Source organism: Aliiglaciecola sp. CAU 1673, assembly GCF_029223185.1.
Lineage (GTDB): Bacteria > Pseudomonadota > Gammaproteobacteria > Enterobacterales > Alteromonadaceae > Bowmanella.
Genome location: NZ_JARHUG010000008.1, coordinates 115,344 through 173,014, shown reverse-complemented (window position 1 = coordinate 173,014; position 57,671 = coordinate 115,344). Strand labels below are relative to the sequence as shown.

The window sequence follows — 57,671 nt, the reverse complement described above, 5'->3', positions numbered from 1 at the left end:
TCGTAAGCAAGCCCGTTCTAAGTACGGCGCGAAAAGGCCCAAATCCTAACGGTTCTCCGTTTAGTAAGGCCAAACTGAAGTTTTAATAGAGTTTTGGGTAATCCCTGAAATCCACGGAGAATTGAAATGCCTAGAAGAAGAGTCGTAGGTCAACGTAAGATCCTACCTGATCCTAAGTTCGGATCACTGCTGCTTGCCAAGTTCATGAACGTTGTCATGCTTGACGGCAAAAAATCAACTGCTGAAAAAATCGTATACGGCGCTCTGGATATCGTTGCTGAGAAAACCGGCAAAGCACACCTGGATGTTTTCGAAGATGCGCTGGACAATATCCGTCCTTCCGTAGAAGTTAAATCACGCCGCGTTGGTGGCTCTACTTACCAAGTACCAGTAGAAGTACGTCCTGTGCGTCGTAATGCACTGGGTATGCGCTGGATGGTAGAAGCTGCACGTAAGCGTGGTGAGAAGTCCATGGCTCAGCGTCTGGCTGCAGAAATGCTGGATGCCTCTGAGAACAAAGGCTCCGCGGTTAAGAAACGTGAAGACGTGCACCGTATGGCCGAAGCCAACAAGGCCTTCGCTCACTACCGCTGGTAATCAAAGGCGTAAGAGGAATCTATGGCTCGTAAAACCCCTATTGAGCGTTACCGCAATATTGGTATCTGCGCTCACGTGGATGCAGGGAAAACCACGACCACAGAACGGGTGCTCTTCTACACCGGTCTTTCGCATAAGATTGGTGAAGTCCATGATGGCGCTGCCACCATGGACTGGATGGAGCAGGAGCAAGAGCGTGGTATCACTATCACCTCGGCTGCTACTACCTGTTTCTGGGCGGGGATGAACCAGCAATTCGAGCAACATCGCATCAACATCATCGACACCCCCGGACACGTTGACTTCACTATCGAAGTTGAACGCTCATTGCGGGTGCTCGATGGTGCTGTCGTTGTTTTCTGTGGCGCTTCTGGTGTTGAGCCTCAGTCAGAAACGGTATGGCGTCAGGCGAACAAATATCATGTTCCACGCCTGGTGTTCGTCAATAAGATGGACCGGGCCGGTGCCGATTTCGACCGCGTAGTGAAGCAGATTCGCAACCGCTTGGGAGCGAGTTGTGTGCCAATCCAAATGAATATCGGTGCGGAAGAAAACTTTCGTGGCGTTATCGACCTCATCAAGATGAAGGCCATCAACTGGAATGAAGAAGACCAGGGGATGACCTTTTCCTATGAGGACGTGCCAACCGAATTGTTGGAAAGAGCACAGACCCTGCGTATGGAAATGGTTGAGGCCGCAGCTGAAGCAACCGAAGAGTTGATGGATAAATATTTGGAAGGCGCCGAGCTTTCTGAAGATGAAATCAAACAAGGTCTGCGCAAGCGTACCCTGAACAACGAAATTGTGCTGGCAACCTGTGGCTCCGCGTTTAAAAACAAGGGCGTACAGGCGGTGCTGGATGCGGTGGTTGAATTTCTGCCTGCGCCAATTGATGTTCCCGCCATTAAGGGCGTGAAAGACGATGCCGCAGAGACAGAAGACGAGCGCCATGCCGATGATGCCGAGCCGTTCTCTGCCTTGGCGTTTAAAATCGCTACCGATCCCTTTGTAGGAACATTGACCTTCTTCCGCTGCTATTCTGGTGTGGTGAACACCGGTGATACGGTGTACAACCCGATTAAGTCAAAGCGCGAGCGCTTCGGTCGAATCGTACAGATGCACGCCAACAGCCGTGAAGAAATCAAAGAAGTTCGTGCTGGGGACATAGCCGCTGCCATTGGCTTGAAGGATGTGACCACGGGGGACACACTTTGTGATCCTAATCACATCATCACGCTTGAGCGTATGGATTTCCCTGAGCCCGTTATTTCCGTCGCTGTAGAGCCTCGCTCTTTAGCCGATCAGGAGAAAATGGGCATTGCACTTAGCAAGCTTGCTGCCGAAGACCCTTCTTTCCGTGTGAAAACTGACGAAGAAACCGGGCAGACGATTATCTCTGGTATGGGCGAACTGCACCTGGATATTATCGTCGATCGTATGAAGCGTGAGTTTAAAGTGGAATGTAGCGTGGGTAAGCCACAAGTGGCTTATCGCGAAACAATTCGCAAAGCGGTGGAAGTGGAAGGCAAGTTTGTGCGCCAGTCTGGTGGTCGCGGTCAGTTCGGTCATGTATGGCTGAAGATCGAACCTCAGGAAGAGGGCAAGGGCTATGAATTTGTTAACGCAATTGTCGGTGGTGTAATTCCTAAAGAATTCATCCCTGCCGTTGACAAAGGCTGCCAGGATCAGATGCAAAACGGTGTACTCGCCGGCTATCCGGTTCTGGATGTTAAAGTCACCCTGTTTGATGGTTCATACCACGATGTTGACTCCTCTGAAATGGCGTTTAAGATCGCGGGTTCAATGGGCTTCAAAAAAGGGGCGGCTGCAGCCAATCCTGTGCTGCTTGAACCCCTCATGAAGGTGGAAGTCACCACGCCTGAAGATTGGATGGGTGACGTTGTAGGCGATATTAACCGTCGCCGCGGTATCATCGAAGGAATGGAAGACGGTCTTGCCGGTATCAAGATAGTGCGCGCAAAAGTGCCATTATCTGAGATGTTCGGTTATGCTACCGACCTGCGTAGCGCTACCCAAGGCCGTGCATCCTATTCTATGGAGTTCTTCAACTATGCGGAGGCGCCAAACAACGTCGCCAAAGCTATTATTGAAGCTAGAACATCTTAATGAAGGTCTGGTCCGGTAATCTGTTTTAGCAGGGGGCCGGACTTTTAACTTAGGAAACTTAGTAAAATGGCAAAAGAAAAGTTTGAACGTAAAAAGCCGCACGTAAACGTAGGCACCATCGGTCACGTAGACCACGGTAAGACTACTCTGACTGCGGCAATCACAACAGTATTGGCGAAGACCTACGGTGGTTCAGCTCGTGCGTTTGACCAGATTGACAACGCGCCAGAAGAAAAAGCTCGTGGTATCACCATCTCTACATCGCACGTAGAATACGACACACCAACCCGTCACTACGCCCACGTAGACTGCCCTGGACACGCTGACTATGTTAAGAACATGATCACCGGTGCGGCGCAGATGGACGGAGCGATTCTGGTAGTAGCAGCGACTGATGGCCCAATGCCACAGACCCGTGAGCACATTCTGCTGGGTCGTCAGGTAGGCGTACCTTACATCATCGTATTCATGAACAAGTGTGACATGGTAGATGACGAAGAGCTGCTGGAACTGGTAGAAATGGAAGTACGTGAACTTCTGTCTACTTACGACTTCCCAGGTGATGACCTGCCGGTAATTCGTGGTTCAGCTCTGAAGGCGCTGGAAGGCGACGCAGAGTGGGAAAAGAAAATCATTGAGCTTGGCGAAGCGCTGGACACATACATCCCAGAGCCAGAGCGTGCGATTGACAAGCCATTCATTCTGCCAATCGAAGACGTATTCTCTATCTCTGGCCGTGGTACCGTAGTAACTGGTCGTGTAGAGCAGGGTATCGTTAAAGTCGGTGAGTCAGTAGAAATCGTAGGTATCAACCCGACTACTACTACCACTTGTACTGGTGTAGAAATGTTCCGTAAGCTGTTGGACGAAGGCCGTGCAGGTGAGAACGTAGGTGTTCTGCTGCGTGGTACTAAGCGTGACGAAGTTGAGCGTGGTCAGGTACTGTGTAAGCCTGGTTCAATCAAGCCACACACTAAGTTCGAAGCAGAAGTATACGTACTGAGCAAAGAAGAAGGTGGTCGTCACACGCCATTCTTCAAAGGCTACCGTCCTCAGTTCTACTTCCGTACCACTGACGTAACTGGCTCAGTACAGCTGCCAGAAGGCGTAGAGATGGTAATGCCAGGCGACAACCTGAAGTTCACGGTTGAGCTGATTTGCCCAATCGCGATGGACGAAGGTCTGCGTTTCGCCATCCGTGAAGGTGGCCGTACAGTAGGTGCGGGCGTAGTATCTAAGATCATCGAGTAATCGAAGCTTAGTGCTAAAAGAAAGGCTCCCTCGGGAGCCTTTTTTGTTTTTAGGCCCGCACCTACTGTATGGCCCCAAGCGGATGTCCCGTGACCAGATTGCCAGGAGTAATCTGGAACAGCCGAAGGCTGGCCCGCAGGGCGAGTATCCCGGCGGCCGGCCCAGGACGATACGAGTACAAATGCCAGGAGCAATCTGGAACATCAGAGGAACGACGATGGCCCCGAAGGGATGTAGGGCAGGTAGAGCCCGGAATAACGTGGCCGGTTAAGTAAAGCCCCAAGCGCTCATCCCCTTTATCAGAGTATTTTCTCCCTTCCGTAACTTGTCATTGCCAAGTAAAGAACTCTGGCAAATTCACATCGAAACACATTCCAGTTAATGCCACGGAGCTTTTGATCTTTTAAGGCGATGCCCACTAAGATAAGCCTCAACCTGATAAACGGATAGATAAGATGCAATATTCCAGATTAGGCAGCACTGACATTAAGGTATCCCGTGTTTGCTTAGGAACAATGACCTGGGGCACTCAGAACGACCAGCAAGACGCCAACAGTCATATAGAGTACGCTCTGGTCCAAGGGGTGAATTTCATCGATACCGCAGAGATGTATTCTATCCCTCCAACGGCAGAGTCCTACGGGGCGACCGAAACCATTATTGGTCATTATCTGGCGTCAAACCCAAATCGTCGTAAAGACATTATTCTGGCGACCAAAATTGCAGGTAGTGGTTTGTCATATATCCGAGGCGGTGGCCCGATTACCGGTGAGGCAGTGATAAGTTCGGTAGATGCGTCGCTTAAGCGCTTGCAAACCGATTATATCGATTTGTATCAGCTTCACTGGCCTAATCGTACAACCCCCCACTTTGGCAAACAGTGGCCTGGGCGCTTTAATTTTACCGACACCAATGGCGCAGAGGAATCTGCACAGATGCTTGAGATATTACAGGCGCTGCAAAGCTGTATTCAGGCCGGCAAGATTCGTTATTGTGGGCTTTCCGATGACACACCCTGGGGTATCAGCGAATATCTGCGGTTAAGTGAAAAACACAGTCTGCCGCGCATGGTATCCATCCAGAATGAATTTAATCTGCTGCATAGCAAAGATTGGCCCTATGTCATTGAACAATGCGTACATGGACAGGTTGCCTATTTACCATGGTCTCCCTTGGGCGGCGGTATGCTTAGTGGTAAGTATCTCAATGGAGCTCGTCCCGCGGGTAGTCGCTGGACGCTGACGCAGCGTATGGGGCTGTTCCGGGATACGACGCAGTCTCAGGCGGCTATTTCCCAGTATGTCAGCTTGGCAAAAGAGCATGGTCTGACCCCGGTACAATTAGCGTTAGCATGGTGTAATCAGGTCAATGGTGTGACCTCAACCATTATAGGGGCGACTTCCATGACGCAGCTGGAAGAAGATATACAGGCCTTTGATATTACTCTTAGTGATGATGTGCTGGATGGCGTGCAAAAGGTGCTAAGGGCTTATCCAATGCCTTTCTGACCCAATGAAAACCCTAAAACGCCAGGGGCGTTTTAAAACATCGGAGTCCACGACGATGGCCCGAAGGGTGAAGGGCAGGAAGCCCGAAATAAAAAAACCGCGGCAAGCCGCGGTTTTTTATTTAGAAAAGCCTTACTTCTTGGCTTCTTTCTTCGCCTTAGTTTCGGCGATTACCTTCTCTGCTACGTTAGCAGGGCAAGGCAGGTAGTGAGCGAATTCCATAGAGAATTGGCCACGACCAGAGGTCATCGTACGCAGGGTACCGATATAGCCGAACATTTCGGCCAGCGGTACTTCGGCTTTAACGCGAACGCCAGTAGCACCAGGCTCTTGATCCTTGATCATGCCGCGACGACGGTTCAGGTCACCGATTACATCACCTACGTGATCTTCAGGGGTGAACACGTCAACCTTCATGATCGGCTCCAGCAGCTGAGGACCAGCCTTAGGAACTGACTGACGGAAGGCGCCTTTGGCAGCGATTTCGAAGGCGATAGCCGAGGAGTCTACTGCGTGGAAGCCACCGTCGAACAGCTCAACTTCGAAGTCCAGCACCGGGAAGCCAGCCAGCGTACCGGTATCGAGCATGCTCTTGAAGCCTTTTTCGATAGCAGGGAAGAATTCCTTCGGTACGTTACCGCCTACAACAGTGGAGGTGAACTTGAAGCCAGAACCTGGCTCTCCGGGACGGATGCGGTAGTCAATCTTACCATACTGACCAGAACCACCAGACTGCTTCTTGTGAGTGTAAGAATCTTCGATGGCCTTAGTGATGGTTTCGCGGTAAGCAACCTGAGGCTTACCAACAATCAGCTCTACGCCGTGAGTACGCTTCAGGATGTCTACTTTGATATCCAGGTGCAATTCACCCATACCCTTAAGGATGGTTTCACCCGAGTCTTCGTCAGTTTCAACGATGAAAGTCGGGTCTTCAGAAACCATCTTAGACAGGGCGTTGCCCAGCTTCTCAGAAGCACCTTTGTCTTTTGGTGCAACGGCAATAGAGATTACCGGCTCAGGGAAGATCATGGGTTCAAGTGTACATGGATGGTTAGGATCGCACAGGGTGTGACCGGTCTTAACGTTCTTCATACCTACGATGGCCAGGATGTCACCGGCTTGGCAAGAAGTCAGTTCGTTACGATCGTTGGCGTGCATTTCCACCATACGGCCAACGCGCTCGGTCTTACCGGTAGCGGAGTTCAGGATGCTGTCACCCTTGTTCAGCTTACCAGAGTAAACACGGATAAAGGTCAGGGCGCCGAAACGGTCGTCCATGATCTTAAATGCCAGGGCGCGGAAAGGCTCGTCAACAGACACGGTAGCCACTTTACCAGTTGGCTCACCAGTTTCTTCGTCAGTGATGTCCTGAGGAATAACTTCGGTTGGGCTTGGCAGGTAGTCAACAACGGCATCCAGCAACAACTGCATACCTTTGTTCTTGAAGGCAGAACCACAGTAGGTTGGGAAGAAGGCCAGATCACGAGTACCCTTACGGATACAACGTTTGATGTCTTCCAGAGACGGCATTTCGCCATCCATGTAAGCCATCATCAGATCGTCGTCTTGCTCAACGGCCGCTTCAATCAATTGCTCATGGTATTCTTCAACCATGTCTACCATGTCAGCTGGTACGTCTTTGATTTCAAAGTTTTCAGGCTGGCCTGAATCGTCCCATACGTAGGCTTTCTTGGTCAGTACGTCTACCACGCCCACGAACTGGTCTTCACGACCGATAGGCAGGGTCATAACCAGTGGGTTAGCGGCCAGTACGTTTTTAATTTGCTTAACAACGCGGAAGAAGTCGGCACCCAGACGGTCCAGCTTGTTTACGAAGATCAAACGAGATACTTCGGCATCGTTAGCATAGCGCCAGTTGGTTTCGGACTGAGGCTCAACGCCGCCGGAACCACAGAATACGCCTACACCGCCGTCCAGAACTTTCAGTGAACGGTAAACTTCTACGGTGAAGTCAACGTGTCCGGGGGTGTCGATTACGTTGAAACGGTGCCCTTTCCAGAAGCAGGTTGTAGCCGCAGACTGGATGGTGATACCGCGCTCGGCTTCCTGTTCCATGAAGTCCATGGTGGATTCACCGTCATGCACTTCACCCAGCTTGTGGATTTTGCCGGTGAGCTTCAGGATACGTTCGGTGGTGGTAGTTTTACCCGCGTCTACGTGGGCGAAAATACCGATATTTCGATAAAGTGATAAATCAGCCATGGTTTCCTTCATTAGAAAGTCTGAAAAAAATCGCGCGCAAGTATACAGCAAAAAGTTGCCGAATACTCTTCTTTGCTAAAAAAACCGCCAGGAAAGGCGTTTTTGTGTCGTTAACCTAGTGGAGGCAGCTTGCTTTCCGTACTGAGGCAAGAATAGCGTTTACAAAACAATTTGGATGTCTAAATTTAAGTCCGATTTGCTAGCTCTCAGATTTATATAGTTATTTTTATCGAGGCGCAATCGGCATCACCCTATTCCTACCTAATTTCTTAGCCTGATAGAGTTGTTTATCGGCTTGTTCGAGCAAATCGCTTCTACGCATGCCTTGTTCAAATATGGCTGCGCCAAAAGAGGCGCTGATGCCATCCAACGTTTGATTGGTTCGTCTGTCGATCACACTGACTTTCTCGATATTGCGTCGCATCACTTCTGCCAAATGCAGCGCCTGAGGTAATTTAACCCCTTTCATCAGCACCGAAAACTCTTCACCACCAAAGCGATAAACCGTTGCTCTTTCTCCGCAAACCTCTTTGAGTCGCTTGGCTACAGCCTTAAGCACTCTATCGCCCATCTGATGTCCGAATCTGTCATTGATGGATTTGAAGTGATCCAGGTCCACCATAATCAGGCAAACCCCTTGCTCCGGTTCCATGACCTCGAGCTCTTCATCCAAGCAACGGCGATTATATACACCTGTCAGGCCATCGTAGAGTGCCTGGCTCTGACTGGCTTTGAGCTGTTGGCGAAGTTCGGTGATTTCTTTTTCTGCGCTGGTCAGGGCTGCAGTAAACTCCTGGGTAGTACGCTTAAAGAGTTGTGTCTCCTTGACCAGAGAACGTACCAACGCCATGGTCTCTTCAATGGACCAGCCTTCCTTCTCTACTTTGTCCAGTTCACTGAGGCTGGTATCGATGGCCTGGCGAAAATGCTGCGTGTCAGTTTTCGTGTCATGCAGTGACTGGGATAACTCAATCAGCATGGCCTCAAGCGATTGGCGCAAACTCCAGGTGTCCACTTCTTGTTGATCGGCCAGATACTGACGTTGTAATTCCAGTGCTCTGCTGGGCGTGATGGTGCTGTTCTGTTCCATCAGTTTGTCCAGTGCCTGATTCAATTCTTCCGATTGATTACTGGCATAGGTGTACCACAGGGCATAATTGGTGGGTACGGCCGGGATCTGGTGTTTCAGCAGTAGTGGTATGGTCTGCTTGAGGATTTGATAAGATTGCTCTTTATCGTCGGTCATTTATTCAGTTCCGCTGATGATTTGCACCTGATTAATGTCAGTATCGCCCTTGAGCACTTTTAAAATGCCGTCCTGAGTCAGGGTGCGCATGCCATCTTTGGTTGCCTGCTCTTTCATGGCTGCTACGGATGCTTCCTTATATACCAATGCGCGCAGTTCTGGCGTCATGGACAATAACTCATGTACACCGGTTCTTCCTTTATAGCCAGTATCGCCACAAACATCGCAACCTTTGGCACGATGTAACATAAGCGGCTGTGTCAGATTCAGCTCATCCAAATGGGCCTCGCCGTATTGACGGCGAATAAAGCCGATGTCTGACTCCGACGCTTCATACTTTTCCTTACAGTTGCCACACAGGGTTCTGATCAATCGTTGTGCCAGAATACCCACGCAGGCGTCGGAGAAGTTTACTGGATCCAGGCCCAGGTCTAACAGACGGGTAATGGTCTCGGGTGCGGAGTTAGTGTGCAAAGTGGAAAGCACCAAGTGGCCTGTGAGTGAGGCCTCAATACCAGCGTGGGCCGTTTCCTTGTCACGCATCTCACCAATGAGGATGACATCGGGGTCGGCACGTAAGAAAGCGCGAAGCGCGTTGGCGAAGGTAAAACCAATTTTGGGGCTGACCTGCACCTGTTGCAGGCCTGCCTGGGTAATTTCCACTGGATCTTCGGCAGTCCAAATCTTCCTGTCTGGAGTGTTAAGCTCACCCAACACGGCATGCAGCGTAGTGGTTTTACCTGAACCTGTCGGCCCCACCACCAGAATAATGCCGTGGGGCTTTTTAATCATATCCTTTAAGATGCGGCTGTTATTGGGGGCGAGATTCAGCTTGTCCCATGGCATGGCGCCACCTGAAGCAAGGATACGCATTACTACGCCTTCGCCGGCTACCGTGGGGATAGTCGCCACCCGCACTTCCACTAATTGCCCACCCATACGCACGGCGAGTTTTCCGTCCTGTGGCACACGCTTTTCGGCAATATTAAGGTTGGCCATTATTTTGATACGGGCAACTACCGCGTTGTGGTGAGAGGCAGGAACCTGAGTAATATCCCGGCATACACCGTCAATACGCATTCTGACCCGAGTGGGGCCACTTTTTTCAGCGTCTACGTGGATATCCGAAGCGTTGAGTTTCTTGGCATCATGTAAGATACGGCTGACCAAACGCACCACCGCAGGGGCGTCGTCTGACATCTCCTCGGTTTGGTCATCCAGTTCTTCAGCGCTGGTACCAATCTCATCGAGGATTTCATCCATTTCGCCAGGTGTTCCAGAACCGCCAGTGCTTTCCCCCAGGTACTGTAATACCGCATTGGGCAGACCGACGAAAATCTCATAACTGGCAATACCCAGCGCACTCTCTACCTCCATCAATAGCGCCGCATTATTGGGCTCTGCCATTAAGATGATGGGATTGTCCGAGGCGTCTGAGATGACGGCGACGTAGTTGCGTTTAAGATAGGAAAGATTGAGCTTACTGTTGCCCTGATAAAGGTGATATTTGTCTGGTTGATAGCCTAAAAAGGGCACCTGATAATGCACAGAAAGAGCATGGCCAAGTTCATCTTCCGCAATACGGTGCTCTGTGGCTAGGCGCTGCACAAGTTGACGCGGGTCTTTGCTACTTTCAAGCAGCTGGTCGAGAGTGGCTTCGGTCAACAGCCCCTTATGCACCAAATATTGGAACGGCTTGCTGGTGCCGCCAAGCTCGTAGCGGAACTTCTTACCGATCATGGCCGCCAGTTCATTGGCCAGATCTAAATCTTCACTGGTGAAATCACCACGATGCTTGTTAATGATCTGCATAACCCCCAGCAACACGCCGGTATTCATAATGGGCACGCAGATAATATTGCGGGTCTTAAAGGAGCTGCTTTTGTCAAACTTGTCTGCAAATCGCAATCGTGGATGTATGGCTTGCAGTTCTTCGGAATTGTAAGGGTCGCTAATTAACAGTGGTAGTTGGCTCAGTGCCACATAGCCGGCAATGGATTGCGGGGTAATGGGCACTTTGATTTCCCGAATCTCTTTACCGGTTTTAAAGCGAGCGACCAAATCCTGATGTTGGCGGCGGCGCTGGAAGATACTCATACGCTCCGCAGAGAACATCTCCAAAATGATGGGCTCGAGCTTATGATAGGCGTCCATCAGCTCCTGTTGGGTTTCCAACAGACTGTTTACCTGCTCTAGCTGACGATCGGACCGGGTTGTAATCATGTTTTGTATTTGAATCATGTACTTACTTTTACAACTTTTACTATAGACGAGCGCAACGGCAAAGCATATCAAGACTGCCTTATTGTGCTAAGAAATAAACCCCAATCGGCGATAATTTTTACAATCATTGCCAGGCCATTAGGTTACTGCACAAAAGACGAGATTTTGCGGACATTTAGGTTGCATAAAAAAACCGACATAGGTATAATTCGCGCCCACTTGCCCAAATGGGCATGCGTTTTTGGTCTGTGTAACAGGCCGAAAATGAACTACAAGGCCCCAATTGGGGGCCAGCGGTTTACACCCATCCTCCCACCAAAATAATTGGTTGGTGAGGGTGAATTTTTTTGTTCTTTTGATTGGAGCTTGGTCGATGCCAAATCAAAGAATTCGTATTCGTTTGAAAGCGTTTGATCACAAGTTGATCGATCAGTCTACGGCTGAGATCGTTGAAACTGCCAAACGCACTGGTGCTCAGGTTAGCGGTCCCATTCCTCTGCCTACCCGTAAAGAACGCTATACGGTACTGATTTCTCCTCACGTCAACAAAGATGCACGTGATCAATACGAAATCCGCACCCACAAGCGTCTGGTAGACATCATCGAACCTACTGATAAAACAGTAGATGCGCTGATGAGATTGGACCTGGCTGCCGGCGTTGATGTTCAAATCAGCCTGGGCTAACAAGAGAGGGTTTTAACAATGGCGATTGGTCTAGTCGGTCGTAAAGTAGGTATGACTCGCATCTTCACTGAAGACGGCGTGTCTATTCCTGTGACTGTTATCGAAGCGACCCCCAACCGTGTTACTCAGTTGCGTACTGAGGAGAAAGACGGCTACAGGGCGCTGCAAGTCACCGCAGGCGAGAAGAAAGCTAACCGCGTAACCAAGGCTGAGGCAGGTCATTTTGCCAAAGCTGGCGTAGAAGCCGGTCGTGGTCTGTGGGAATTCCGTCTGAATGGCAATGAAGGTGAAGGGATTGAAGTCGGCAGTGAAATCACTGTTGAGATCTTCAACGACACCGCCAAGGTTGACGTAGTTGGCACCTCTAAAGGTAAAGGCTATGCAGGTGCAATTAAGCGTTGGAACTTTGCTCACCAGCGCAATTCACACGGTAACTCTTTGTCTCACCGTGCCCCTGGTTCGATTGGTCAAAACCAGTCTCCAGGTAAAGTATTCAAAGGCAAGAAGATGTCCGGTCACCTGGGTGACGAGCGCGTAACTATCCAGTCTCTGGAAGTAGTACGCATCGACGCCGCCAACAACCTGTTGTTGGTTAAAGGTGCAGTACCCGGCGCGACAGGCGGCGATGTTATCGTCAGTCCTGCGGTTAAAGCCTAACGTCTGGGAGATAGGTGATGGAATTAGTATTGAAAGACGCCAACAGCGCTCTTGAAGTATCCGAAGCTACCTTTGGACGTGAGTTTAACGAAGCTCTGGTACACCAGGTAGTAGTAGCTTACGGCGCTGGCGCCCGTCAGGGTACCCGTGCTCAGAAGACTCGTTCTGAAGTCAGCGGCGGCGGTAAGAAGCCTTGGCGTCAGAAGGGTAGCGGCCGTGCTCGTGCCGGTACCATTCGTAGCCCAATCTGGCGTTCAGGTGGCGTTAGCTTCGCAGCTAAGCCTCAGGATCACAGCCAGAAGGTTAACAAGAAAATGTACCGTGGTGCGATCAAGAGCATCCTGTCTGAGCTGGTTCGCCAAGATCGTCTGATCGTGGTTGAAAAGTTTGGTGTTGAAGCACCTAAGACTAAGGAACTGTTGGCCAAACTGAAGGCTCTGGACCTGACTGATGTGCTGATCGTGACTGCCGAGGTTGATGAGAACCTGTTCCTGTCTGCCCGCAACCTGTACAAGGTTGACGTGCGTGATGTGGCCGGTATCGACCCAGTTAGCCTGATTGCATTTGAAAAAGTGTTGATGACTGCTGATGCAGTTAAACAACTTGAGGAGGCGTTGGCATGAACCAAGAACGTCTGCTGAAAGTGGTATTGGCACCACATATTTCTGAGAAATCAACAATGGCTGCTGAGAACAACAACACTGTTGTTCTGAAAGTAGTTAAGGACGCAACCAAGGCTGAAATCAAAGCAGCCGTTGAGATGCTGTTCGAAGTTGAAGTCAACGGTGTTCGCACTGTGAACGTCAAAGGCAAGACTAAGCGTCATGGCATGAGTTTCGGTAAGCGTAGCGACTGGAAAAAGGCCTACGTGGTGCTGAAAGAAGGTCAGGACATCGACTTCGTCGGTGGCGCTGAGTAATAGGGGATTTAGACATGGCATTATTGAAAGCTAATCCAACTTCTCCGGGTCGCCGCCACGTCGTTCAAGTGGTTAACCCTGAGTTGCACAAAGGCGCTCCTTATGCGCCTCTGCTGGAAAAGAACAGCAAGTCTGGTGGCCGTAACAACCGTGGTACTATCACTGTTCGTCACATCGGTGGCGGTCATAAGCACCACTATCGCGTCATCGACTTCAAGCGCAACAAAGATGGCATTCCTGCTGTTGTTGAGCGCTTGGAATACGATCCAAACCGTTCTGCTAACATCGCTCTGGTGCTGTATGCAGACGGCGAGCGTCGCTACATCCTGGCTCCTAAAGGCGTAAAAGCCGGTGACGAGCTGATGTCTGGTTCTGCTGCGCCTATCAAGGCCGGTAACACCATGCCGATGCGTAACATGCCAGTGGGTACCACTGTGCACGCCATCGAAATGAAGCCTGGTAAAGGTGCTCAGATCGCTCGTTCAGCTGGTGCTAACGCGCAGATTCTGGCCCGTGAAGGTGGATATATCACTCTGCGTCTGCGCTCTGGCGAAGTTCGTAAAGTGTTGGCAGATTGCCGTGCCACTATCGGTGAAGTGGGTAACGCAGAGCACATGCTGCGTCAATTGGGTAAAGCCGGTGCCAAACGTTGGCGCGGTGTTCGTCCTACCGTTCGCGGTGTGGCAATGAACCCTGTTGATCACCCACACGGTGGTGGTGAGGGTAAAACCTCTGGTGGTCGTCACCCTGTGTCTCCATGGGGTCTGCCAACTAAGGGTAAGAAAACCCGAAGCAACAAGCGTACCGATAAACTCATCGTACGCCGTCGTAATAAGTAATAGCGAGGATTCACCATGCCACGTTCTCTCAAGAAAGGTCCATTTATCGACCTGCACTTGTTGAAGAAGGTAGAGATTGCGGTGGAAAAGAACGATCGTCGTCCCATAAAGACTTGGTCGCGTCGTTCCATGATCATCCCTTCAATGATTGGGTTGACCATTGCAGTCCATAACGGTCGTCAGCACGTTCCAGTACTGGTTACTGATGAAATGATCGGCCACAAATTGGGCGAATTTGCGCCAACGCGTACTTATCGCGGCCATGTCGCAGATAAGAAGGCCAAGAGATAAGGGGTAGGATAATGGAAGCTTTAGCTAAACACCGTTTTGCCCGCACCTCGGCCCAAAAAGCACGCCTGGTAGCGGATCAAATTCGCGGAATGCACGTTGAGAAAGCACTGGAACTGTTGACCTTCAGCCCCAAGAAAGCGGCTGTATTGGTTAAGAAAGTTCTGGAGTCTGCTATCGCCAACGCCGAGCACAACGAAGGCGCTGATATCGATGAGCTGAAAGTGGCCAAGATCTTCGTAGACGAAGGTCCGACCATGAAGCGCATCAAGCCGCGTGCTAAAGGCCGTGCGGATCGCATTTTCAAGCGTAGCAGTCACATCACAGTCGTTGTGGCTGATCACTAGGAGTAGATAATGGGACAGAAGGTACATCCTACAGGTATACGCCTGGGTATCAGCAAACCATGGACTTCTACCTGGTACGCTAATACTAAAGAATACGCTGACAACCTGTTCAATGACCACCAGGTCCGTCAGTTCCTGACTAAGGAACTGAAGAACGCGTCAGTATCTAAGATTGTTATTGAGCGCCCTGCTAAGAGCATTCGTGTGACTATTCACACTGCTCGCCCAGGTGTGGTTATTGGTAAGAAAGGTGAAGACGTAGAAAAACTGCGTAAGTACGTTTCTAACCTGGCCGGCGTTCCAGCTCAGATCAACATCGCAGAAGTGCGTAAACCTGAGTTGGATGCGCAACTGGTAGCCGACAGCATCTCCAGCCAGCTGGAGCGTCGTGTAATGTTCCGTCGCGCTATGAAGCGTGCGGTACAGAACGCCATGCGTATCGGTGCTAAGGGCATCAAGGTTGAAGTAAACGGTCGTCTTGGCGGCGCTGAAATCGCCCGTACCGAGTGGTATCGTGAAGGTCGCGTGCCCCTGCACACGTTCCGTGCCGATATCGACTACGCCACTTCTGAAGCTCTGACTACCTACGGTATCATCGGTACCAAGGTATGGATCTTCAAGGGCGAGGTTCTGGGTGGTCTGCATGCCGCCACTGAGCAGCAACAGCCGGCTCAGGCGCCTAAGGCGAAGAAAGGCCGTTCTGCCAAGCAAGGGGGCTAAGACATGCTACAACCAAAACGTACGAAATTCCGTAAGCAGCATAAAGGTCGCAACCGCGGTCTGGCCATCGCTGGTGGTTCTGTAAGCTTCGGTACTTTTGGCCTGAAGGCTATCGGCCGTGGTCGTATGACAGCGCGTCAAATCGAAGCTGCTCGTCGTGCCCTGACCCGTCACGTGAAGCGTCAAGGTAAAATCTGGATCCGGGTATTCCCCGACAAGCCAATTACCGAGAAGCCTCTGGAAGTGCGTCAAGGTAAAGGTAAGGGTAACGTGGAATACTGGGTCTGTCAGATCCAGCCAGGCCGCGTCCTGTACGAAATGGAAGGTGTACCTGAGCAGTTGGCCCGCGAAGCTTTCGCACTGGCCGCCGCTAAGCTGCCTTTCAAAACAACCTTTGTAACTCGGACGGTGATGTAATGAAAGCTACTGAACTGAAAGACAAAAGCGTAGAAGAGCTGAACGCAGAGCTGCTGAACCTGCTGCGCGAACAGTTCAACCTGCGCATGCAGCACAGCACAGGTCAGCTGGAAAAATCTCACCAGCTGAGAACAGTGCGTCGTAGCATTGCGCGTGTAAAAACTATCCTGACTCAAAAGGCGGGTGCGTAATGACTGAACAAAATGTACGTACATTGCAAGGCCGTGTGGTCAGCAACAAAATGGACAAGTCCATCACTGTTGCTATTGAGCGTCGTGTAAAACACCCCGTTTACGGTAAGTACATGACTCGCACCACTAAGCTGCACGCTCATGACGAAAACAACGAGTGCAACATCGGTGATGTTGTGACTATCAAAGAGTGCCGCCCTCTGTCTAAGACTAAGGCTTTCACTCTGGTTGCCGTCGTTGAGAAAGCAATCGTAGCTTAATTTCCTCTAAGGAAATGCAAGCACCAAGAAACCCGCCTTTTGGCGGGTTTTTTTATTACAGGCTTCCCTGCCTTCCACTCTCCGGGCCGTCGTCATCCTTCCGACGTTGCGGTTTGCTCCTGGCAAACCTGCTATGTCCATGGATGGACGTGCAGATGGTTGCGTCCTGCACAATCTGCACTTCCGCCTTCCATGGCGGTCGTATGCCGAAACTGCAGGGAGCGTTGTATATTCACCGCTGTCTTGCGGTTCACTTGCTTTTCAAGCCAGCTAAAGCTGTTGATAGTTGCTCCAGGCAACCATGCTCGGGAATGGAGAACTTCCTTGTTTTCCACCCCCGCATCAAGCACGGGGCAGGCTCTGCGGACCCTGGTCGTGTCTTCTACTTTCCCAATCATCCTATCCAGCCCTGTTTCGGTAAGCTGTTTGATTGATGTCGATAACAATATTCAACGCTAAATCAGAGGCATAGACATTCAAACTGGAAGCTGAATGAATGCCGTCGATAATTAGGTATGGATTGCGCTACTTACACTCAAGCTGTGTGGCGCTATGCTGAAATCAGACCGCATCATCGCCATCTTGCCCTGGAGGTCGGTACCATGAGAGCCATATTATTTAGTTTGCTGCTTGCGCCGCTGTATCTCAATGCTCAGCCTGATTGGCGATTAGGTGAAGGCAAAGGCGATGCTCTTTGGGAGGGAGGGTGGCTGGAGTACGACAAACATCGTTTGCAAACCGCAGGCCTCTCAGAGCGACAACGTTATCTGACCCTCCAGCAAGACATGGGCGATGGCTGGGTATTGCTAGCCAGAATAAGCAGTTGCCGGGATGGCATAGTAGAAAGTGCCAATCAGTATCGTCGCTCTTATTGGCGCTATGAGGTGCAACCTATGCTGGAATTGCAAAACGGCGTTGCGGTGGGTGTGGGAACTCAAGCTTACTGGAATAGCCGGGTGGAATTTGCTGATGGTCAGCGACTGCCTTTTTCCCAAGGTCAGTCATTTTACCTGTCTACTAAACTGGGCCACAGCAGAGATGCTCAGCAATGGGAGCTTCGTTTATCTTCCGATCGTTACCAAGCTCATCCGCTTGCAGGTCAATCCAGTGAGTCGTTTCAGCAAAACGGCTTTCAGGTAGCGTACTCTCTAAGCTTCTAATTTTCTTGTGATAGCCCTACGGAAAGGGCTATAAGAGTCTAAACACAAGGAGAGTTCCTTTGAAAAAATATCTTCTGGCCCTGGACCAGGGCACAACCAGCAGCCGTGCCATCTTGTTCTCGCCACGAGGCGAGCTGCTTGCTGTTGAACAGCAGGAATATCCTCAGCATTTTCCTCAGGATGGTTGGGTTGAGCACAATCCTTCAGATATTTGGCAGACCAGTTTGTCGGTTTTAACCAAGGCCTTGGAAAAATCTGACATTAAGCCAGTAGATATCGCGGGCATTGGCATTACCAATCAGCGTGAAACCACCTTGGTTTGGGACAAAAAGACCGGCCAACCGGTATATAACGCCATTGTCTGGCAAGATCGTCGTACCGCGGATATTTGCCAGTCGTTGAAGCTGAAAGGGCTTCAGGACAAGGTGCTGGACAAAACCGGCTTGCTGCTCGACCCCTATTTTTCTGCGACTAAATTGCAATGGATCCTCGATAATGTGCCCGGCGCACGTGCGCGTGCAAATGCAGGCGAATTGCTGTTTGGTACGGTAGACAGTTTCCTGGTTTGGAAATTAAGCGGTGGACAGGTGCATGCCACCGACGCCACCAATGCCTCTCGCACCATGCTGTTTAACATCCACAGCCAACAGTGGGATGAGGAGTTGTTGGAGCTCTTTAATATTCCCAAGGAAATGCTTCCTGATGTACTTGATAGCGCTGATGACTATGGTCAAACAGCAGACACATTATTCGGCACTGGCATTCCGATCGCTGCGGTGGTGGGCGATCAGCAGGCCGCTTTGGTGGGACAGGCCTGCTTTGAACCTGGGATGGGTAAATGCACCTTCGGTACCGGTGCCTTTATGGTGGTCAATACCGGCAAGGTGGCCTTGCAGTCACAACATCAACTGTTAACCACTGTGGCTTACCGGCTTAAAGGGCAAACCCATTACGCCCTGGAAGGTAGTATTTTTGTGGCGGGGGCCGCCGTCAAATGGTTAAGAGACAAGTTGGGCTTGCTGCAAGATGCAGCACAAAGTGAAGAGCTGGCCATTCAGTCAGGGATACAGGACAAGCTTTACCTGGTGCCGGCTTTTACCGGATTGGGTGCGCCTTATTGGCAACCGGATGCCCGAGCGATAGTTGTGGGGATGACATTAGATACCGATGCTGCCGATATAGTGACTGCGACTCTGCAGTCCATCGCCTATCAAACTAAGGATCTGCTAGACGCTATTCAGGCCGATGGTACCGAGCGGATCACCGTGCTTCGGGTGGATGGTGGAATGGTGGTGAACAACTGGGCCATGCAGTTTTTGGCCGATATTCTCGGTATTCAGGTCGACAGGCCAAAAGTGACGGAGACTACGGCATTGGGGGCCGCCATGTTGGCTGCTTTGCAGTTAGGACTGTTTGATTCTATCGAAGACCTGGTGCAGCAATGGCAATTAGAAAAAGCCTTTTCTCCTGCTATGTCACCAAAACGCGCTGCGCTGTTACATCAAGGATGGAAAAAGGCGATACAGGCCAGCATCTCTCTGGCCTAAAAGCTAAACCCATAAAAAAGCCCCGCATTGCGGGGCTTAGTATCAGAACAACGACTTCTTAGTAGAAGGTGTAGTCCAGACGTACTGTCAGGCTGCGGCCTTCCAGGTAATCAATATACTGCTGGGCAGTCGTGTTGCTTTCGCTTCTGCTTCTGGCGCGTCTATATTTCTCTGCTTCCTTATCAAACAGGTTATTGATATGCACGCTTAGCTTCACATCATCAGACACTTCTAAACGACCAGAAAGGTTAACGTAGCTGTAAGAAGGCACAATGTCCTCATCACGTACGTTGAAGTGTGTCTTGTACTCACCGTAGTAGGTAAAGTCCGCACGCACATAGGCTTGCTTACCGAACAGATCGAAGCCCTGATCCAACGCCAGATAAGCGTTCCAATCCGGCACCATGGTCATGTCATCACCTGCTTTGGCGCCAATGGCGTCATTGTCTTTGGTGACTTCAGATTTAGTGTAGGAAGTATTGAAAGTGGCCTTCAGATCGTCAGTCAGGTAAGCCGTTGATTCGAACTCGATACCCTTAGATTCCGCTTCGCCGGCATTGGCTGTGAAACTAAAGCCGCAGGTTGGCATGTAGATATCGGTACGGATATCTGTCCAATCAATCTGATACACAGCGGCGGCAAAGTTGAATTTGCCATCAAATGTGCTGGCCTTAATACCCAACTCATAGTTCTCAATCGCGTCTGAAGTGTAGCGATCTGGGCGATTGGGGGCATTAGGATCGTCCTGACAAGAAGCTTCCAACGGTCCGTTGTTGCCGCCGGGACGATAGCCTTCAGAGTATAAGGCGTAGACCGACAAGTCACTATTTGGACGATAAGAGACGCTGAATTTATAGCGATTACCGTCTTCCTCACCGCCTAAGCTGACGATATCCGGATCCCAAGGTGTATAGTAGGTGGTCCAAATTCCAGAAGTGCTCTCAATACTTTCATCTTTGAGATCAAATCGACGAATACCGCCGTTAACTTCCAGTTCACCGGCATCGCCTAAGTCGAAGGTGTAGGCCACATCGGCGAACAGAGCGAACTCCCTCTGATAGTCCTTAATTATCCCGTAATTCCAGTTCTTTTGTGGATTACCAAAGGTATCCATACCCGCCTGTGTTACGTCGATGCCCCACCAGTTTAAAGCTAAAGCAGAAGCAATATCACCTGCTTCATGATATTGGTTCTGGTTATCCAGCGCATTGTTGGTTTCGAGCTTGTCGTAGAACATACCCACAGTCCAAGACAATGGACTATTGACATCAAGGTTTTGCAAGCGCAGTTCGTGCGTGATTTCGTCGTAGAAATAATCATTGACGATCCAGGTCAGGAACATATCGTCGCCATCCAAACGTGTCCAGTTATCCAATGACTGGGTCTTGTAGCTACGGAAGGAGCCGGCATAGGTAAGGGTGGCAAAATCGAAGAAGTTTTCGTCGTTGATATTTAGAGTAAAGAGGTTATTGGTGCTCTTGTACCAAGGATCCAGTCTTTCCCAGATACGGTATTTTTCCGGTACATCGCTGATAACCTTCGGGGCGCTGCCACCTTTACAAGCAGGACGCTCTGCCGTTGGATCGCAATCCACAGTAAAGAAATCCACATCGTAGCCATAAGGTGCATCGGGGTTAGCGTTTAAGCCGTAATCCCAGTAGTAACCGGGTTTGGAACGATCGCCCAGATCTTCACCTTTGTCGCGATACTCTACACGTGAATAACCAAAGGTTACGTCGATATCGTCGGTAGCTTGCCATAGCAATTGGCTGCGCAAGAAAGCGCGATCGATATCCGACTGCAGGCCGGTATTCATGTTCACGAAAGGCAGTTGGTCATGTTCCATGTTGCCATTAACACGTAAGGCTAACTTGTTTTCGACCAAAGGCACATTAATTCCCAATGAGACGTTACTGTCATAGCCGTCAACATCGGTTTCGCCACCGGCTTGTACCGAGCCAAATAACTCAAACTCATCCAGACGCGGCTTTTTGGTGATAATACGTACAGTACCGCCGATGGCGTTGGAGCCATACAGGGTGCCCTGGGGGCCACGCAGTACTTCCACCCGCTCCACATCTGAAAGGTTAGTAAAAGTAAAAGGCACATCGTCCACAAAGGTCGCGGTAGTTTCTGGAACAGTGGTATTACCGCCACTGAGACCACGCAGAATCAACTGGCCACGGGGCATAGCCGCACCCGCCAAAGTACGGTAGATATCCGTAGCTTGTGTGTAGTTACGATCGGCGATTTCCATCGCCGATACGCTGGATACCGCCATGGGGATTTCAAGCAGGGTTTCCGTTTTGCGACGAGAGGTCACGGTGACTTTCTCGATACCTTGCTCTTCTGCGCCATCGGCAGGGGCTGTGTCTTGTGCGAAAGCCGGAACAGTGCCACTTAATGAGGCAACAACTGCAAGGCTAACAAGGGATTTCCTGGAGGAAAGATGCCAAAATGCGTCCATTTCGTACTCCTGTTAATTTTTATAATGTGTTTCCTGTCCCCTTGTCACGGAATACATCCTCGGGCAAAACCAGTGGCGAAGCCGACGGCATAGCCCCTTCCATGTACATAGTGGTGTACTGACTATGTCAGTTTGTAAACAAATGTGTCAACCCTGGAATTTGTATTTATAACTAATAGCTATTCGTTGTAAGTCTCGGTAATGCATAAGTTTGCAGCCGTTCTGCATTTTCATAACTGCAAAAAAACTAGGCATTTAAGCGGTTTAGTTCTTAAATGCCTTTGGTAACCAGTTTTTGATGGAGGCTTTGGGCTTGTTGGCAATAGATAATTTTTATTTAGAATAAAAATTCACCACTTTCGCAAAGTGAGAAATTCAGCGTTCAGGCAAACACCACCGTCTTATGCTGATGGATAATTACTCGGTCCTCGAGGTGATAGCGCACACCATTGGCCAGCGCCTGCTTTTCGCAATTCTTGCCTTTTCGCACCATATCGGCGGCGGAGTCGCTGTGACTGATACGGATCACTTCTTGTTCAATAATCGGCCCTTCATCCAGATCCTTGGTGACATAGTGGCAGGTTGCACCGATTAGCTTTACGCCGCGATCATAGGCCTGCTGATAAGGCCTGGCACCGGCAAATGAGGGTAAAAAGCTATGATGGATATTAATGGCTTTACCGGCCAGCTCGGTACAGAGGCTATCCGGTAAAATCTGCATAAATCTGGCAAGCACCGTAAGGTCTGCCTGGTAGTGACCCAAGAGTGCCTGGATCTCCTCGAAGGCTTTGTCCTTGCCCATCGCTTCAAAGTCTATCCAGTGAAAGGGCACATCGTACCAATCGGCAAACTGCTGCATATGCGGATGGTTGGCAATAATACAGGCGATATCGCAATAGAGTTCATTGGTATGCCAGCGGTGCAACAGATCGTTAATACAGTGAGACTCATGACTAGCCAGTAGCGCCACTTTTTGTTTTTGATGGGAATCGGTCAGTCGCCAGTTCATCTGGTACTGATCGGCCAGAGGCTTAAACACCGCCCGGAAGGCTTCCAGACTCAGTGGCAAAGAGTCGGCACGGATTTCGTGGCGCATAAAAAAGCGCCCGGTTTGCAGGTCGGTATGGTGGCTGGCTTCTACAATAGTGGCGTTATGGCCAGCTAGAAAATGGCTGACGGCCGCCACCAAACCTACTTGGTCGGGGCAGTCGATAACAAGGCGAAAGGTCTGTTGCATGGCTCTTAGCTTGGTAAATCAAAGACCCTTAGTAGTAACCCGGCAGGCACTTAAGGTAAAGCCTGATTTTCAGTCCAGCGCTCCACCTCGTAGTTGTTCGCGTACGGAGGATTGCGAACGCAGTGGCCAGGAATGCAAAGGATGATAAACCACTCCTTTGTTGGTGGATTTGGATTCGAAAAGATGAAATCGATTGAATGTCAGCTCAAAATCCGGTGCTATTAATGCATTTGGAGGATTCAGTGCCACTTTTCTGACCAGGCTGATATGGGGCATATAGGGACGATTGTCTTTGCGTATACCTAGCCTGGCGCCAGCATTTGCCAACGCTGAGACCAGCTCCTTTAAACTCTCAGGCACTTGTGAGGGACCTATCCATAGAACTCTGGGCTTGGACCAATAGCCCAGTTGGTCTATATGCAGCAAGAAAGAATTTCCATGAAGTTCACCGGCGGCCTCATAGAGTGAAATTAACTGGTTGTTATTTACTTCTCCCAAAAATGCCAAGGTAATATGGAAGTTAGCAGGAGGTATGGCGCTAGAGTATGTCGGCAAATTTCGACTACTCCACTGCTCAATGGCAAGCTTCTCTCTCCCATTCAAGTCCAGACCGAAGAAAACTCTCATCAACTTTACCGGTGACATGCTCCAACTCTAAGCCTATATAAAAATGCCGTTTTTGCATCGCTTGGATTTGATGCAAAGTTAACTTTGCAATTTCGGTGAGTTTCGGGATTTGAGGGACGAACGGTACAAAACATGGGGTAATCCTAGGTTTCCTGGCGCTTTAATGGTTGATAGACTGTTTTAGTATCTGAGAGTCTGCCTCTCACTGCGAACGCCCGCATAACTACTACAAAGGCGAATAAGCCTGATCAATGGAGCCGTTTAAATGGATAGTAAAATCCTTAAGAAGAATCCCTTGTCCTACACCATTAGCTGCCTGCTCGCAGCTTCATCTTTTAATGTCCTTGCCCAGGAACCCGATGCGGATAAAGCCGTTGAGAAAATAGAGATAACAGGAACCCGTATCTTGCGTGAAGGCGCGATTGCGCCCTCGCCGGTAACCGTGATAAGTGGCGAAGACCTGCTTAAGACCGGTGCCATCAGTATCGGTGAAGCATTAAATGATTTGCCTTCTCTGGCCAATACCTTCTCGCTGGCTAACGCCGGTAACACTATAGGTACCGCAGGGCTTAACCTGCTGGATCTGCGTGGTATGGGTACTGCCAGAACCCTGGTGCTGGTGGACGGTAAGCGCCATGTTTCAGCCAATCCCGGCACCGCCTCGGTAGATGTGAATACCATTCCCACTGCTTGGGTAGAGCGGGTAGAGATCATTACCGGTGGTGCCTCGGCGGTATACGGTGCCGACGCCGTAACCGGCGTGGTCAACTTTGTACTGAAAAAAGACATCACCGGCCTGGATGTCAGCGTGACCAAGAGCTATGCCGAGGAAGGTCCGTATGACAATGACAAGGTCACCATCTCTTTTGGTACCGATTTTGATGAGGGCAGAGGCAACATAGGTTTTGCAATCAGCCATGATCGCCAGGACGGTATGAATGCCAAGGACCGCAAACAAACCAGCTTCCCGGTAGCGGAAGTCAGTAACCCTGCAAACGGCGATAGCCGTAATCCGGACGGCACTGTTAACCATGACGGTATCCCGGATAGAATATTTGTTCCCGGCGCTGCCTGGTATGATGATTCCGTAGGGGGGAACTTCTACGCCTATGACTACAACACCAACGAATACAACTGGTACATCTTTAATCCGGATGGTTCGGTGCGTCCCCAGCGCCTGGGAACCACCTATAACTGGGGTCGCTGCTCCGGTGAGTGCGATATCCTCGATCTGACCAGATATAGTGAGCTACAGCCCACTTTCTCTACCCTGAATGTGTCTACCAAGGCCAACTATGACATCACCCCGGATATGAATATCTATGGTGAAGCAAAGTTTGTAAGGACTAAAGCGGATTCCATCGGCCAGCCGTCTTTCTTTGAATACGGCAGCGGCATCACAATCAATCGTGACAACCCCTATGTGGATGAAAGTCTTGGCGGCGTAATGGATTACCTGGGTTTATCCAGTATCAACCTGCACCGCTTTAATGAAGATATCGGCCGTCGCTTTGAGGAAAATACCCGCGAAACCACCCGTTTCGTCGGCGGTATTAAGGGCAGCTTCGGAGATGACTGGAGCTACGATGTCTATGGCCTGTATGGCAAGTCAGAACGTGAGCAGGTAAACCTGGATAATGTGATCACCGACCGTATGCGCCAGTCCGCCGACGCTATCCGCCTGGCAGACGGTAGTATTGGTTGTCGTGATGAGGCGGCCAGGGCCGCTGGCTGTGTGCCCTCTACCTTCTTCGGTGAAGGCAATGTGAACCCCTTGGCTGCGGATTGGTTTACCACCGACTCCTTCTCCCAAAGCAAGATTCAGCAGACCGTCTTTAATGCTTCAGTCTCTAACAGCGGAATATTTGAATTACCTGCTGGCTATGTAGGTGTTGCCGCCGGTTACGAGTTCCGTAAGGAAAAGAGTGACGACTGGCCGGATCCTTTTGCTGCCACTGGCGCTACCTTCCTGACCGCAATTCAGGAAGAGCATGGTGAATTCGATGTTAATGAAGTCTTTGCCGAAGCATCGGTGCCGCTTCTGACCGATTTGCCGTTGGTGCAGGATTTGGTGTTGGATTTGGCCGCCCGTTATGCCGATTACAGCACTATCGGTGGTGCATTAAGCTGGAAAGTGGGTTTCGATTGGACGGTGAATGATGAATTGCGGGTGCGTAGTACTGTATCCGAGGCTATTCGTGCGCCCAATATCAGTGAACTGTTCGCTGCCAAAGGGCAGAATTTTGACCACGTAGATGACCCCTGTGACGTCAACTTCAATCAAAGTGCTACCCGCTTAGCCAACTGCGCTGCTCAGGGAATCCCGTCTGACGCTGTGATTAACCCTGTGTCATCCACAGAGCTATTGACCGGTGGTAACCCGGATCTTAAGGAAGAAGAGTCCACCAGTTACACCCTGGGTTTGGTCTATCAGCCATCCTTTGTTGAGAACCTGGTCTTTACCATTGACTATTGGGATATCACTATCGATGATGCCATCGATTTGGTGGATGCACAGGATATTCTGGATAAGTGTTACGACTCCATAGGAGGCGTTAACAACCAGTTCTGTGCACTGATTACCCGAGGCCCTGACTACAAACTGACATTGGTAGAAAGCACCCAGCAAAACGTGGCCAAGCAGGAAGCAAAGGGTATCGATTTCGAAGTGGGCTATGATTTTGACGCACTGGGTGGAGATTTCACCACCCAGTTGATCGGTACTTATCTGAAGTCCCGTAAGGAATTTCCTTTCCAGATCGAGCCAGAGCAATTTATTGAAAATGCCGGGACTACAGATTCCGCGAAATGGCAGGCCAATATGCTGATCGGCTACACTAATGGCCCCTGGTCTGCCAACTGGCGCACCCGCTATCTGGACAAAGTAAATCGTTTCACCCCACAGGATCTGGAGACCAACCCCGATAGAAGCGATATCATGGGCTATGGCTCCTACTTCCAGACCGATGTAAGGGCCGGTTATCAGTTTGAAAACAATCTGACCCTGGAAGTGGGTGTGGATAACGTGTTTGACCGCGATTTGCCGCACTACACTAATGGTACAGGAGACTTTACCGCCGGTTACGATAACATCGGCCGCTTATACTATATGGCCCTGACCTATAGCTTTAAGTAAGCACTAAGCCAAATGAAAAAGCCCCATAACAATGGGGCTTTTTATTGTCCACCAGGTACAAAACCCTAGAATCTTGCCAGCAATTCCTCCCCCAACGCCTTAGCCATGGGGGCGAGATCCTGCTCGTAATGACGCCACTGATAGAGTCCTTTGTCGTTGATGGGTTGGCGTACCTGTTCGCTGCTGGCAGTTCTGACATAGCGGTTATTCTTATGGGGTGTTAAACAGCCTTGTTCTAAGGGTAGATGGCAGTGGGCTAACAACTTGCCGATTTCCGCCGCGGGATTTTCCACCAGTTTTTCATAGCCAAGTTCATAGATTTTGCCCGGCATCAGGCTATGCCAGTGATCCATCAATTCCACATAGTCCCGGTAGTAACCGGCAATATGCTCCAGGTTGTAGGCGTACTCATGGCCCTTAGCAAAGTACTGCTTGTAAATACCGAATCCGCAGGCCATGGGATGACGTCGTACATCGATAATAATGGCATTGGGCAGGATCAACTGGATCAGGGCGCAGTGCTGGAAATTAGGCGGTAATTTATCGATAAAGAAAGGTTTACCGCTACGGTAGACCTTACTCAGTTCCAGATACAGATCGCCAAAACCGGCAAATTCTTCCGGCGTAATTGCGGACAGATCACCGCTGTTGTTACGGTTTTTAATGCAGGTTAATTGATACAGACGCCTGGCGATGGTGGGCAGGGTTTTAAGTTCCATGGTGGCTTCCACCTGGCTATGTGAAGCCAGGATCTGCTCTACTAAAGTTGAACCTGCCCTGGGCATCCCCACGACAAAGATAGGGGTACAGTCTCTTGTCTTTGTGGTGGATTGCCGGCTCATTATCTCGGGACTGAAAGCCTGTTTCACCGCCTGCAACTTGGTTTTATGCTTAGCGGGGTCAAAGGCAATTTCCGTTTTATTCAGATTTCCGGTGCGATAGGCTTTGAAAGATCCCTTGAAATCTTTCTTCTGCTCCAATATCCGTCCCAATGCAAACGCCAGCTGGCAAGCCTGCTCCTGGGGAATATCCGGGTCGGTTATGCCCGCCGTGATAGCCTGAACCTGTTGCTTACTGAATTGGTAACTGCTGACCGCCGCCAGGCCCCAGTAAGCCGCGCCCTTGTATTCCCTGGCCTGCAAAGCCTTTTCATAATGTTCGATGGCCTTGGCTGTCTCTCCCAGGGTCTTGTAGTTGTGACCCAGTTGCAGGTGGGCAAAATCGCTATATTCATGGGTTGTTAATAGTTGCAGATATTGCTCTTCAGCCTCTGCAAACAAACCGGCGTTGACCAAAATGCCGGCCAGCATCACTCTGTGGTTCAGATTGTCTGGCTCATATTCTAACAATCGCCTGGCGGCAACAGCCGCTTCTTCATAGTCGGCCAACTGGGTATTGAGTTGGGCAAGCAGACTCCACAGGCTGAGATTGTAAGGTGAGTGTTGCAGTGCCTGTTGAACGTATTGGGCGGCCTGATCGAACTGGCCCTGATGTGATAGCAGCATAGCAATCAGATGCTTGGCTCTGCTGTGCTGTGGGGCTTGTTGTAGCACCGCTTGAGCATGTTTTTGGGCATCCTGGTGATTACCTTGCTGAAACAGGTTGTAGGCCTGTTCAATTTGCGGCTTACAAGGGTCGCACTCTTCCGCCTGGTTAAAAGCCTTATAGGCTTTGTCCATTTTTCCCACATTGGCGTAACAAATGCCAAGGAAGTGCCAGGCTTTGGACAGGGTTGGCTGTATAGTCGTGGCCTGGACAAAGTAGTTGATGGCCTCGGAGAAGCGACCCGCCTGGTAATGCAACCCGGCAATATCATTGAGTAGTTGCGCATTGTCCGGCTCAAGCGACAGCAGTTTTTCCAGAGCCCTTAGGGCCTGGTCATATTGTCTTTGCTGTAACAGGCAGTCGGCGTAAAGCCGCAAGGATTTCTGATCCGGTTGTCCTTGGTGCATCAGGGGAGAAAGCAAGTTCAGTGCCCCTTCCAGGTCTGAAGCTTGAAGTCGGGCGAGGGCTTGTTCAAATACTGTTTTCATGGTGCTGCTTATCATAAAGGGCGCTGAGGAAATGGGCATGATCGAAAAAACTGTCTGTGGCAGCGGCGATGCTGCTTGCACAGGGAGTCCGTGTCTTGGGATCAGCGCCGATGGTTTGGAGTTCGTTAAAGTAGGACTTGCCCGCCAGCAGGCAATACCAGGAGGTCTTAAGATAGGCAAGGCGCTGCTGATGCTTTGCCAATGTGTCATCAAAATTGCCGGAACGTTTCCAGGCTGACAATATGTCTTGCAATGTTTCTGACATTGCCGGGTTGTCTCTGCAGGCCCGCCAGAACGGCGTATCCTCGCGGCTGTTAATCTTGTAGTGCGCTTGCAGGTAATCCCGGGTGCCGTCGATCATATTGTTGATCCCGGCGTTGAATCTCTCCCTCTGGCTATCCTGTTCGTATTGTTCGATAAAGCCCAGTATGGTGCGCTGGATAATAAACAACATGGGCGCTTCCAGGGGTTCAAGAAAGCCCTGGGAAAGACCCACCGCCAAACAATTGTGCTTCCAATGTTGTGCTATTCGGCCCGGGATCCATTGCAGATGCAGGGCGGGGGCATCTAATGCACTCTCGCCTAGCATTTCTCGCAGCTCGTTCTCGGCTTGCTCTGCATCGGTAAAGCGCGAGCTGTAGACATAGCCGTTGCCGAATCTGTTACGCAAGGGGATGCGCCAGGCCCAGCCATGGCGAAGTCCCATGGACAGTGTTTCACAGGGGATCTGTCCGGGATCTATCGCAGACTGGATGGCCACCGCCCTGTCACAAAACAGCTGGTCACTGTAGGCAACCAGGTCTTCTCCCAAGGTTTTTTGAATCAGCAACGCCTCAAACCCGGAGCAATCCACAAAAAAATCTGCCCTGATGGGGCCGTGCGACTCGGTATCCAATAAGGCGATATTGCCCTGCTTATCCAGCTGTACGCTTTGAACTATGTCATCAATATGAGTTACGCCATGCTGTGTGGCATGCTGTTTAAGAAACCTGGCCAGTAACACCGCATCAAAATGGTAGCCGTAGGTAAAGTCGTCAAATCCCGGCGTAGGGGTCTTGGGTGCCTTTTTCCGGTTTGCCAGTGATGTGGCGTAAAAATACGGATCGGGCGACACTTCAATGGCATGTCCCGCCCTTCTGTTGTTGCATTGGGCAAAGAATTCCTGGGCCTGCTTGCCATCCAGGTCGGAGTAAAAAGGATGAAAATAACTGCCCGTGCCACTGGTCCAGCCGGGGAAGCGAATGCCACATTTGAAGGTGGCATTACAGGCGGGCATCCATTGTTGTTCTTCGATGCCCAATATCTGGAAAAACTCTTTCAGGAACGGAGTGCTACCTTCACCGACCCCCAGGGTGCCGATTCTGGCTGATTCGATCAGGGTGATTCTGACATCATATCTGGACCAATAGTGAGCGAACAAATTGGCGCTCATCCAACCGGCGGTACCACCACCGACAATCACAAGGTGTTTGGGCAACCTCTTTTGCATTGGGTTGTTTCCAATTTTACAGCAAGGAGCCGACCTTAACGGGCTTTGCGCCCTGAGTCCAGTGGCATGGGATGAGTGGTCAATTCTGCTGGGTGGAGACCTTTATCCTGGCAAAAGTATCTGCTTGAATCCTGATGTCGGGGTAAACTGCGGTGTTAAATATTTAGTCAATATGACTTTCGGAGTTTCTTTGCTTCCCGTTGCCCAAATCAGTCAGCAACTAGTTGGCTCACTTTCAGAGCATAATGTCATCCTATCTGCCCCCCCTGGCGCCGGTAAGTCGACCTATTTACCGCTGGTGCTGTTAAACGCTGCCTGGCTTAAAGATAAGAAAATTGTGATGTTGCAGCCCCGGCGTGTCGCGGTGCGTGCCATTGCTGGTTATCTTGCCCAGCAACTGGGCGAGCCGGTTGGGCAGACTGTAGGCTATCGTATTCGGGGGGAGAGTAAGGTCAGTGCTGCCACACGATTGGAAATTGTCACCGAAGGCCTGTTAACGCGCATTCTGCAGCAGGATCCAGAGCTGTCCGGCATAGGACTGGTCATATTTGATGAATTTCATGAGCGCAGTTTGCATGCCGACTTTGCCCTGGCTCTTTGTCTGGAGGTACAAGGCGCACTGCGTGAAGACCTGCGTTTGCTGGTGATGTCGGCGACTCTGGATGAACTGGGGCTGGCGCAGTTGCTGCCCACCGCCCGGCATCTGGAAACTCATGGCCGCAGCTATCCGGTTGAGATGCGTTACCAGGCCATCTCCCCGCAAGTCGATCTTGTCAAAGCAATGGTGGGCGTCATCCATAATGCCCTGAAAGAAGAGCAGGGCAGCCTGCTAGCTTTTTTGCCTGGCGCCGGGGAAATACGTCGCCTGGCCGAGATATTACAGCCGAAACTTGCCGCCAACATTCATCTTTACTGCCTGTATGGTGAACTCGGTAAAGAGGCGCAAATGGCTGCCGTTGCGCCGCTAAAAGAAGGGGAACGCAAGGTGGTGCTTGCTACCAATATTGCCGAAACCAGTTTGACCATCGAAGGGATCAGTCTGGTGGTGGACTCCGGCATGGAGAAAGTGGCGAATTACGACTTGAACAGGGACATTACCCAATTGCTGACCCAACGGATTTCCAAAGCTTCGGCCACCCAACGCGCAGGGCGTGCCGGCCGTTTGGGCCCAGGGATATGCTATCGACTGTGGAGTGAAGAGAGCCATCATCGTCTGGCAGCGCAAGCTCAACCACAAATCCTAACCGCAGACATCGCGCCCTTAGTCCTGGAAGCTGCAGCCTGGGGCGCGCCGATGGAACAACTGGCGTTGTTGGATAAACCCACTGAAGCTCAGCTGACACAAGCAAAGGGCTTGTTATATGCCCTGGAAGCTCTGGACACTGACGATAAGATCACTGCTATTGGCACCAAGATGTGCAGCTTAGGCTGCCATCCCCGTTTGGCTCATATGCTGTTAAAAGCCAAAGAAATGAGCGAAGAGGTCGCGAGTCTGGGGTGCCTGCTGGCAGCCCTGATGGAGGGCAAAAATCCGCTTCGGCAAGGGGGCGCCGATATCCAGCTGCGTATATCCTTTTTGCAAAACAGGCCTCAGGATCCCCTTTGGCAAGTGGCAGCAATATGGGCCAAGCGCCTGCAGGTAGCTTTGTGCAAGCGCGTTGATACCAGTCCGTTGGCCTTATTGCTCGCTATGGCCTATCCCGATCGTATTGCCAAGTCCCGTGGTAGTGGCCGCTATTTGTTGGCCAATGGTGCAGGTGCCGCGCTGGATAGTCAGGACCCGTTGCAAAGCCAAGATTATTTGGTGGTAGCCGATCTGATTAAAACCAGCGCCAGCGATGCCAGGATCTCACTGGCCATCGGCGTGGATCCTGACAGCCTGAAACCGCGCATGCCCCACTTGTTTAGTGAGGAGATGACCTCAAGCTGGGATGAAAGTGCGCAGCGCATGCAGGTGCGCAGGCTGCATCGTTTGGGTTGCATAGTACTTCGCAGCGAAGTGCTGCCTGCTGTTCAGGGAGAGACCCTGATTTCCATGTGGCGCTCGCTCATTGAAACTAAAGGGTTGGATTGGTTGCCCTTCGGTGACAAGGTGCAACAACTGCTTCAGCGTATGCGTCTGGCCGCTCAGCTATTTCCCCAAGAGCCCTGGCCAGCTATGAGCGAAGCGGCGCTGCTACAGGGTATGGAAGAGTGGTTACTACCCTATCTGGAAAACGCCAGAAGCTATGCAGATTTGCAAAAAATCGATTTCTACTCCTTGCTTAGAAATCGCCTCGATTGGCCATTGCAGCAGCGACTGGATGCAGAGTTACCGACGAAGTTAACGGTGCCTAGTGGTCAAAGCCACACTTTGGAATATCAACCCGATGGCACCGTGCAGCTGTCTGTGCGTATGCAGGAAATGTACGGTCTGGCTCACACTCCCCATCTCGCGGGTGGACGCATAAAAGTGCTGATAGAGCTACTTTCTCCGGCACACCGGCCTTTGCAGAAAACCGCCGATCTGGCCGGCTTTTGGGCTGGTAGTTATAAAGAGGTGCAAAAGGAAATGAAAGGGCGGTATCCCAAACACTTTTGGCCAGATAATCCGGCACAAGCGCAAGCTACCACCAGAACCAAAAAAGCCATGTGATGTCGTATCAGTTCGAGTTATCGCCCTAAGCATCAAAAAACGCTGAAAGAATCACTACTTGAGGGATAAAGCTGCAAATATCGATTTGTGCTCTGCAATTTCCTATCGAATCTGGCAAAATATCGCCCGTTTTTGCCATTCCCCTCCCTGGTTAATCAAAGTTCATGAGTAACAGACAATCCAAAGCGGCGCGCAGCCTCAATCCACTTCGTTGGTTTTTTAATCACTGGGGAAAGTTATTTCTGGTCAGCGCCTTGGTATTGGCCGGGTATTGTTTGTATCTGGATGCCAAGATCTTAAAGCATTTTGGCGGCACTAAGTGGGAAGTGCCTGCACAGATATTTGCCCGCCCCATGGTGCTGCGCCAGGGTCAGGAGATTCTGGTCGATGAGGTGATAGAAGAGTTGGAGTGGCTGGGCTATCGCCGGGTTCCCAAGGCTTCGGGGAGCGGTCAGTACAGTATTAATGGCGGTAAGTTAACTTTCTATCGTCGCGCCTTTGAATTGGTTGATGGCCCCAAGCCGTTGCTGCCGGTGCAATTGACTTTTGAAGATGGCAAGCTGGCAAAAATTTATTCCATCGATGAGAAGAATTACATATTCGCTCTGTATTTAGAGCCGTGGCTGGTAACCCGCTTCACCCATGCCAACGAAGAAGATCGCATGCTGGTGGAATTGAAAGAGGTCCCTGAAGCGCTGACCCGCATGCTGCTGCTGATCGAGGATAAGGACTTTTATCAGCACCATGGCATCGCCCCCCTTTCTATCGCCAGGGCACTGTTGGCCAATATCAGTGCCGGACGCACCGTTCAAGGCGGTAGCACCCTGACCCAGCAATTGGTCAAAAACTTCTTTTTAACGCGTGAAAAATCGCTGACGCGTAAGATCAATGAAGCCTTAATGTCGCTGCTGATCGAATTGCGTTACAGCAAGGATGAGATCCTTGAAGCCTATTTAAATGAAGTGTTCTTAGGGCAAAAAGGTGCGAATCCTATTCACGGCTTTGGCCTCGCCAGTTTCTATTATTTTGACCGCCCACTGAAAGAGCTGACGGTGCCGGAAATGGCGATGCTGGTGGGGATGATCAAAGGGCCTTCTTACTACAACCCCAGGCGCAATCCTGAACGGGTGATTGAGCGTCGTAATCTGGTCCTGAAACAACTCTTTGATGAACAGTTGGTCGAGCCTGCCACCTATACGCGTTGGATCAAGTCCCCCTTGGCGTTGTCTGATCAGGCTGGATTGGCCAGGGGCGCGCACCCTGCTTTCATGGAGCAGGTAAAACGTGAGTTGCGGGAATTGCTACCCGACACGGCCATGCAGCAGGCCGGTATTCGCATCTATACCACCTTGGATCCCGTGGCCCAGCGTAAGGCTGAGCAATCTATGATCAATAGCCTCGATGAGCTGGAAACACAGCGCAAAATCAATGGATTGGAGGGCGCTGTGGTGGTGACGGATATCGCCACTGGTGAGATCCGGGCCATGGTCGGCTCCAGACAGACCGAATTTCATGGTTTTAACCGTGCTTTGGATGCAAGACGCGCCATTGGCTCGGTGATTAAGCCGGCTATTTACCTGGCCGCATTAGAGCGGTCGGGGCAGTATCATTTGGCCACGCCGTTGCAGGATGCGCCCATTAGCTTAAAAAGCAGCAACGGCAAAGTCTGGTCACCTAAGAACTATGACAAAGAATACCGTGGTCAGGTCAGCCTGATGGATGCCTTGGTTAATAGCCTGAATATTCCCACCGTGACCTTGGGGATGGATTTAGGCCTTACCCATGTAACACAGATGCTTAACCGATTAGGCGTTGAACAGGAGATTGAACCCTATCCGGCATTGACTCTTGGTGCCGTATCGTTGACGCCTTTTGAAGTCAGCCAGATGTATCAGACATTGGCTAATGAGGGGCGTTATGAGTCATTGCACAGCATTGTGGCTATTAGCACCTCAAGCGGTAAGTTGCTGCGACGTTACCGGCCGGAGTCCAGTTTCCGAGTCGATGCCAAAGCGGTTTATCTGCTTAACTACGCTTTGCACAAGGTGACTCGCGAAGGCACCGCCAAAACCCTGAAAAAAGCGTTCCCCGATCTGTACCTGGCTGGCAAAACCGGTACCACCGATGATTATCGTGACAGTTGGTATGTGGGCTTTGACCGCCACAATCTGGTTACTGTGTGGATGGGTAAAGACAACAATGAGTCCACCGGATTAACCGGGGCGTCCGGAGCCATGAGTCTGTATCGTGACTTTTTATCCAGACAGCATCCCAAATCTTTGGTGCGACCTTTCCCGGAAGGCTTGGGTATTGCTCATTTTGACAGCTTTAGTGGTTTGCATAAAGCTGCCGGTTGTCCTCATGTAGTTAGCGTACCGGCCATTCTGGAAAGTTTGCCGCCAGCCCAGCTTTGCGAAGAACCGCCTAAGCAGGAAGAGGAGCAAAGTTTTTGGCAGCGACTTTTTGGTTTTAACTAAAGACAGTCAGAGGTTTTGGGATATAGTGATATTTGGCGGTAATGCCGTTTAAAACGGACAGGACTCTGGTGGATAAGAACGATAATTTATTGATGGAGATGCTGGCGGCGTTGCCGGACCCGGTATTTCTGCTTAGCGAGAGTGGTAAATATGTGATGCTGGTGGGAGGGCACGACGCCCGGTACTATCACGACGGCTCACATTTGGTGGATTTTACACTGCAAGATGTTTTACCAAAGGCGAAGGCCGATTGGTTTTTAGAACAGATCCGCCTGACCCTTGAAGAGAACGCACTGCGCACGGTCGAATACGCACTTTCCTCAAAAGATTTGAAAGGGTCAGAGAACGTATTAGGTCCCGATGAGGAGCTCTGGTTTGAAGGGCGAATTCAACCGGTTTCTACCTTGGTTGATGGCGAAAGAGCCGTTGTTTGGGTGGCGCGCAACATCACCGAACGCTACAAGATGCAAAAAGAGTTGATGCGACTCAGTGAATTAGATGAACTCACCGGTGTATACAACAGGCGGAAACTGATGGAGCAACTGGCGTTTCGCTTCGTAGAATATCAGCGTTATCAACATCCTGCCTCGTTGGTTATCTTAGATCTGGATCGTTTTAAACACATTAATGATAAGTACGGGCATGTATCCGGAGATAAGACCCTGAAAACCGTAACTAATGTGTGCGCAGCCCAGTTGCGCGAGCAGGATTTATTGTGTCGCTATGGGGGGGAGGAATTTGCCATCTTATTGCCAAACACAGATCAGGCAATGGCCGCCAAGCTGGCCGAACGTCTCAGGTCTTGCATCAGTGAACATGATTTTTCTTCCATACTGGGAGAAAAAAAGTCGGTCACACTAAGTGCCGGTGTGAGCGCCTTCAAGTCAATGGACGACGACATCGAACAGTTGATCCAGCGGGCCGACGATGCCCTCTATCAGGCCAAAGCTAACGGCCGCAACCGTGTTGTTACTAACTGCTGAGAACGTCCCGCCAGTTAAGCTTTAAGTGGCAAAAGTCAGGGGCAGGCACATCTGCCCCTTTGTCATTAGATTCGCGACAATACCCGTTCGGCGGCTTCCAATGTCTTCGCGATGATCTTGTCATCATGACACGCCGACACAAAGCCCGCTTCATAAGAGGCTGGGGCCAGGTATACGCCTTCACTTAGCATGGCATGGTAGAAGCGATTAAATCGCTCGGTGTCGCAGCTGATGGCCTGGCGGTAATTGGTGACTTTTTCTTCTTCGGTAAAGAACAGGCCAAACATACTGCCGGCATAGTTGACCGAAAACGGGATGCCATGGCGAGTAGCAATTTCTTTTACGCCAAGGGCAAGCTGCTCAGTTGTTTTACTAAGCTGCTGATACAGTCCGGGTTGCTGTATGGCGGTTAAGGAGGCCAGGCCTGCCGCCATAGCGACCGGGTTGCCTGAAAGGGTACCGGCCTGATAGACAGGGCCTGTGGGGGCAATATGGGCCATGATCTCGGCATTTCCGCCAAAGGCGCCCACCGGCATGCCGCCACCAATTACTTTACCCAAACAGGTCAGGTCTGGTTTGATACCATAGTGGGCTTGCGCGCCCCCTAAGGCCACACGAAAACCGGTCATAACCTCATCAAAAATCAAGACAGTGCCGTATTGGTCACAAACTTCCCGAAGGCCTTCCAGGAATCCAGGCACCGGCGGAATGCAGTTCATATTGCCGGCTACCGGTTCAACAATAATACAGGCGACTTGCTCACCCACTTCGGCAAAGGCCTGACGCACGGCGTCCAGGTTATTGTATTCCAGCGTCAGGGTATGTTTGGCAAAGTCGGCAGGAATGCCGGGAGAGCTGGGCACGCCCAAGGTCAGGGCGCCGGAGCCTGCTTTTACCAATAAGGCATCGGCATGACCATGGTAGCAGCCTTCGAATTTGACGATTTTATCCCGCCCGGTATAACCCCGGGCCAAACGGATGGCGCTCATAGTGGCCTCTGTACCGGAGTTAACCATCCTCACCATGTCCATAGAAGGCACCAGTGTGCTCACCAACTCGGCCATTTTGACTTCGGCTTCGGTGGGAGCGCCGAAGCTTAAGCCTTTTTCGACTGCCTCTAGCACAGCTTGGCGGATGGCCGGGTGATTATGGCCCAGTACCATCGGCCCCCATGACTGCACATAGTCGATGTAGCGTTTGCCGTCGACATCAAACAAATAAGGGCCATCGGCCCGCTCAATAAATAAAGGCGTGCCGCCCACTGCTTTGAAGGCTCTTACCGGAGAATTAACGCCACCGGGAATGTGCTGCTGGGCGCGTTCGAATAGGGTTATAGATTTCTGCATCTTGTACTCGTTCTAAATATTCTGTTTATTGCTGTACCACTGCACTTCGCAATCATACTTCTCGACAATATCTTCTACGCCCAGTGTTAGGGCAAACAGGGCCATGCGGATCAACACGCCATTATCGACCTGGCGGAATATAGCAAGATTGGGATTGAGGTTGAGGTCATTATCCAGTTCATTGGCATCGGCCCGCGAGTCCCTTGGCAGAGGATGCATGATCACCGTTTTGGACTGGAAATGGCGGGTATAAATATCCTGGTTCAGCCTGAATTTCCCGCGATATTTGTTGGCCTCTGCCTGAGAAGGGAAACGCTCTTCCTGAATACGGGTCTGGTAACAGATATCGGCATCTACCAGTCCCTCAATCTGTTCGGTAATGGTGTAGCGGTGGCCTGCTTTGTCGATGGCATCGATAATGCTGTCGGGCATGGCCAACTCTTTCGGTGATATTAAAGTAAAACGTATGTTCTTGTACAAACTCAGCAGTTTTGAAAGAGAATGAACAGTCCTGCCATGCTTAAGATCCCCTACCATGGCAATATGCATTCCTTCAATGTTATCGCCGTGGAACTGCAGTTCTTTGCTGATAGTGTAGAGATCCAGCAGGGCCTGAGTCGGGTGTTCGTTGGCGCCGTCACCGCCGTTAATCACTGGCACCCGACTGCCTTGGGCAAACTCTGCCACTGAGCCGGCATCGGGGTGGCGCATAGCCACAATGTCTGAATAGCTGGAGAGTACTCTGGCCGTGTCATACAAGGACTCCCCTTTAGACAGGGCTGACGTGGCCATACCTGCGGTTTCTCTTACCTCACCACCGAGTAAATTAAAGGCGGTTCCAAAACTGACCCGGGTCCGGGTGCTGGCTTCGAAGAACAGATTGCCTAAAATAGCGCCGTCCAACACGCGGGTGCGCTTTTTGCGGTGTGCATAGGGTGCCATACGGTCAGCCACCTGAAAGATCTGCCGGATGGCGTCTCGATCAAACTGGTTAACGGAGAGAATATGCTGGCCTCGGAATTGATTCATGACGGGGATGCCTGATTGTGGAGTGGCCTAATTTTAACAACTCGGGTTTGGCAAGACTATCTCGTTTTTAGGGCGCCCTGTTATTTGTCCTGGCCGAAACATAAGTATTTTTTTACATGCCTTTGCATGGATTGCTATGCCCGGCCGCTCTAGCCGCCTTTCCCTTCTTTGGATTAGATTTAATCACAGCTCATAAATGGATCAGCGATGGTCGGCATTATTAAGAGGTAAATGTCATGATTATTCTTGTGGGTGGTGAAAAAGGTGGTAGTGGTAAAAGTTGCCTGGCACAAAACATTGCCGTGTATTTGCGAACAGAACGCAATGCAACGGTATTGATGGTCGATTGTGATCCGCAGCGCACGACATCTGACTGGATCCATGAACGTAACAGTAATCGTAAATCGCTGCCGAACATTCAGTGCGTGCAACTGTACGGCAAAATACGTAATGAGTTATTGAGTCTCAGAGAGCACTATGATCACGTGATCATTGATTGTGGCGGGCAGGATAATTTGGCGCTTCGCTCATCCATGTCCGTTGCCGATCACATTTTAATCCCACTACGTCCTAAACGCCGCGACCTGAAAACCGTTCCGCATATGGAAGACATTGTCTCCACCTGCAAAATGGTCAACCCGAAGATGAACGTGGCCTTCGTGATCACCCAGTGCCCCTCGTTACCGTCATTAGCCAACCGTATCATTGAAGCCAAAGAAGTCTGCCGATCTTTCGGTATTCCTGTGCTCAACTCGGTAACCTTCAGCCGTAACATGTATGACGACAGCGAAGAGCTTGGCTTGTCGGTCATGGAAAACGAACCGGACGGCAAAGCTGCCTGGGAAATTCGTGGAATTGTTGAAGAGACGTTTGCCAGAGGCCGAGGAGAATCCTATGACGTTCGCCAATCTGAAGAAAAGATCGCCGTCGGTCAATACTGATGCTGTAAAGACGGTCAGTGTAGAAGCATTTATTCAGGAGGCGGAGAACTATGCCCGTGGATTGTCCAACGTCTTGCCATTTGATGCTGCAGCCCATGAGTCTGATATCGCTCATCACGATGGTGGACCGCTCAAACAAAGCTCTGCTTATTTAAGCGCAGAGGGTAAAGAGCGTTTGGACAGACTCAGCGAACTCACCGGGATTTCCCGCTCAAGACTGGTGCGAATTTGGCTATCCGAACTGCATCCTGAATCAGACGCCCCTAAGTACCTGGCCAGTCAGGTTCGTTAACCCTATGTCTCTCTTGATACCGGCCACCAGGCCGGTTTTTTTTAAAAGTTAGGTTTTAGGATCGCCAGACAGACGATAACCAGCAACCCCAGTGCAGGCACTTCATTGATCAGCCGATAGAATCTTGGGGAATGGCGGTTATTGTCGGCGGCAAATTGCTTCATCAGATAATACAAATAACCATGATAAAAATAGAGAGGCACCACCAACGCCAGCTTGGCATGTAACCAGTGGCTATGTCTGAACCATTCCATGCCATAGATATGGATCAGTCCTAAACCGAACACCAGAGTAAGCAAAGCAAACGGTGTGACAAACCACCACAACCGACGCTCCATCACCTTAAAGGTTTCCCTTGTGGGTTGGTGCTCACACTCTGCATGGTAAACGAATAGTCTGGGTAGGTAGAAAATGCCGGCAAACCAGGCAACCATAAAAAACACATGCAGGGCTTTGAACCACAACAACATTAATATTGCTCCTTCAGCAACTGGGCGCGCAGGCTGTTCCAGGTGATAACACCGATGATCTCTGTCGGGGATTGCTCATAGATATACACGGCGCCATCCCGTTGCGCCTGCAAAACTTCGTAAACTTCCGCCAGGGTCGCCTGTGCGGGCACACCTTCCATGACAAAGAGCTTCAAGGGCTCACTTTGATGGGGGTTCAGGCTGACGTCAAATTGGACCAAGGAATACTGCATACCTATTTCGAAGTCCTGAGCCTGCACCACAATTTCAGTTGGATGCTTTTCCAAGTGTCTGAGTAACTGACTTTCATTGGCTTCATGAAACAACTGATAGTTGCTATTCATCTCTGCCAGCACACCGGTTTTTTGCAGATGTTCGCGTATGGATGAACTGGTGTAGGACAGTTTCTGATAGTCCAACTGGCGTATAAAAATAGAGCGGTTGCCGAGTAGCTGTGTAGAGGTGACGTAGGCGGGCACAATCACCAGCATGGCAGGCAGGATAACCTCGGCGGATACCGATAACTCCATTACGGCCGACAACGCCGCAAGCGGGGCGTGCAGTACTGCCGTGAGTAAACCGGCCATGCCTAGAAGAGCAAAACTGCCGCTGTAATGGGTTGCATCATCCATAAAGAGCCCCAGCGGCAGTAACAGGATAGCGCCGGCGAGTACGCCCATTCCAAACACCGGACCAATCACCCCTCCCGGAATACCCAGACCCAGTGCAATCAGGGTCAAAAGGAATTTCGCCGCCAATATGGCGAACAGCAGCAATAAATCATCGGGGGAGCCCGCTACAAAATGGATGGAACTTAATCCCGAGCCCATGGCCTGGGGCAGAAGGTAACCGACCAGTCCGGTCAGAAAGCCCGCCAATAGCAAGCGACTTATCATTTTCAGGGGCCTGAACCAGCGGATCATATTCATCAACTGGTTGTTAAAGAGACTGGCCATGGCTCCCAGAATCATGCCTACAGGGATAAGATAGAGATAGAACCATTGGCTTAGCGGCACGAAATCCAGCAATGCCAGTTCGCTGGCCTCACCAAAGATGATACGGGTTAACACCGAGCCGCAGGCTGCGGCAAGCATCACCGGAATAAAAATGTGAATCTTGTATTCCCTCAGCACCACTTCCATCACAAAGATAACGGCGGCAAAGGGGGTATTAAAGGAAGCCGAAATACCGGCAGCTATGCCACAGCCGGCCAGGATACGGATGCTGTTGTAGGGAAGCCGCAGCCATTGTCCCAGGAAGCTGCTGCCAGCGGCGCCCAAATGCACCGAAGGGCCTTCGCGACCTACCGAGAAACCACTGGCCAGGGCAATCACGCCACCAAAAAACTGGTTGATGCTGGTGCGGATAGGGATCAATCCATAGCGGTGTTTAACCCGGTGAATCACATAGGGAATGCCCATGCGATAGTGTTTAAAGCCGGTTAAATAAGCGAAAATCAGGATTAACAAAGCACCGATTATCGGCAGAATAAATCGGTCTGCGCCGTGCATGGTGGTAAAATTATCTACCTGCTGAACATACTGCAGCTGCAACCATTCGATGCAAAGACGAAACAGGATGATTAACAGTGCCGCGCTACTTCCCCCCACAATACCCAAGAGACACAGTTGCACAGATGTGCGGGGATGGGCGAGTTCATGGCGTAGCTTATGCAGTGACATGTTGTTGTTATTCGGTGTTACCTAAGGTATGAAGTCTAACACAAGTCTTTGTAACCTAAGCAAAATCGAATAAATTTCGGGCGCGAATTAAGAAGTTGAGAGCAATGTTAAGCGGAAAAGAACTTAAAGCCAGGCTCGGCGCAATGCGTTTTTACCTGATCATGCTATTCCTGATCAGCCTGGCCGGCTACCTGGGCTATAAATGGGGCAACTATCATGGCGCCGACCAGGCCTGGCGCATCAGTGCCATTGAAGAGAGCCTTGCCAACGCCACAGAAGAGAATAATAAGCTGATCAGAAGCATCAATATTTTGGGCGTGGAGCTGGAAGTAGAGCGTCTGGCCAATCAAAAGTTGCAGGGTGATCTGCAGCAATCGTTGCAGCGTCAGGCAGAAGTGCGCAAGGAGTTGTCTTTCTATCAAAAAGTGATGGCTCCCTCTGAAGAAGAACTGGGAGTCGTGTTGGACTCTCTGGATATTGAGGCCACCACGCAACCGGGGACATTTCGTTACGTACTGGTGCTAATGCAAAAAAATAAGCGCAAGGAAGTGGTGGAAGGTAAAGCCAGGGTTATCTTGCATGGGCAGCTAAACGGCCAGCCGCACAAGTTGGATTTGGTGGCGCATAATCAGCCCAAGACCATCAAGCAGGAATTTCGCTTTAAATATTTCGAGGTGTTGGATGGCAATTTCAGCCTGCCGGCTGGCTTTGTTCCCGAGCGTATCGAAGTGGATTGTGAGTTAGAAAGGCCGAAACGTGACGACATTAACCAAAGCTTTGAGTGGGCCCTTTCCATTCCTGAGTCCGCTCAAGGGCAGTAGGTGTGTCGGCGCCAGTTGAACCTGGAAGCTGCCTGGCGGATAATAGGCGCTCCCAGATTGCTTAGCTTTTATGTGGTCTGGGCAACTGGCCAATAAAGAGGAAAGTCATGTCCGTGCAAGCCGCTTATCCCATTGAATTCTCTGATGCCGCAGCGCAGAAAGTGAAGACGCTGATCGAGGAAGAAGAGAATCCCAAACTGAAGCTACGGGTGTTCGTAACCGGTGGTGGCTGTTCCGGCTTTCAATATGGTTTCACCTTTGATGAAAAGGTTAACGAAGGTGATACTCTGATCGACAAAATGGATGTTTGCCTGGTAGTCGATCCCATGAGTCTGCAATATCTGGTTGGTGGTACCGTCGATTATGTTGACGGTCTCGAAGGTAGTCGTTTCCTCGTTAATAATCCCAATGCCACTACCACGTGCGGCTGTGGTTCCAGTTTCAGTATTTGATCTGAAGTCTACAGCGACTTACCGGCGGGGTCGGCGAAGGCTGTTGAGTGTCCTGCTCGCTGCTTGTAAGCGGACCTCGGTTGTCTCGCTGTGTCTTTTTCCGCTGGCGCTCACTTATGCTCAAGAGCCTCATAAACCTCTGATTACCCTGGATGGTAATGAAATTTCAGGGACTCCCCACAGCCAATATGTGGAAGCGCTATTAACCCAGGCCTATGACAAAGTGGGTTATCGGGTCAGGTTTGAACCTATGCCCCTGGCGCGCAGTTTTTTAGAGGCCAACGACGGCGTGCTGGACGGACTTAGAGCAAGGATGCAGGGCGTCGAGAAGACGTATCCGAACTTAGTTCCTGTGCCCTATCCCTTATTTGAATTTCGCACCTTGCTAATCGCCGATCGACGACGCTGCGGCATTTGTGATCTCAGTCAGCTTTCACACTTGGTAACATTGCGTGGTGCTCTCAGCCAGCAAGCCTATTTCAGTGGTATGTCGTCAACCCCTGAGATCCGCGAAGTCACCCATCCTAATACCGCGTTGGATATGCTGGCAGCGCAGCGCACGCAGGCCGCGGTACTGCCCGAGCCGCTTATTCCGCCGGCGTTTTACCGGCAATCAGCCCATTGGATAACCTACCCGTTGGACACGGCGCTGGATTTCCATTACTTGCATAAGCGCCATCAGGCCTTTGCACAGAAACTTGGCAAGGTGTTGCAGGAAATGGACGATAAGGGCGAGATAGGGCAGCTCAGACAGGAATTTGGCATTGTGCCCCCTTTTGAGCAATTACGTCGACAGAGTATCGGCAGCGTCAATGCGGTGTCTTCAGAGTGGGAGGATTATACCGACACTGCTGACGGCACCTATTGGCAGATCCTTAAAGCCAGCCTCAAAGACAAGGGGATTAAGGTTAAGCATGCTGTTACCAATTGGAAGCGTGCAAAAGCAGACTTTATGGCAGGCAAGTACGATATGCTGGTGGGTGCGTATGAGTTTGAGATCCCCGGAGAGAAGTTGCTATCAAACTTGCACATTGATTACGAGCAACCGGTTATTGCTATTGGTGCCGATAAGGCGAATCTGCATGCTCTGTTGGCTGGCCAAATCAATGGTAATGCCTGTCATGTGCTGGGGTATGAGTTTGCTCAGTGGCTGCCCAAAAATATCAATATCTATGAAAGCTCCAATTTACGGGATTGCTTTAACTTGCTCAGTAAGGGGCGGCTGGATATGGTCGTCGACTATGATTTTAATCTCTCAGACGCTGCAAAAACCAAATATCAAACCGTGGAAGTAAGAGAGAGCCTGCCTGTTTTTGTGGTTTTTCACAGCGATCAACGGGGCAGGTTATTGCACCATTATTTTGAGCAGGGATTCAGAACGTTAATTATGAACGGTGAGGCGGCAGCCTTGTTCCCAGGCCCTAATAGTTATGAAACTGCCTTGCTTGAAGTCTTATCAAAAGAGGAATAACCCATGCTGACCATTTATGGCTCTACTACATCGCCCTTTGTCAGGCGCCTTAGGTTGTTGCTGGCCAATACTGAACATCAGTTTATTAATATGCAGATCTTCTCAGGTGCCGACCGGGAATTGCTGGCATCGCAGAATCCGACTCTGAAAATTCCCATGCTGAAAGATGAAGATCAGTTGATTTATGACTCCAGAGTGATCTTCCGTTATCTGAGCGACAAGTTTGACTATGCATCGTTGAATTGGGAACAAGAAAACCTGCTTACCCTGATTGATTCTGCCAATGATTCCTTGGTGCAAATGCTGTTGTTGCAGCGCTCAGATATTGATACCAAGGCCGACAAGTTGTATTTCAATCTGCAGCGAGAGCGGGTGGATACCATCTTAAAGCATCTGAATAAGCTGGTTGAGCAGGGCGATTTCGCCGCTTGGGATTACCCTTCCATTTGTCTTTACAGCCTGGTGGATTGGATTGAATTTCGCGAGCTTCATGACTTGTCAGCGATGCCTTCTTTGCTGGCCTTTCAGCAGCGTCATCATGATCGAATTGAAGTCACCAGCACGGATCCAAGGGGTTGATAGCTAGCGTCAAAAACTGACTGAAAATGAAGAACGTTTGTCAGCATAATGCTGCTAGAGGTAAAAGAATACGAAGCGGCCGATTAAGGCCGCTTCGTCCCTCCCAAAAGACACTTTAGGTGGGTTCCTCCTGAAGAGGTCATACCAGTATTCTAAGCAAGCTCACTTTTACTGCAAAACGGTCTAAAAATGATCGAATATTTCAGTTGCATTTACAAATTGTTACAGATAGATTCTTAGGCCTTGGCCCGACACTGATCCGGCTTCAGATGGATTTGGCGAACTTTATTTGGAAAAACAATAATAAACCAAATAATGCATTCAGGGACGGCGACAATAAATCTAAGATGTAGGTAGTAACAAGTGATGAAGATGTCTCTGAAACCCCTGGCTGCGGCCACCCTCTTGGCCTTGGTCTCAAACGCCGCCTCCGCCTCCTCCGATCGTTACGTAATCCAAGTTGACGACAGCAAAAAAGGTGTCGTTAAAGCCCTGGTGAAGCAACTGGGTGGCGATATTAATCTGGAATCCAGCGGCTTTTTGGCTGCCACCTTCACCGGTAAGGATCTGGAACAGGTTAAAGGTCTGCTGAACAACCCGCACATTACGCTGGTTGAGCAAGATCAGGTTCGTAAGCTGATGTCATTCAGCGATGACCTGGGCGACCCAGCCGTACAGCAGGTCACCCCTTATGCGGTATACCAGTCTCAAGCTGACCAACTGACGCTGCAAATGCAAAACGCCAAGAAGGTTTGTGTAATCGACTCAGGTATTGCCCGTGAAACCGGGGAAACCGGTGGCTATAACCCTGACTTCGATTGGTCTGTTATCACTGGTAACAGCGATTCCGGTACCAATGACTGGTTCCGCGACGGTGGCCCACACGGTACTCACGTAGCCGGTACTATTGCAGCTGCTGACAACACCTACGGTGTAATTGGAATGGCGCCAGGCAACCCGCTGCACATCATCAAAGTATTTAATGACGCAGGTTGGGGATACTCTTCCGACTTGGCCCATGCTGCCAACCTTTGTAGCCAGGCCGGTGCGAAAATTATCAGCATGAGCTTGGGCGGTGGTGGTGCCAACAGCACCGAAGAAAACGCATTTAAATCATTCACAGCCGCCGGCGGTCTGGTAGTTGCTGCTGCAGGTAACGACGGCAACAACGTGCGTTCCTACCCTGCAGGTTACTCATCTGTAATGATGATCGGCGCTAACGATGCCAACAACAACATCGCTGATTTCTCTCAGTTCCCCAGCTGCACCACTGGTCGCGGTAAGAACGTAACTAACGATGAAACTATCTGTGTGGAAGCTACTGCCGGTGGTGTGGACACGCTGTCTACCTATCCTGGCGGCGGCGCTACGCTGTCAAGCATGACGGCAGGTGGTGCTGACTTCGCTTCTTCCCCAATGGAAAACGTCGGCAGCGCCAGCGGCCAGACTTTCTTTATGGGGACGGCTGAAAGCACCAATTCTGGCGCCGCCGGTAAGATTTGTATGATCGACCGTGGTGTCATCAGCTTCCATGACAAAGTGAAGAACTGTGAAAACTCCGGTGGTATTGGTGCGGTTATTATCAACAACGCCGCTGGCATGCTCTACGGAACCCTGGGTGATGTGGCTTCTAACACCACCAGCATTCCTGCTGTGGGCGCTGCTTTGGAAGATCGCACTGCACTGCTGGCTGCCGGCAGTGCCACTGTTGATGTGGGTGCGGCTGACTACGGCTACATGAGCGGTACTTCAATGGCTACCCCTGCGGTTTCTGGTGTCGCGGCCCTGGTATGGTCTAACCACCCCAGCTGTACTGGTACCGAAATCCGTAATGCGCTGAAAGCCACTGCTTTGGATGCTGGCGCGGCAGGTAAAGACGAGTACTTCGGTTACGGTATCGTACAGGCCAAAGCGGCCAGCGATTACCTGACTGCCAATGGTTGTGCCGGTGGCAACAATGGTGGCGGTACTCCAGGTGCTCTGCAACTGACCGCTTCTGGGTACAAAGTGAAAGGTTTCCAGGTAGTTGATTTGAGCTGGTCTGGTGCTGCGGGTTCAAGCGTAGACATCTATCGTAACGGTGTGAAAGTGGTCACTACTGCTAACGATGGTGCTCATACTGACTCGCTGAACGTGAAAGGCACTGGCAGCTACAGCTACCAGGTTTGTGAAGCAGGCAAGACCACCTGTTCAGCCACTAAGAACGTTGTGTTCTAAGGGCTTGGGTGAGTAAAAGAAGGCGGGTAGTTACCCGCCTTTTTTGTTTTTTTAACCGATCTACTAATAGCCTTTTGCAAAGCTGAGTTCATGTTGCATCGGCCGGCCCTCGCACCAGCATCGGTAGTTTTCACGAAAGATTTCCCAGATATCCTCAGGATGAGAAATCGCCGCGCTGTGCTGGGTGATCAGCAGATTGGGGGTCGTCCAGAACGGGTGAGATTCAGCAAGGGGCTCCTGATTAAAGACATCCAATACGGCTGCTCGCAGCCTTCCTTCTTGCAAAGCCGAAATGAGCGACTGTTCATCGATGAGACTGCCTCGACCGGCATTAATCAGCACACAGTGCTTGGGTAACCAGCTAAGAAAATCCTTCTCGATCAGCCCTGCCGTTTCACTGGTATGGGGCAGTATGCAAAGCAAATAGTCTAATTCAGAGGCGAAGGCCTGTAGCTCAGTCGGCAAAAAGTACCTGCTAATGGCATCGCAATCGCGGCTGTTACGGGTCACACCCGACACCGTCATACCCAATGCATGCGCGGCAACTGCCACCGCTTTACCAATGTTTCCGACACCCAGGATCCCCAGGTTTTTACCGCGAAGGCTGTGGTGGCTCGGCTCTTGCCAACGGCGCAATGCCTGGCGCTGGCGATAGCCTTCAATGTCCCTGGCAAAATACAACATATAGGCCAGGGCGTACTCGCGCATTTGTTCGCCAAAGATGTCTTTCACCCCGGTCAGGCGATAGTCTTTGCGTGACCCCGCCAGCAGTGGTGCATTGCCAGCCCAGGTAGACTGCAGCCATTGCAATTGAGGAAAGCAGTCCAGGCTTGGTGTCGCCAAATCGGGATCGGCGATCAGCAAATCAGCATTTTGGGGCGTAAAAATGGCGTCTGATTGGCAAAGCACTATCTCCAAATCAGGTAGAGACGCTTTTTCAATCAAGGCCTTATAGATATCGGCATCACGGCTAAGAATGGCAAGGCGGTGTAAATCACTCATGTTTTTACCTGATTCGATGGAATATTGTTCGTGATCTTTGCCTGAAAATTGAATATTGTTCGGTTAACAAATGTTTAACAATGTTCCGTTTAGAGGTTGAGATGAATACTAACGCCAGCTTTGAAAACGCCAAAATACTTTCCCCTCGCCGCAACAGTACAGAAGCAAACAGTCTTGAAGCCCTGGCCGCAGAGCAGCTGGCGCATTTTGGCATTGATGTTGATTCAGATTATGGTCGCACTCTTTACCATACTGCGCTGAATTTGTATCGAACCCAAGCCGATGTCAGCCAACTCTGGCGGATCACCAGCGAAACCCTTGCTGGTTTGAGTCAGGAAGACAAGATTGCACGCTTTAACGCTAAAAAGTTTCTGTCTTTCCAGCTGGCCAAAATTCTGGATACCTTGCAAAACCCGTTTCGGGCAATTCATCAGAGTTTGCATGGACACAGTGGCACGCAGATGGCTAAGAGCCATTATCCGCTGTTCGATAATGTGACGGCGCTGTTTTCTGCGACACCTGTCATAGTGCGTACGGCCACCTATATCTATGCATGCACCGAGTGGATAGACGACGCTTTCCAGGGCAAGGAATTTACTCATCAGATTTATTCCCGTTTGCTCAATCCCACCGCCATTTCGCTGGCCAACGCCATTGTGGATTTAGAGGCCGGCCCCTATGCCGCCGATTACCTGGCCTGGAATTTTAACTCCGGTATGGCCGCTATCGATGGGGTGCTGTCTAACGTGCTCAGTCATGGTGATGTGCTGGTGGTGTCGCGCAATATCTACGGCGGCGTGTTCCAGCTATTGCATGATTACTTCGCCCGTAAGAATCGCTTGGATATTCAGCTGGAGTGGTTTGAAGGTTATGGGGCTGACGAATTTGCCACTTTCCTGACCAAGGCCAAAGAGAAGCATAAGGACAGACTGGCATCCGGTAAGTCGCTGCATGTGTATCTTGAATCCCCCTGCAATCCCCACGGCTATGTATTGGATGTGCCCGGCATCTGTAAGGAAGCCCATAAGGACAATCATCTGGTGATGCTGGACTCGACCCTGGCAACGCCGGTGCTTTACCAGCCATTACAGCGCCAAGACAAAGCCGAACGCCCGGATTATGTTATTCACAGCTACACCAAGGATATCTGCGGTAGCGGCGCGACCACGTCCGGTGTGGTTATCGGTGAGATATACCGCATGTTCCAGTCCAAAGGTGATAGCGTCAATGGCTATGACTGGTCACGGACTATGTTCTGGGACGTGTTCTATATCAAAGGTGCCTTTCTTGATTCAGAGAAAGCCTTCGATGTGCTGACGGGTCTTAAAACCCTGGAGCAACGTATTATGACCAAAGCGATTAACACCCAAGTCTTCAGTCGCTTCTTATCTGCCCATCCCGATTTCAAGGTAAACTGCCATGCGCTGGAGGGGCATGCTAATGCCAAACTTCGCCAGCAGCAGCTGCGTCATGGCTGGCCTTGTGCACTGCTTACCGTGGATATGGAGGGAGCAGGGCTGGATCGCGCCACCTTTACCCGTTTCTTCGACGCCCTTGAGCCGGGCTTTAGCCACCAGGTGTCCATCGGTCAGAACAATACCATTATTCTGTGTCCGGCCCTCACGTCCCATTCTGAGTTATCCAAAGACGAGCAAAAGAAGGCCGGGATCCACCTGACAACCATGCGCATCGCTATGGGTACCGACAATGTCAAAGAACTGATTGCTCATCTTATCCATAGCGCCAGACTGCATATTGATCCGATGCGTCCTGGATTTAGTGATAAGTTTATGGACGCTGACAAAATCGATCAGTTGTATATGGATATCTGTATGGAGGTGAGCCGTCAGCATTATGGCTCATCTGCTGCGATGAAGGACTTGCTGGTTTAAGGGAGCTTCGGCTCCCTTTGTTCTAGTCGCCGACAAAACTCGGCAGTTTAGTACCTGGCCAGGCGTTATAGACCAACGCCGTTTCCACATGGTGAACTTCTGGTCTGGCTGTAATGGCATTAAACACAAAGTCGCGCAGGTGCGCGGTATCGGTCAGGGTAACATGCACGAGAAAATCATTCTCGCCCCCCATATGCAGCAGGTTGATAACTTCTGGCAAAGGCTGAAGCGCGGCGGCAAAATTATCTACTGTTTCGCGATTATGGTTAGACAGCCTGACTGATATCAGCGCCTGCAAATGCCCACCCAAGGCTCTCATATCCAATTGTAAGCGGGTCCCTTGTATTACAGCCTCTTGTTGCAGCCGTTTGACGCGTTCCAGGCAGGATGAAGGCGCCAGTCCTACCTTGGCTGCCAATTCCTTATTGGTGATCCTGGCATCGGTATAAAGCAGTTCCAGAATGGCTAAATCGGTGCTGTCCAAGGTTCGTTTCATGTTTTTAGTCCGCGGGGTACAGGGCGCCAAGTACCGCTTTTCTGGCGGCCCCAGTGACACCAGGCAAATTGCCAGGCTGTTTATGATCAAAACACCAGGCCAGCCAGGCGAATGCGGCTGCCTCTACGGTGTCAGGGTGGATGTTTAAGGCGGCGGTATCTTCAACCCGACAATCAGGCAATGCTGCACCAAGCGCCTGGCGCAAAGTGCTATTGTGAGCCCCACCACCACACAGATAGATATGCTCTGCATTAAGCGGCCTTAAACTATCCGCCAGACTGCTGGTCGTCAGGGCCAGTAAGGTCGCCTGAACATCCACCGGTGAAATGGAATGGCCTTGAGAAGCAATGACACTATCCAACCACCCCAGGTTAAATAGTTCACGGCCGGTACTCTTTGGAGGCGGCGAGGCGAAGTAGGGATGAGCTAACAATTCCTTCAGGAGTGGTTCGTCTACTTCGCCTTGGGCAGCCCACGCGCCGTCCTTGTCATAGGCGAGTTCCTTCTGCCTTCTTATCCAGGCATCCATTAAACAGTTACCGGGGCCGGTATCCCAGCCGCTTACCTGATCATCAGGCCCCAGATAGCTGATATTGGCAATGCCACCGATATTGACTACTGCTCTTGCTGCGCCTGGGTTGGCAAATACGGCGTGATGAAAAGCCGGCACCAGGGGCGCACCTTGCCCACCCAAAGCCACATCTTTGCGTCTGAAGTCGGCAATCACACGAATATTGGTGGCAACCGCCAGACTGTTGGGGTCACCGATTTGCAGGGTGAAGCCTGTCTTTCCCTGGGGATGATGTCGTATGGTCTGTCCATGAGAGCCGATGGCGGCTATCTGTGAGGCGCTAAGCTTGTTGCGCTCAAGAAGTGTCAATACGACTTGGGAAAATGCTGCGGAAACGGCCCGGTCGGCATTGCCAAGCCGGTTAATTTCGTCTTCCCCGGGTTGGCAGAGTGCATGTAATTGTTGGAGCAAGGCTTTGGGGTAGGGCAGGGAGATAAAATCCTTTACCTCAGGACGGCCTTGGTGAAAGGCCACCAAGGCCCCATCGACCCCGTCCATGCTGGTGCCAGACATCAGGCCGATATACAGCTCGGACATTAGTTGTTCATGGCCAACATAATACGGCGGTTAACATCGAGATGACCTTGATACTCTTCGGCCATGGCCAGGAACTTGGTTTTGTCAGCCCCATCGATAGGCTCAGCCTTGGGCAGTGGCACGGTACGCGGGTTGCGATGCACGCCGTCCACCAGGAACTCATAATGCAGGTGTGGACCGGAGGCCAGACCGGTAGCTCCCACATAACCAATAACCTGTCCCTGTTTTACCGTGTCTCCGGTTTTCACCGTGCGCTTGGTGAAGTGCAGATATTTGGTTTGATAGCGCTCACCATGCTGCAAAAACACATGGTGACCATTGTATTGGTCGTAGGCCGACTTAATCACCTTACCGTCACCGGCGGCAATTACCGGCGTGCCGGTGCTGGCAGCGTAATCAATACCACGGTGTGCTTTCCAACGTTTTTGTACCGGGTGGAAGCGGGCGTTAGTGAAATTTGAGCTGATATATTTGAAGTTAACGGGCGCACGCAGGAAGCTCTTACGCATGCTGCGGCCTTCCGGCGTGTAGTAGTTACCATCTTCAAAGCGGATGGCTTTAAAGGTTTCACCCTGGTTGGTGAATTCGGCGGCCAGAATATTGCCATAGCCCACAAATTCGCCATCTATATATTGCTCTTCATAGACCAGGTTGAAACTGTCGCCTTCACGTATTTCCAGCGCGAAATCGATGTCCCAACCGAAGATAGTGGCCAGGTTCATGATCTGTGATTCACTCATGCCGGACGCCATGCCTGCATGCCAGAAACTGGATTCGATGGTGCCGCTGGCATAGCCGAAGCGGATATCCACGTCACGGGTTTCTATTTCGCTGATCAACCCCTCTTCGCCCTGGCGGACAATATTCAGGGTTTCACTGGGCGAGTAGTCGTAGCGCAAAATCTCCAGCGCACCCTCGTCATCCAGTGCGACTTTGATTTCTTCGCCGGGGAGAATTTTTAAAAGGCGTTTGGCTTCATCACCAGAATTGGTGACGTTGAAAGTATCTTGGGGAGAAAGACCGGCGCGGCTTAAAATTTTGGCCAGATTGTCACCCTTACGAACTTCAAAACGCTTCCAATTCAATAGATTGTCAGCAGATTGCTGATCCTGTTCTTCTACCTCAATAGACAGCGGATAACGCTTGTACAGCTCCAGCTCTTCAGTTTGTCTGGAGGCCGTTGCCGGCTCAGAGGGCAGCAGCAATAAAACAGTGGCTAAGCACATCAGGCTCGCCAGCATGATTTTATGGGGCTTGGGTAGTTGTTTTATGGTTTTTTGTACCACCGAAAGCAACCTCTTATTATTGGTTTAGGCCTGACTAATGGGGAATTCCCGCCTTTAACCCAGAATATCCGGAAAAGGCCATTAATTCCACATTTCCCTTATCAATTAGGTATGGGGGACTGAAGAAAGTTGCATATTTGCGTAATTAAACAGCACAAAAGATGGACGCTGCAGGCTCTCTGTTGATTGCAGAGCAATGTTGGGTACCAACAAAGTGGCAAATGCTTCCATTGTACAATAATGGGAATATGCGGACTTTCCATCGTCACAGTGCAAGGCTAAAATGCCGTGCAATTAATGCAGGTAAATGAGTAGTGCAGATGAGCGATTGGCAACAGGCTTTTACAGAGATTCAGCGCGGAGCGCAGGACATTTTGCTCGAAGAGGAGCTGATTGAGAAGCTCAAAGAGGGCAAACCCCTGACCATCAAGGCCGGTTTTGACCCAACAGCCCCCGATCTGCATCTGGGTCATACCGTGCTGATCAATAAATTGCGTACCTTCCAGCAGTTGGGACACAGGGTGATTTTCCTGATAGGTGATTTTACCGGCATGATTGGCGACCCCACAGGAAAAAACGTGACCCGCAAGCCGTTGACCAAAGAAGATGTGCTGGCCAATGCACAGACCTATAAAGAGCAGGTCTTTAAGATTTTGGATCCGGCCAAGACCGAAATTCGCTTTAACTCTGAGTGGATGGAACAGCTAGGGGCAGCCGGTATGATCAAGCTGGCTGCACGTCAGACGGTAGCGCGTATGCTTGAGCGCGATGACTTTAAAAAGCGTTATGCCAGTGAGCAGCCTATTGCCATCCATGAATTTTTATACCCTCTGGTGCAAGGCTGGGACTCGGTTGCGCTTGAAGCCGATGTAGAGCTGGGTGGTACCGATCAGCGCTTTAACCTGCTGATGGGGCGAGAGTTGCAAAAAGATGAGGGTCAGCGCCCGCAAACGGTATTGATGATGCCGCTGTTGGAAGGATTGGACGGCGTACAGAAGATGTCCAAGTCACTGGGTAATTATATTGGTATCACCGACAGCCCAGTGGAGATGTTTGGTAAGGTGATGTCCATTTCCGATGAGCTGATGTGGCGTTACTACGAGCTGCTTAGCTTTCGCCCGGTCGAAGAGATTGAAGGGCTTAAGCAAAAGGTTGAACAAGGCGCAAACCCTCGTGATGTGAAAATTGAACTGGCGAAAGAGTTGATCGCTCGCTTCCACGACGAAGATGCGGCTGAGGCGGCGCATCAGGACTTTATTCAGCGTTTTTCCAAAAATGCCATGCCCGATGAAATGCCTGAGTTAACCTTGAGCCTGCCGGCAGAGGGCCTGCCGATTGGCAATCTTCTCAAAGATGCGGACTTGGTTGGCTCAACCTCTGAAGCCATGCGTATGATCAAGCAAGGTGCGGTGAAGATTGATGGTGATAAGGTAGAAGACAGCCGTATGGTCATTAACCTGGCCGGTACTGCGGTTTATCAGGTGGGTAAACGCAAGTTTGCCAGGATCACACTAGCCTGATGCGTCAGCCTGCTGCAAATGGCTAATCAGCTTTGCATAGGCATCTAACATGGCCGCATAAATTTGGCGACCCTCCAACGTATTAAAAAAAGCTGCCGATGAGGCGGCTTTTTTTCCTTCTGAAAGGCCGCTGAGTTGGGTTAAATCATAGGTTGATGAGCGACCGTTAAATTCGATATCAGCGCTGTCACCTGTGGGATGACTCAAAAGCAAGGTGACGGAGATACTGCCCTTTTTACCTGCATTGGAGAACAGCGAGCTGACGGAATCCAGAAATGCTTCGCCCATAGAGGGCTCATCTTTGCGTTTGGTCAGTATATGCACTTGTGGGCTCAGGCTGAAATTTACCAAGCCAGCGGGGCTGTTGGTCCCCGACTTTGAGACAATATCCAAGCACCCGGATTTTTCCACCATCAGGCGCAACAAAGGCAAGGTGCTGCCAAGGTTTGGGTATTTCAGGTGAAAGGTGGTAAACCAAGGCAAGGACTCATCCTCAAACAGGCGCACCGACCCAAGGGGTGTTTCGCACCGGGACAAGGGATCTGCCACTGCAGCTTCAAGATTGTGGGTATGGGACATATCCTCAGTGGTCTGACAGGCAGTCAGGAATACCCCCACTATGATTAACAACAGCCCTTTGTTGTGAAATTCCGCTAAAAAGCCCAAGCCATCTCCTCTACCTTCAATGCAAAGAATTGATCTTTATAGGGAACTTATAGTGAGTGGAAGCGCCGATGTCTAGCTCAAGAATCCGGGGGCGGGGCGATAAATTGCATGAATTCAGCATCGAGTTCTTCCCGTTTTCCCGAAGAAGACAGTGCCTTAATGGCCTTGTTCAAGTCTCTAACCAAGGCTTTCGCCCCAGGCTGGGCTTTACCGACCAGCAGATGCAAAGAAACCTTATCGGCAGGATCGGGTAACATGCGAAACGCATTCTGATAACCGTAGCGGTGACGGATATGCTCCAGGGTAAAATAGCCCACCAGCATGCCAAAATCGCTCCAGCCGTTTTTTACCTGATTCAGACAACCTTGGTGATCTGCTGCCCGCTGTATGATATGTCCGAGCTTTGCCGAATCTGTTTTACCTTCGTCACTCAATTCAAAGCCCATGGGCAGGCAAAAACGTTTGCCAGTGGTGTCCTGCAGGTTTTGAATCGGCGAGTCATTGGCTACATAAAAGTGGACTTGAATCTGCAGCAGGGCATCGGAATAGTAGAAATCTTTGGCCCGTTCATCGGTGTAGACATAGGGAAATATGGCATCGTACTTCAATTCCTGGCCCCACTTATAAGCGCGCGGCCAGGGCAGCACATCCAACTCCATCCTTGCTTCCATGTTCTCAAACAGTGCTTCTACCAGAGCGACAGCCCAGCCCCCCTGGGGCAGACTTTGATCTGCATAAGGGTAGTAATTGTCGCCGGTAGCCAGTTTAAAAACCTTGTCAGCAGACGCTGCCGCAATGCCGTAGCTACTCTGGCACAGGGTCAAAATAAGCAGAAACCGGGGAAAAAACTTGACGCAAAACAGACTGCGCACGAACTCAAATCATCCTGCCAGGAGGTGCATTCCTTTGGGACTCTAGACTGCCGGTAAACTGATGTCCAGCTTATATCTGCCCTATTAATGATCTGGCGCTACAAAGCATCTTTTAGTCTGCCCCAATGGTAGAAACCCCAAAGCCCCAATCGTCTGAATGGACTAAAAGGAAACTTTGGTAAGGGGGATTGGAAAAAGGGTAGCGCACACTCAGGGGCTTTTCCCGCCACCCGCTCAGCCAAACGTTTACCTGCCTGTGATGCGAATGACACCCCAGAGCCACAATAGCCCATGCTGTAAAACACATTATCTTCGGCCGCACAGATACGTGGATAGTCATCGAAGGAGACGCTGACCCAGCCGCTCCAGAAATAGTCGACTGTGACGCCTTTGAGCTGAGGAAAACCATCGAGCAGAGCTGACAGCAACCGATTTTGGTACAGCGGGTGATTGGCATCCTTACCTTTGATTGCGCCGCGGCCACCGAACAGCAGGCGGCCATCCGGCAACAAGCGGTAATAGTACTTAAGCGCACGAGTATCCATTACCACCCGACCGGGAATAAGGCCTATAGCCTCTTGCTGTGCCGAGGTTAAAGGCTGAGTGACAATAATGCTGGAAAGGACCGGGAAATGGCGGCTATCAATGGCTTTGTGAAAGCGATTTACGGTGTATCCGTTGGTGGCGATCACCAGCTTATCTGCAATTATCTCTGCCTGCGGCGTAATCAGGCGATGCTTGGCGCCACTTTTTTCGATACGCAGCACCGGTGAGTCGCTATGCAGTTTGGCGCCTGCATCAGCAGCCATCCTGGCATATCCCAGCGCTAATTTAAGGGGATGCAAACCAAAACAATAAGGGAAATACAGTGCGCCATGGGCTTCGGCACCATTGAGGAATTCCTGCTTGAGGCGGTCTTTGTTAATAAACTCAACTGGATCCTGATGATGTTGCCTGAGCCAGTCTGCTTGTTCCTTTATTGTGCTCGCCATGGAAGGATTGTGGGCCACTTTTAAATAGCCTTCGTGGCCACGATCGCACTGGATATCCCCTTCTTTGATCAGTGTTTCAACTGTATCGATACCCTGACGGTATTCCCGGTAGATATTGTCGGCGACTTGCGCCCCCCACTTGTGGTGCATTTGCGCAAAAGAGAGTCTACCGGTGCCATTTAGTACGAAGCCTGCGTTACGGCCACTGCAGCCCCAGCCCACTTGATTGGCTTCGAGCAGAATCGGAG

General features: G+C 50.7%; 50 protein-coding genes (2 of these 50 cut by a window edge). 31 read left to right on the top strand and 19 right to left on the bottom strand.

All coding sequences use genetic code 11. The features are described from left to right. From rpsL to P2G88_RS09875, 5 genes are all read left to right on the top strand, one after another. Positions 1-49, top strand: partial view of a 30S ribosomal protein S12 gene (gene rpsL / locus P2G88_RS09895; RefSeq protein ID WP_275795706.1) — the end only. It extends 326 nt beyond the left edge of the window; 49 of the gene's 375 nt are visible here — the last part of the coding sequence; its start codon lies beyond the left edge, outside the window; its stop codon occupies positions 47-49. A 77-nt stretch (positions 50-126) separates the two neighbouring features. Beyond that, complete coding sequence (gene rpsG / locus P2G88_RS09890) at positions 127-597, top strand: 30S ribosomal protein S7 (RefSeq protein WP_275795705.1); 471 nt, start codon at positions 127-129, stop codon at positions 595-597. A gap of 21 nt (positions 598-618) precedes the next feature. Further along, on the top strand, positions 619-2,724 hold the full coding sequence (gene fusA, locus P2G88_RS09885; protein ID WP_275795704.1) for an elongation factor G: 2,106 nt from the start codon (positions 619-621) through the stop codon (positions 2,722-2,724). 66 nt (positions 2,725-2,790) lie between these two features. Then, positions 2,791-3,975: an elongation factor Tu gene (gene tuf, locus P2G88_RS09880; protein ID WP_275795703.1), complete on the top strand. Its 1,185-nt coding sequence runs from the start codon at positions 2,791-2,793 to the stop codon at positions 3,973-3,975. A 455-nt stretch (positions 3,976-4,430) separates the two neighbouring features. Then, positions 4,431-5,483: an aldo/keto reductase gene (locus P2G88_RS09875; protein WP_275795702.1), complete on the top strand. Its 1,053-nt coding sequence runs from the start codon at positions 4,431-4,433 to the stop codon at positions 5,481-5,483. A gap of 132 nt (positions 5,484-5,615) precedes the next feature. Here P2G88_RS09875 and fusA (P2G88_RS09870) read toward each other — a convergent pair whose 3' ends face one another. The 3 genes from fusA (P2G88_RS09870) to P2G88_RS09860 all read right to left on the bottom strand — a co-directional run bounded on the left by fusA (P2G88_RS09870) (position 5,616) and on the right by P2G88_RS09860 (position 11,106). After that, positions 5,616-7,706: an elongation factor G gene (fusA, locus tag P2G88_RS09870; RefSeq protein ID WP_275795701.1), complete on the bottom strand. Its 2,091-nt coding sequence runs from the start codon at positions 7,704-7,706 to the stop codon at positions 5,616-5,618. A gap of 226 nt (positions 7,707-7,932) precedes the next feature. Beyond that, the gene (locus tag P2G88_RS09865) at positions 7,933-8,952 is read right to left on the bottom strand and encodes a diguanylate cyclase (protein WP_275795700.1); all 1,020 of its coding nucleotides are present in this window, start codon (positions 8,950-8,952) and stop codon (positions 7,933-7,935) included. After that, positions 8,953-11,106, bottom strand: coding sequence for an ATPase, T2SS/T4P/T4SS family (locus P2G88_RS09860; RefSeq protein WP_275795723.1), 2,154 nt, complete (start codon positions 11,104-11,106; stop codon positions 8,953-8,955). Between the two features lie 442 nt (positions 11,107-11,548). On the opposite strand from P2G88_RS09860, the gene rpsJ reads away from it, so the two are divergent. The 13 genes from rpsJ (at position 11,549) to glpK (ending at position 19,205) form a co-directional block, all read left to right on the top strand. After that, positions 11,549-11,860, top strand: a complete 312-nt coding sequence (gene rpsJ / locus P2G88_RS09855; RefSeq protein ID WP_010179497.1) for a 30S ribosomal protein S10 — start codon at positions 11,549-11,551, stop codon at positions 11,858-11,860. Positions 11,861-11,878: 18 nt separating this feature from the next. Beyond that, positions 11,879-12,517 (top strand): 50S ribosomal protein L3, encoded by a 639-nt coding sequence (gene rplC / locus P2G88_RS09850; protein WP_275795699.1) that lies wholly within the window; start codon positions 11,879-11,881, stop codon positions 12,515-12,517. Positions 12,518-12,534: 17 nt separating this feature from the next. Next, the gene (gene rplD / locus P2G88_RS09845) at positions 12,535-13,140 is read left to right on the top strand and encodes a 50S ribosomal protein L4 (RefSeq protein ID WP_275795698.1); all 606 of its coding nucleotides are present in this window, start codon (positions 12,535-12,537) and stop codon (positions 13,138-13,140) included. Beyond that, entirely contained in the window at positions 13,137-13,436 is a 300-nt protein-coding gene (gene rplW, locus P2G88_RS09840; protein WP_275795697.1) for a 50S ribosomal protein L23, read from the top strand. The genes rplD and rplW overlap by 4 nt, the downstream gene beginning before the upstream one ends. A gap of 14 nt (positions 13,437-13,450) precedes the next feature. Next, entirely contained in the window at positions 13,451-14,275 is an 825-nt protein-coding gene (rplB, locus tag P2G88_RS09835; RefSeq protein WP_275795696.1) for a 50S ribosomal protein L2, read from the top strand. Positions 14,276-14,290: 15 nt separating this feature from the next. Continuing rightward, a complete protein-coding gene (gene rpsS, locus P2G88_RS09830) occupies positions 14,291-14,566 on the top strand; it encodes a 30S ribosomal protein S19 (protein WP_275795695.1) in 276 nt (91 codons plus the stop codon). Between the two features lie 11 nt (positions 14,567-14,577). Next, a complete protein-coding gene (gene rplV, locus P2G88_RS09825; protein ID WP_275795694.1) occupies positions 14,578-14,910 on the top strand; it encodes a 50S ribosomal protein L22 in 333 nt (110 codons plus the stop codon). Positions 14,911-14,919: 9 nt separating this feature from the next. Further along, positions 14,920-15,630, top strand: a complete 711-nt coding sequence (gene rpsC, locus P2G88_RS09820; protein WP_275795693.1) for a 30S ribosomal protein S3 — start codon at positions 14,920-14,922, stop codon at positions 15,628-15,630. Positions 15,631-15,633: 3 nt separating this feature from the next. After that, positions 15,634-16,047 carry a 50S ribosomal protein L16 gene (gene rplP, locus P2G88_RS09815; protein ID WP_275795692.1) on the top strand — a complete coding sequence of 138 codons (414 nt, stop codon included), beginning with the start codon at positions 15,634-15,636 and terminating at the stop codon, positions 16,045-16,047. Beyond that, positions 16,047-16,238: a 50S ribosomal protein L29 gene (gene rpmC / locus P2G88_RS09810; RefSeq protein ID WP_275795691.1), complete on the top strand. Its 192-nt coding sequence runs from the start codon at positions 16,047-16,049 to the stop codon at positions 16,236-16,238. Before rplP ends, rpmC begins: the two co-directional genes overlap by 1 nt. Next, on the top strand, positions 16,238-16,498 hold the full coding sequence (rpsQ, locus tag P2G88_RS09805; protein WP_275795690.1) for a 30S ribosomal protein S17: 261 nt from the start codon (positions 16,238-16,240) through the stop codon (positions 16,496-16,498). The genes rpmC and rpsQ overlap by 1 nt, the downstream gene beginning before the upstream one ends. Before the next feature lie 602 nt (positions 16,499-17,100). Continuing rightward, positions 17,101-17,658 (top strand): hypothetical protein, encoded by a 558-nt coding sequence (locus P2G88_RS09800; RefSeq protein WP_275795689.1) that lies wholly within the window; start codon positions 17,101-17,103, stop codon positions 17,656-17,658. 59 nt (positions 17,659-17,717) lie between these two features. Next, positions 17,718-19,205, top strand: coding sequence for a glycerol kinase GlpK (glpK, locus tag P2G88_RS09795; RefSeq protein WP_275795688.1), 1,488 nt, complete (start codon positions 17,718-17,720; stop codon positions 19,203-19,205). Between the two features lie 58 nt (positions 19,206-19,263). Here glpK and P2G88_RS09790 read toward each other — a convergent pair whose 3' ends face one another. From P2G88_RS09790 to thpR, 3 genes are all read right to left on the bottom strand, one after another. Beyond that, on the bottom strand, positions 19,264-21,672 hold the full coding sequence (locus tag P2G88_RS09790) for a TonB-dependent receptor (RefSeq protein WP_275795687.1): 2,409 nt from the start codon (positions 21,670-21,672) through the stop codon (positions 19,264-19,266). Positions 21,673-22,054: 382 nt separating this feature from the next. Further along, positions 22,055-22,909: a formyltetrahydrofolate deformylase gene (gene purU, locus P2G88_RS09785; RefSeq protein WP_275795686.1), complete on the bottom strand. Its 855-nt coding sequence runs from the start codon at positions 22,907-22,909 to the stop codon at positions 22,055-22,057. Between the two features lie 69 nt (positions 22,910-22,978). Further along, positions 22,979-23,536, bottom strand: a complete 558-nt coding sequence (gene thpR, locus P2G88_RS09780) for an RNA 2',3'-cyclic phosphodiesterase (protein ID WP_275795685.1) — start codon at positions 23,534-23,536, stop codon at positions 22,979-22,981. A 265-nt stretch (positions 23,537-23,801) separates the two neighbouring features. Between thpR and P2G88_RS09775 the strand changes: the two genes are divergently transcribed. Further along, complete coding sequence (locus P2G88_RS09775) at positions 23,802-26,672, top strand: TonB-dependent receptor (RefSeq protein ID WP_275795684.1); 2,871 nt, start codon at positions 23,802-23,804, stop codon at positions 26,670-26,672. A 65-nt stretch (positions 26,673-26,737) separates the two neighbouring features. Here the strand turns inward: P2G88_RS09775 and P2G88_RS09770 are convergent, their stop codons facing one another. Both P2G88_RS09770 and P2G88_RS09765 read right to left on the bottom strand, forming a co-directional pair. Then, complete coding sequence (locus P2G88_RS09770; RefSeq protein WP_275795683.1) at positions 26,738-28,705, bottom strand: tetratricopeptide repeat-containing sulfotransferase family protein; 1,968 nt, start codon at positions 28,703-28,705, stop codon at positions 26,738-26,740. Next, the gene (locus P2G88_RS09765; protein ID WP_275795682.1) at positions 28,689-30,194 is read right to left on the bottom strand and encodes a tryptophan halogenase family protein; all 1,506 of its coding nucleotides are present in this window, start codon (positions 30,192-30,194) and stop codon (positions 28,689-28,691) included. The genes P2G88_RS09770 and P2G88_RS09765 overlap by 17 nt, the downstream gene beginning before the upstream one ends. Before the next feature lie 190 nt (positions 30,195-30,384). On the opposite strand from P2G88_RS09765, the gene hrpB reads away from it, so the two are divergent. The 3 genes from hrpB to P2G88_RS09750 all read left to right on the top strand — a co-directional run bounded on the left by hrpB (position 30,385) and on the right by P2G88_RS09750 (position 36,289). Next, positions 30,385-32,829, top strand: coding sequence for an ATP-dependent helicase HrpB (hrpB, locus tag P2G88_RS09760; RefSeq protein ID WP_345798881.1), 2,445 nt, complete (start codon positions 30,385-30,387; stop codon positions 32,827-32,829). A 164-nt stretch (positions 32,830-32,993) separates the two neighbouring features. Further along, positions 32,994-35,306 (top strand): penicillin-binding protein 1B, encoded by a 2,313-nt coding sequence (gene mrcB / locus P2G88_RS09755; RefSeq protein WP_275795680.1) that lies wholly within the window; start codon positions 32,994-32,996, stop codon positions 35,304-35,306. Between the two features lie 68 nt (positions 35,307-35,374). After that, positions 35,375-36,289: a sensor domain-containing diguanylate cyclase gene (locus P2G88_RS09750; protein WP_275795679.1), complete on the top strand. Its 915-nt coding sequence runs from the start codon at positions 35,375-35,377 to the stop codon at positions 36,287-36,289. Positions 36,290-36,354: 65 nt separating this feature from the next. Here the strand turns inward: P2G88_RS09750 and hemL are convergent, their stop codons facing one another. Next, complete coding sequence (hemL, locus tag P2G88_RS09745) at positions 36,355-37,635, bottom strand: glutamate-1-semialdehyde 2,1-aminomutase (protein ID WP_275795678.1); 1,281 nt, start codon at positions 37,633-37,635, stop codon at positions 36,355-36,357. A gap of 12 nt (positions 37,636-37,647) precedes the next feature. After that, a complete protein-coding gene (locus tag P2G88_RS09740) occupies positions 37,648-38,664 on the bottom strand; it encodes an aspartate carbamoyltransferase (protein ID WP_275795677.1) in 1,017 nt (338 codons plus the stop codon). Between the two features lie 236 nt (positions 38,665-38,900). Here P2G88_RS09740 and P2G88_RS09735 point away from each other — a divergent pair, with 236 nt between their 5' ends. Next, a complete protein-coding gene (locus P2G88_RS09735; protein ID WP_275795676.1) occupies positions 38,901-39,605 on the top strand; it encodes an AAA family ATPase in 705 nt (234 codons plus the stop codon). Beyond that, positions 39,559-39,897 carry a hypothetical protein gene (locus P2G88_RS09730; RefSeq protein WP_275795675.1) on the top strand — a complete coding sequence of 113 codons (339 nt, stop codon included), beginning with the start codon at positions 39,559-39,561 and terminating at the stop codon, positions 39,895-39,897. The genes P2G88_RS09735 and P2G88_RS09730 overlap by 47 nt, the downstream gene beginning before the upstream one ends. Positions 39,898-39,938: 41 nt before the next feature. Here the strand turns inward: P2G88_RS09730 and hemJ are convergent, their stop codons facing one another. After that, the gene (gene hemJ / locus P2G88_RS09725; protein ID WP_275795674.1) at positions 39,939-40,367 is read right to left on the bottom strand and encodes a protoporphyrinogen oxidase HemJ; all 429 of its coding nucleotides are present in this window, start codon (positions 40,365-40,367) and stop codon (positions 39,939-39,941) included. Then, complete coding sequence (locus P2G88_RS09720) at positions 40,367-42,049, bottom strand: chloride channel protein (RefSeq protein ID WP_275795673.1); 1,683 nt, start codon at positions 42,047-42,049, stop codon at positions 40,367-40,369. The genes hemJ and P2G88_RS09720 overlap by 1 nt, the downstream gene beginning before the upstream one ends. A gap of 104 nt (positions 42,050-42,153) precedes the next feature. Here P2G88_RS09720 and P2G88_RS09715 point away from each other — a divergent pair, with 104 nt between their 5' ends. The 5 genes from P2G88_RS09715 to P2G88_RS09695 all read left to right on the top strand — a co-directional run bounded on the left by P2G88_RS09715 (position 42,154) and on the right by P2G88_RS09695 (position 47,589). Beyond that, the gene (locus P2G88_RS09715) at positions 42,154-42,870 is read left to right on the top strand and encodes a DUF6776 family protein (RefSeq protein ID WP_275795672.1); all 717 of its coding nucleotides are present in this window, start codon (positions 42,154-42,156) and stop codon (positions 42,868-42,870) included. A 107-nt stretch (positions 42,871-42,977) separates the two neighbouring features. Beyond that, complete coding sequence (gene erpA, locus P2G88_RS09710; RefSeq protein ID WP_275795671.1) at positions 42,978-43,322, top strand: iron-sulfur cluster insertion protein ErpA; 345 nt, start codon at positions 42,978-42,980, stop codon at positions 43,320-43,322. A 43-nt stretch (positions 43,323-43,365) separates the two neighbouring features. Next, positions 43,366-44,793, top strand: a complete 1,428-nt coding sequence (locus P2G88_RS09705; RefSeq protein ID WP_275795670.1) for a hypothetical protein — start codon at positions 43,366-43,368, stop codon at positions 44,791-44,793. Positions 44,794-44,796: 3 nt separating this feature from the next. After that, positions 44,797-45,372: a glutathione S-transferase family protein gene (locus P2G88_RS09700; protein ID WP_275795669.1), complete on the top strand. Its 576-nt coding sequence runs from the start codon at positions 44,797-44,799 to the stop codon at positions 45,370-45,372. Between the two features lie 372 nt (positions 45,373-45,744). Further along, complete coding sequence (locus P2G88_RS09695; RefSeq protein WP_275795668.1) at positions 45,745-47,589, top strand: S8 family serine peptidase; 1,845 nt, start codon at positions 45,745-45,747, stop codon at positions 47,587-47,589. Between the two features lie 63 nt (positions 47,590-47,652). On the opposite strand, the gene P2G88_RS09690 is transcribed toward P2G88_RS09695, so the two are convergent. After that, positions 47,653-48,591, bottom strand: coding sequence for a D-2-hydroxyacid dehydrogenase (locus P2G88_RS09690; RefSeq protein ID WP_275795667.1), 939 nt, complete (start codon positions 48,589-48,591; stop codon positions 47,653-47,655). A gap of 101 nt (positions 48,592-48,692) precedes the next feature. Here P2G88_RS09690 and P2G88_RS09685 point away from each other — a divergent pair, with 101 nt between their 5' ends. Next, a complete protein-coding gene (locus P2G88_RS09685) occupies positions 48,693-50,483 on the top strand; it encodes a PLP-dependent transferase (RefSeq protein ID WP_275795666.1) in 1,791 nt (596 codons plus the stop codon). A 22-nt stretch (positions 50,484-50,505) separates the two neighbouring features. On the opposite strand, the gene P2G88_RS09680 is transcribed toward P2G88_RS09685, so the two are convergent. Genes P2G88_RS09680 through P2G88_RS09670 form a run of 3 tightly spaced genes read right to left on the bottom strand, consistent with a single transcriptional unit; the run spans position 50,506 to position 53,373 of the window. Continuing rightward, positions 50,506-50,979 (bottom strand): Lrp/AsnC family transcriptional regulator, encoded by a 474-nt coding sequence (locus P2G88_RS09680; RefSeq protein ID WP_275795665.1) that lies wholly within the window; start codon positions 50,977-50,979, stop codon positions 50,506-50,508. Positions 50,980-50,983: 4 nt separating this feature from the next. Further along, positions 50,984-52,087: an anhydro-N-acetylmuramic acid kinase gene (locus P2G88_RS09675; protein ID WP_275795664.1), complete on the bottom strand. Its 1,104-nt coding sequence runs from the start codon at positions 52,085-52,087 to the stop codon at positions 50,984-50,986. Then, the gene (locus P2G88_RS09670; protein ID WP_275795663.1) at positions 52,087-53,373 is read right to left on the bottom strand and encodes a peptidoglycan DD-metalloendopeptidase family protein; all 1,287 of its coding nucleotides are present in this window, start codon (positions 53,371-53,373) and stop codon (positions 52,087-52,089) included. The genes P2G88_RS09675 and P2G88_RS09670 overlap by 1 nt, the downstream gene beginning before the upstream one ends. A gap of 320 nt (positions 53,374-53,693) precedes the next feature. Between P2G88_RS09670 and tyrS the strand changes: the two genes are divergently transcribed. Continuing rightward, on the top strand, positions 53,694-54,893 hold the full coding sequence (gene tyrS / locus P2G88_RS09665) for a tyrosine--tRNA ligase (RefSeq protein ID WP_275795662.1): 1,200 nt from the start codon (positions 53,694-53,696) through the stop codon (positions 54,891-54,893). Here the strand turns inward: tyrS and P2G88_RS09660 are convergent. The 3 genes from P2G88_RS09660 to P2G88_RS09650 form a co-directional block, all read right to left on the bottom strand. Then, entirely contained in the window at positions 54,885-55,559 is a 675-nt protein-coding gene (locus tag P2G88_RS09660) for a hypothetical protein (RefSeq protein WP_275795661.1), read from the bottom strand. The genes tyrS and P2G88_RS09660 overlap by 9 nt on opposite strands. 77 nt (positions 55,560-55,636) lie before the next feature. Then, positions 55,637-56,431 (bottom strand): transporter substrate-binding domain-containing protein, encoded by a 795-nt coding sequence (locus tag P2G88_RS09655; RefSeq protein WP_275795660.1) that lies wholly within the window; start codon positions 56,429-56,431, stop codon positions 55,637-55,639. A 98-nt stretch (positions 56,432-56,529) separates the two neighbouring features. Continuing rightward, positions 56,530-57,671, bottom strand: the 3' portion of a protein-coding gene (locus P2G88_RS09650) for an FAD-binding oxidoreductase (protein ID WP_275795659.1). 190 nt of this gene lie beyond the right edge of the window; only the last 1,142 of its 1,332 coding nucleotides appear in the window; its start codon lies beyond the right edge, outside the window; the stop codon is at positions 56,530-56,532.

What these genes read in the sequence shown, in the direction of transcription:
- P2G88_RS09700 (WP_275795669.1), top strand. Translation starts at nt 44,797, where the DNA reads ATGCTGACCATTTATGGCTCTACTACATCGCCCTTTGTCAGGCGCCTT.
- P2G88_RS09730 (WP_275795675.1), top strand. Translation starts at nt 39,559, where the DNA reads ATGACGTTCGCCAATCTGAAGAAAAGATCGCCGTCGGTCAATACTGAT.
- rplB (WP_275795696.1), top strand. Translation starts at nt 13,451, where the DNA reads ATGGCATTATTGAAAGCTAATCCAACTTCTCCGGGTCGCCGCCACGTC.
- P2G88_RS09875 (WP_275795702.1), top strand. Translation starts at nt 4,431, where the DNA reads ATGCAATATTCCAGATTAGGCAGCACTGACATTAAGGTATCCCGTGTT.
- P2G88_RS09775 (WP_275795684.1), top strand. Translation starts at nt 23,802, where the DNA reads ATGGATAGTAAAATCCTTAAGAAGAATCCCTTGTCCTACACCATTAGC.
- rpsC (WP_275795693.1), top strand. Translation starts at nt 14,920, where the DNA reads ATGGGACAGAAGGTACATCCTACAGGTATACGCCTGGGTATCAGCAAA.
- P2G88_RS09790 (WP_275795687.1), bottom strand. Translation starts at nt 21,672, where the DNA reads ATGGACGCATTTTGGCATCTTTCCTCCAGGAAATCCCTTGTTAGCCTT.
- P2G88_RS09865 (WP_275795700.1), bottom strand. Translation starts at nt 8,952, where the DNA reads ATGACCGACGATAAAGAGCAATCTTATCAAATCCTCAAGCAGACCATA.
- hemL (WP_275795678.1), bottom strand. Translation starts at nt 37,635, where the DNA reads ATGCAGAAATCTATAACCCTATTCGAACGCGCCCAGCAGCACATTCCC.
- tuf (WP_275795703.1), top strand. Translation starts at nt 2,791, where the DNA reads ATGGCAAAAGAAAAGTTTGAACGTAAAAAGCCGCACGTAAACGTAGGC.
- rpsS (WP_275795695.1), top strand. Translation starts at nt 14,291, where the DNA reads ATGCCACGTTCTCTCAAGAAAGGTCCATTTATCGACCTGCACTTGTTG.
- fusA (WP_275795701.1), bottom strand. Translation starts at nt 7,706, where the DNA reads ATGGCTGATTTATCACTTTATCGAAATATCGGTATTTTCGCCCACGTA.
- rplV (WP_275795694.1), top strand. Translation starts at nt 14,578, where the DNA reads ATGGAAGCTTTAGCTAAACACCGTTTTGCCCGCACCTCGGCCCAAAAA.
- P2G88_RS09685 (WP_275795666.1), top strand. Translation starts at nt 48,693, where the DNA reads ATGAATACTAACGCCAGCTTTGAAAACGCCAAAATACTTTCCCCTCGC.
- rplD (WP_275795698.1), top strand. Translation starts at nt 12,535, where the DNA reads ATGGAATTAGTATTGAAAGACGCCAACAGCGCTCTTGAAGTATCCGAA.
- P2G88_RS09800 (WP_275795689.1), top strand. Translation starts at nt 17,101, where the DNA reads ATGAGAGCCATATTATTTAGTTTGCTGCTTGCGCCGCTGTATCTCAAT.
- P2G88_RS09735 (WP_275795676.1), top strand. Translation starts at nt 38,901, where the DNA reads ATGATTATTCTTGTGGGTGGTGAAAAAGGTGGTAGTGGTAAAAGTTGC.
- hemJ (WP_275795674.1), bottom strand. Translation starts at nt 40,367, where the DNA reads ATGTTGTTGTGGTTCAAAGCCCTGCATGTGTTTTTTATGGTTGCCTGG.
- P2G88_RS09770 (WP_275795683.1), bottom strand. Translation starts at nt 28,705, where the DNA reads ATGAAAACAGTATTTGAACAAGCCCTCGCCCGACTTCAAGCTTCAGAC.
- rpsJ (WP_010179497.1), top strand. Translation starts at nt 11,549, where the DNA reads ATGCCAAATCAAAGAATTCGTATTCGTTTGAAAGCGTTTGATCACAAG.
- P2G88_RS09675 (WP_275795664.1), bottom strand. Translation starts at nt 52,087, where the DNA reads ATGTCCGAGCTGTATATCGGCCTGATGTCTGGCACCAGCATGGACGGG.
- P2G88_RS09680 (WP_275795665.1), bottom strand. Translation starts at nt 50,979, where the DNA reads ATGAAACGAACCTTGGACAGCACCGATTTAGCCATTCTGGAACTGCTT.
- purU (WP_275795686.1), bottom strand. Translation starts at nt 22,909, where the DNA reads ATGCAACAGACCTTTCGCCTTGTTATCGACTGCCCCGACCAAGTAGGT.
- mrcB (WP_275795680.1), top strand. Translation starts at nt 32,994, where the DNA reads ATGAGTAACAGACAATCCAAAGCGGCGCGCAGCCTCAATCCACTTCGT.
- P2G88_RS09860 (WP_275795723.1), bottom strand. Translation starts at nt 11,106, where the DNA reads ATGGACGCCTATCATAAGCTCGAGCCCATCATTTTGGAGATGTTCTCT.
- rplP (WP_275795692.1), top strand. Translation starts at nt 15,634, where the DNA reads ATGCTACAACCAAAACGTACGAAATTCCGTAAGCAGCATAAAGGTCGC.
- rpsQ (WP_275795690.1), top strand. Translation starts at nt 16,238, where the DNA reads ATGACTGAACAAAATGTACGTACATTGCAAGGCCGTGTGGTCAGCAAC.
- P2G88_RS09715 (WP_275795672.1), top strand. Translation starts at nt 42,154, where the DNA reads ATGTTAAGCGGAAAAGAACTTAAAGCCAGGCTCGGCGCAATGCGTTTT.
- P2G88_RS09695 (WP_275795668.1), top strand. Translation starts at nt 45,745, where the DNA reads ATGTCTCTGAAACCCCTGGCTGCGGCCACCCTCTTGGCCTTGGTCTCA.
- P2G88_RS09765 (WP_275795682.1), bottom strand. Translation starts at nt 30,194, where the DNA reads ATGCAAAAGAGGTTGCCCAAACACCTTGTGATTGTCGGTGGTGGTACC.
- thpR (WP_275795685.1), bottom strand. Translation starts at nt 23,536, where the DNA reads ATGAGAGTTTTCTTCGGTCTGGACTTGAATGGGAGAGAGAAGCTTGCC.
- erpA (WP_275795671.1), top strand. Translation starts at nt 42,978, where the DNA reads ATGTCCGTGCAAGCCGCTTATCCCATTGAATTCTCTGATGCCGCAGCG.
- tyrS (WP_275795662.1), top strand. Translation starts at nt 53,694, where the DNA reads ATGAGCGATTGGCAACAGGCTTTTACAGAGATTCAGCGCGGAGCGCAG.
- P2G88_RS09690 (WP_275795667.1), bottom strand. Translation starts at nt 48,591, where the DNA reads ATGAGTGATTTACACCGCCTTGCCATTCTTAGCCGTGATGCCGATATC.
- fusA (WP_275795704.1), top strand. Translation starts at nt 619, where the DNA reads ATGGCTCGTAAAACCCCTATTGAGCGTTACCGCAATATTGGTATCTGC.
- P2G88_RS09740 (WP_275795677.1), bottom strand. Translation starts at nt 38,664, where the DNA reads ATGAATCAATTCCGAGGCCAGCATATTCTCTCCGTTAACCAGTTTGAT.
- rpsG (WP_275795705.1), top strand. Translation starts at nt 127, where the DNA reads ATGCCTAGAAGAAGAGTCGTAGGTCAACGTAAGATCCTACCTGATCCT.
- rplC (WP_275795699.1), top strand. Translation starts at nt 11,879, where the DNA reads ATGGCGATTGGTCTAGTCGGTCGTAAAGTAGGTATGACTCGCATCTTC.
- rplW (WP_275795697.1), top strand. Translation starts at nt 13,137, where the DNA reads ATGAACCAAGAACGTCTGCTGAAAGTGGTATTGGCACCACATATTTCT.
- P2G88_RS09720 (WP_275795673.1), bottom strand. Translation starts at nt 42,049, where the DNA reads ATGTCACTGCATAAGCTACGCCATGAACTCGCCCATCCCCGCACATCT.
- rpmC (WP_275795691.1), top strand. Translation starts at nt 16,047, where the DNA reads ATGAAAGCTACTGAACTGAAAGACAAAAGCGTAGAAGAGCTGAACGCA.